Source organism: Rhizobium sp. PEPV16 (genome assembly GCF_008919455.1).
Lineage (GTDB): Bacteria > Pseudomonadota > Alphaproteobacteria > Rhizobiales > Rhizobiaceae > Rhizobium > Rhizobium leguminosarum_Q.
Genome location: NZ_VSZV01000340.1, coordinates 1 through 56269, shown reverse-complemented (window position 1 = coordinate 56269; position 56269 = coordinate 1). Strand labels below are relative to the sequence as shown.

Below are 56269 nucleotides of genomic sequence, written 5' to 3'. Positions count from 1 at the left end.
GTCATCGCCGATCTCAACGGCCAGAGCGTCAAGCTAGCCAAGGTTAAGGGTCAGCTCGCCTGGCATTCCCACCGCGACGAGGACGAGCTTTTCCTGATCTGGAAGGGCGCGCTGACCATCGAATATCGCGACCGTCCGCATGTGCATCTGAACGCCGGTGATTTTCATGTCGTGCCAATGGGTGTCGAGCATAATCCGGTTGCTGAGGAGGAATGCTGGATCGTGCTTTTCGAGCCGTCGCTGACCAAGCATACCGGCGATGTCGTCACCGAAAAGACGAAGACCTTAGACGCGCAGCGCAGCCATTTGCCGGCCTGATCGGGGAGGAACCCAATGACCTACACCAATTTCACGCTCGAAACCGACGCCGACGGCATTTCTCTCGTCACCTGGGACATGCCCGGCAAATCGATGAACGTCTTTACCGCGGAGGTGATGGCCGAACTTGACGCGATCATCGACGCCACGACCGCCGGTGCCGCCATCAAGGGTGTCGTCATCACCTCGGGCAAGTCCTCCTTCTCCGGCGGCGCTGATCTTTCGATGATCAAGTCGATGTTCAGCTCCTATCAGGATGAGAAGGAAAAGAGCCCGCAAACGGCGGTGCAGAACCTCTTCGGTTTGGTCGGCCGCATGAGCGGCCTGTTCCGCAAGCTCGAAACATCGGGCAAGCCCTGGGTTTCCGCCATCAACGGCACCTGCATGGGCGGCGCTTTCGAACTGTCGCTCGCCTGCCACGGCCGCGTCGCCTCCAATGCCAAGAGCGTCAAGATCGCACTGCCCGAAGTGAAGGTCGGTATCTTCCCCGGCGCCGGCGGCACGCAGCGTGTGCCGCGGCTGGCGAACGCCCAGGATGCGCTGCAGATGATGACGACGGGCCAGTCGCTGACCGGCTCCCGCGCCAAGGCGATGAACCTCGTCCACCAGGTGGTGGAGCCCGATCAGCTCATCGCGGCCGCAAAGCAGATGATCAAGGATGGCCTGAAGCCGGTCGCCCCGTGGGACGAGAAGGGCTTCAAGGCGCCCGGCGGCGGCATCTGGACGCCGGCCTCTGCCCAGCTCTGGCCGGCAGCTCCGGCGATCCTGCGCAGGGAAACATCGGGCAATTATCCGGCAGCGCTTGCCATCCTGAAATGCGTCTACGAAGGCTTGCAGGTGCCTTTCGACACCGGCCTGAAAATCGAGCAGCGTTATTTCACCGAGGTGCTGCAGACCCGCGAAGCCTTCTCGATGATCCGTTCGCTGTTCATCTCCATGCAGGAGCTCGGAAAAGGCGCCCGCCGCCCGGCAGGTCATGCGAAGACCGAGCTGAAGCATGTCGGCGTCGTCGGCGCCGGTTTCATGGGCGCCTCGATTGCTTATGTCACCGCCGCCGCCGGCATTCCCGTGACGCTGATTGATCGCGACATCGAAGCGGCGACCAAGGGCAAGACCGTCTCCGAAGGTCTGGTCAAGGATTCTGTCGGTAAGGGGCGTCTTACGCAGGATGAAGCAGCTGCACTGCTCTCCCGCATCACACCCTCGGCAGACTATGCCGACCTCACCAATGCCGACCTCGTCATCGAGGCGGTGTTCGAGGATCGCGAGGTGAAGAGAGCGGTCATCGAGGCGGTCGAAGCCGTGCTGCCGGAAGGTGCGATCTTTGCCTCCAACACTTCGACCCTGCCGATCTCAGGTCTCGCCAAGAATTCGAAACGCCCGGCCGATTTCATCGGCATCCACTTCTTCTCGCCTGTCGAGAAGATGATGTTGACCGAGGTCATCCTCGGAAGCGACACCGGCGACAGGGCGCTGGCTGTCGCTCTCGACTATGTTGCAGCCATCAAGAAGACGCCGATCGTCGTCTACGACACCCGCGGCTTCTTCGTCAATCGTTGCGTGCTGCGCTACATGTCGGAAAGCTACGACATGCTGATCGAGGGCGTGCCGCCTGTCATGATCGAGAATGCCGCCAAGATGGCCGGCATGCCGGTCGGTCCGTTGGCGCTCAACGACGAGGTCGCCATCGACCTCTCGCTGAAGATCCTCAAGGCGACGGTCGCCGATCTCGGCGAAAAAGCCATCGACCCCAGGCATATGGAACTCATCTCCCGCATGGTGGAAAAGGAGGGCCGTTTCGGCCGCAAGAATTCCAAGGGCTTCTACGACTACCCGCCGAAACCGGCGAAGAAGTCCCTCTGGCCAGACCTCAAGACCTTCTATCCGCAGAAGCCGACGGATGAGGTTGACGTCAACGTCCTCAAACAGCGTTTCCTCGTCACCATCGCGCTGGAAGCCGCCCGCACGGTGGAGGAAGGTATCGTCACCGATCCGCGCGAAGCGGATGTCGGCTCGATCCTCGGATTCGGCTTCGCGCCCTATACCGGCGGGGCGCTGAGCTATATCGACGGGATGGGTGCCAAGGCTTTCGTGGAACTGGCTGAAAAGTTAGCTAATACTTACGGAAGTCACTTCAAGCCGACGCCACTGTTGAAGGACATGGCCGCCAAGGGCGAGACGTTCTACGGACGGTTCGACCCCTATGCGAAGATGGGGCAGGCGGCTTAGGCCTCTGTATCTGCCGCGGCGCGCTCCTCTGCCCTGCCGGGCATCTCCCCCACAAGTGGGGAGATTAGCTGGGCGCGACGGCTTCCCCTATCATATCCGTTACGGCAAGACGCCGAAGAGGTCCGGTGAGCCGGCGGCTTGCCGATCTCCCCACCTGTGGGGGAGATGGCCGGCAAGCTAGAGGGGGCTGGACACGCACGACGTCAAAGAAATCCTCCCTCAGCCCGCTCGACTTTCCCTTGCTGCGGCCTTGCCACGGACACAATTTCCGATTACATGTTCGCGCATCGATCTTGCTAGATGAACTTTGAAACGGCCTCGCGTCGTTCCTGGCGAACTTCCTCCAAAATCGGTTTTCATCGCCGCTCGGCATTTATCCGAGCTGCAGTCTTCTATGAACGATTCGAAAAGGATATCGTCATGAGCACAGGTACCGTAAAGTGGTTCAACGCAACCAAGGGCTTCGGCTTCATTCAGCCGGATGACGGCGCAGCCGACGTTTTCGTCCACATCTCCGCCGTTGAACGCGCTGGCATGCGCGATCTCAAGGATGGCCAGAAGCTGTCTTACGAGCTCGTCCGCGACAACAAGTCCGGCAAGATGTCGGCAGACCGCCTCCAGGCGGCCTGAGCCTTCAAGGCTCTAAATATCACCTCCGGATCGTGACCACGGATGTACTGGCACTTTTCGTTGAGATAGCAGGGAAGGTCGGGTTAACCCGGCCTTTTTTTGTGTCTGGTCGGTTGATGCTGTGCCCAGTTGGCGGAGTAGCCGGCCACGGCACGATCTTAAAGAATCTTTCGTTTGGTCAAGCTGAATACGGCGCCGGCGACAACAAATCCTGCAAGACAGCAAAGCCCCTCAACCGCCGGCCGTCTCGCCACCCTCCAGCATCTCCATCACCCGCGCCATCACCGCCCGTGCCGCATCGAGCTCGGCTGACGTGAAAGCGGCGCCTAGCGCGTCGGCCCAACCGGCTTGCGCGACCTCGATGACACCGAGCCGCGCCGCCCCTTCTTCCGTCAGTCGTACCAGCTTGGCGCGCTGGTGCTGCGGGTTGTCGGCATAGGCGATCAGGCCTTCGCTCTCCAGCACGTCGGCAAGCCGCTGCACGCCCTGGCGGGCGAGGCCGAGCGCGCGGGCGATCTGCGCCACCGACATGCCGCCGCGTCGTGCCGCGGCCAACACCTGCCAGCGCGCGCTCGTCTGTCCCGCCGGCTTTGCCAACTGGTCGCCCGCCGCCGTCAGATGACCGGCGAGGCGAAGGGCGGTGATTGCGAAAGCGGAAAAGGCATCCCCCTCCATCGTTCGCTCCGGTCGATTTTGTTTGACAACATGTTGTCGATTTTGTATCTCATCCATAATGACAACATATTGTCATATCAGTAGACTGAAGGCAACGCCGAAGGAGGAAAGCGCCGTGAAGAAAACCTACAAGGGAAGCTGCCATTGCGGCAAAGTGCATTACGAGGTGGACATGGACCTCGAGGAGGGCACCGGCCGCTGCAATTGTTCGATCTGCGCCAAGCGTCGCTATTGGGGCGCCAACGTCAAGCCGGAGGACTTCCGGCTGATGTGCGACCAGGCGGAGACCTCCGACTATCAGTTCAACACCATGAGCGGTCATCACCGCTTCTGCCGCACCTGCGGTGTGCCGGCCTATGGCGACGGTTATGTCGAAGCGATCGGTGGCGCCTATGTCTCGATCAACATCGCCTGCCTCGACGATATCACCCCTGAGGAACTGGCAGCACTGCCGGTCCGTTATGCCGACGGCAGGCACGATGCCTGGTGGAACGAACCGGCGGTGACGAGTTATCTCTAGAGCATGATGCCGAAAAGTGTGAGCGGTTTTCGGACGACATCATGCTCAGCTCGAAGTCGATGTCGGATCGTCGTCCTCCCCTTCGTCCTCTGTCAATAACGCAGAAGGAGACCGATTGTGAAAGACGAAGCGAATGCCAGGATCGACGAAGAGGCGATCATCGCCATGCTGATGATGCGGGCCAAGGCGCTGGGCGAAAAAAATGCCAAGGATGCGCTTTCCTACGAGACCGAGGATGAGATCGAATTTTCGCTGGCGCCGCCGCTGGTCTATTACGGCAAGGACGAGGCGGGCCTGCAGGCCTGGTTCGATACCTGGGAAGGCCCGATCGGCGGCGATGTGCGCGATGCCAGACTGACGGTTGGCGAGGATGTGGCTTTCTGGAGCGGCCTCACGCGCATGACCGGGACCAAGACCGACGGCGCCGCCGTCGATCTGTGGTTCCGCCAGACCCTCGGCCTCGTCAAGCAGGATGGCCGCTGGCTGGTTGCCCACCAGCACGCCTCGGTGCCCTTCGCCATGGATGGCAGCGGCCGGGCGCTGCTCGATCTCAAGCCGTGAAGTGTCAGGCAGCACTCCCCGCGACCTTCCGCCGGTCGGCGCGAATGCTCACCAATCCGACGCCCATCAAAAGCAGGATCGCCGTCGCATAGATATCCGTCGTCAATGCGTAACCGGCCGACTTTGCCAGGAACCCGGCCAGGATCGCCGGCAGGCTGAAGGCGAGGTAGCTCTGGACGTAGAAGGCCGATAACAGTCCGGCCCGCTCGTCCGCCTTGGCAAGCGGCATGATGGTGCCGATCGACCCGAGGAAATTGGTGCCGAAACCGACGCCGGTAAAAATCGTGCCGACGAGCAGCAGCGCCACATTGGCAAGATGCACGCCGGCAACGACCGTCAGGATGCCGAGCGTCTTGGCCGACACGCCGAAAGCGAGATTGGCCGAGGCCGTCTTGCTGCGCCTGAGATAGACGGCGATTGCTCCGCTCACCATCAGCGCGGTGACGACGGCCCCGCCCGTCAGCGGCGCCCGGCTGCCGGTCGTGCTGGCGACCAAGGACGGGACCAGCGAGAGATAGAAGCCGGCAAGCGTCCAGTTGGCGATGTTGATCGGCGTCACCAGCGAGAGCGGCCGCTTCACCTGCTTGGGAATGGTGACCCGCGGTATCAGCGAGCCGAGCGCGCCAGGCCGCGTGCCGCCGGTCTCGCCTGTCAGCCAGATGGCGGCTGCCTGCAGCGTGAAGGCGACGAGCAGCAGCGCATAGACCAGATGCATCGGGAAGGGGCCGTATTGGATCAGGGCGCTGGTGCCCACTGCCCCCACCGCCATGCCGCAAAGCGGCGCGATCGAATTGACGATCTGTCCCTTTGCCCGGTCGACATCGACGAGCGCCGCTCCGATCGAGGCGCCGGCGATTCCCGTTGCCAGTCCCTGCACGATCCGTGCTGCAATCAGCCAGCCGGGACCGCTCGCGACGACGAAGAGGCCCATGGCGACGATTTCGAGCGCGAGGGCGAAGAAGATCACCGGCTTGCGGCCGAGGTGGTCGGAGATCGAACCGGCGATCAACAGCGCCGCCAGCAGCGCGAAGGCATAGACCGCAAAGATCACCGTGATCAGCACCGGCGAGACGGAGAAGTTTTCCTCATAGATCCGGTAGAGCGGCGTCGGTGCGGCGGAGGCGCCGAAGAAGGTCGCGAGCGTCAGCGCATGAAAGCCGATCGAGGGGCGCGGCGAATTCTTGGTGGATTTGGCTGCGGCGAACATATATAAGCCCCTTAAAGCTAAGCCGTTGCTTTAGCCTATGTAGAGCCGGCATTTCGTAAAAGCAAATTATTTGCGTTAATAGGTCTGTCAAAGATTTTGAACCATCGGTGGCAAGGAGAGAAAGTCGGGTTGCACACGTGACAGTGAAAGAGAATCTCCGTCCGGGCGGCAGAAGCGCCCGGGTTCAGGCATCGGTGCACAAGGCGGTCCGTGAGCTGATGGCCGAGATGAGCCGCGCCGACGTGACGATCCCGCTGATTGCCGGCAAGGCGGGGGTAACGCCGTCGACCATCTATCGCCGCTGGGGCGACCTGCACGAGCTTCTTGCCGATGTCGCCGTCGATCGGCTGCGGCCGGATATGCAGCCGATCGATGCCGGCAGCGGCAAGGCCGATCTCGAAACCTGGGCCGAGCAATATGCCGAGGAAATGTCCTCCGGTCCGGGCCGCGAGATGATCCGCGACGTGCTGGCGGCGCAGGCGGGCGCGAACGCCTGTAAATGCAGCGAATATACCCGCCAGCAGATCGACGTCATCGCCGAGAGGGCGAAGGCCCGCGGCGAGGCCTTTCCGGATGTCGAGCGCGTCATGGACCAGGTCGTGGCGCCGATCATGTACCGCATCCTGTTTGGCGACGTGCCGGCAACAGCGCGCGTGCACGATCTGGTTGCGCGTGTCATGGGCACGACGGACTGAGTTTTGTGTTACTCCGCGGCGGCGCGCTTGATGCCGGAAATCTGGGTGATATAGGCGCGCAACGCTGCCGGCCGCACCGGCTTGTGCTGGACGGCGATGCCGTATCGCTCGGCCTCGCTGCGCACCTCCGGCGTGCGGTCTGCCGTGATCAGCAAAGCGGGGATATCGGCGCCGAACTGCCGGCGCAGATGCAGGATCGCGGCAATGCCGGTGCCGTCGCCGAGATGGTAGTCGGCGATGACGATATCAGGCGCTCCCTCCTGGCCATCGACGGTGTTGGCGTCGGCGAGGCAATTGAGCGACTCCACCTCGCAGCCCCAGCCGCTGATCAGGAGCCGCATGCCTTCGAGGATCTTCGGCTCGTTGTCGATGCAGAGGATCTTCAACCCGCTCAGCGGCTGGCCGGGGCGGTCGGCGGGCGCAATCGCTGCTGCAGCCGCGGCCGTGCGCGACACGTCGAGCGGCATGGCAATGCGGAATTCCGTGCCCTTGCCATGCGTCGACTGCAGCTCGACCGGATGGTTGAGCACGCGGGCGATGCGGTCGACGATCGACAGGCCGAGCCCGAGGCCGGAGGCGGTTTTCGCGCCTTCGTCCAGCCGCGCGAATTCCTTGAACACGGTGCGGAATTTCGACGGCGGGATGCCGATGCCGGAATCGATCACCTGGATGATCACCTGGTTGCCGCGCCGCCGCGCCCCGACCAGCACCTTGCCTGAAATCGTGTATTTGATGGCGTTGGAGACCAGGTTCTGCACCAGCCGGCGCAGCAGATTGGGATCGGAGCGGACGCGCAGCGACGTCGGCATGACCACCAGCTTCAGCCGCTTTTCGCGGGCGATCGGCGCAAAATCGGTCTGGATACGCTCCAAGAGGTCGGATAGCGCGACGGAGGCGAGCCGCGGCCGCATGGCACCGGTATCGAGCCTGGATATATCGAGCACCGCGCCGAGAATGGTCTCGACCGATTCCAGCGCGGAATCGATGTTGCGCACGATCGGGCTGTTGTCGGATTGCGCCATGCGCTCGACCAATGCCGAGGAATAGAGCCGGGCGGCGTTCAGCGGCTGCAGGATATCGTGGCCGGCGGCAGCGAAAAAGCGTGTCTTGCCGATATTCGCCTCGTCGGCGGCGGCGCGCGCCTCGCCGAGTTCGCGGTTGACGCGGGTAAGCTCGGCGGTGCGTTCGGCGACCCGCTGCTCCAGCGTCTCATTCGCCTGTTTCAGCGCTTTATCGGCACTGACGCGCTGGGTGATGTCGGTGAAGGTGGCGACGATGCCCTTGTCGGGCATGGCATTGGAGCGCACTTCGATGATCCGCTCGCCGCCGCCGAGCACCAGCGAAAAGGGTTTGTCGAGCGTCAGGAAATGCCGGACCGTCTGGCTGAGATCGCCGGGCGCGATGTCGCCGCGCTGGCTGAGCGTGGTAACGATTTCGGACAAGGGAAAACCGACCTGGCCGGCATTCTCAGGCAGGTCCAGCAATTGCCGGAAGCGCCGGTTCCAGATCGTCAGCCGGTTGGAACTGTCGAAGACGGCAATGCCCTGGTCCATCTGCGAAAGTGCTGTCTGCAACATGTCCTGGTTATATTGCAGCGCCTCGCTCGCCTGGTCGAGCAGCCAGGCGGTGTCGGAAGAGGCATCCTCGATCTTCTGCAGGATCAATGACAGCACCAGCCGGGCCGAGGACGAGCCGATGGCGCTGCCGAGCAGCTGTTCGCTGAAATGGATGAGCGCCATGTCGGCCGGCTGCTCGTCTTCCAGCTTGCGGCCGGAGCTTTGTTCGTAGGTCGTCAACGAGCGCTGCATGCGCTCTTCGCCGAGGTAGCGCGAGATCGCCGCCTTGAGATCGCCGACGCTGATGCGGGTCTTCCAGCCGCGCGTGGCAAATTGCGAACGCGAATGCCGCTTGACGAAGATGCCGGCCTGGATGCGCTCCAGCGGCTTGGCGTTGCGGGTGAGCGAGCCGACGACGAAGAAGGCGGTGTTGACCATCAGGCTCATCGCCGTCGCGTTGACCAGCGGATCGGCGTCGGGAGCAGTGAACAGCGTGGTCCCGGGAAAGATGAAGCCGAGCACGGCGCTCGCCACATAGGAATAATCGGGGCCGCCGAGCGAGGGCAGGAACAGCAGGTAGATCCAGATGACGAAGCCGGAGGTCAGCCCGAGGATCGCGCCGCGCGCATTCGCCCGCCGCCAGATCAGCCCGCCGAAAAGCGCTGGGGCGATTTGCGCGATCGCGGCAAAGGAAAGAAGGCCGATCGAGGCAAGGCCGGCGGTGCTGTCGGTCGAGCGGTAATAGGCATAACCGAACAGCAGCACGGCGAAAATGGCGCTGCGGCGGATGTTGAGCAGCGTCTTGGCAAAATTGTCGCGCTGGCCGGCGCGGCCGGCGAGTTTGCGCCTGAGGAAGATCGGCATGATGATGTCGTTCGACACCATGATCGACAGTGCGACGGAATCGACGATGACCATCGCCGTTGCGGCGGAGAAACCGCCGATGAAGATGATCAGCGAAATGACGGGCATCTGGCCGGCAAGCGGCAGCGACAGCATGTAGAAATCGGCATTGCCGGTGCCGCCGAAGGTCAAGAGCCCGCCGATTGCCACCGGCAGCACGAAGAGATTGATGGCGATGAGATAGGTGGGAAACAGGAAACCTGCGAGTTTCAGCTGTTTCGGAGTTCGGTTTTCGACAACCGTCACGTGGAATTGCCGCGGCAGCAGGATGATCGCAAAGGCCGACAAGATGATCAGGGTGATCCAGCGGCTGATCGGCGTATGGTAGTTGAGCGCCGACATGACCAGCTCATTGTCGACGGTCTTGCGCCAGAGATCGGTCGGGCCATCGAACAGAAACCAGATGACGCAGACGCCGGCCGTCAGGAAGGCGACGAGTTTGACCACGGATTCCATCGAGACGGCGAGGATGAGGCCATCCTGATGTTCCGTCGCATCCGTATGCCGCGTGCCGAACATGATGGCGAAGCAGGCAAGCACCAGCGTTGCGGCGAGCGGCAGGTCGAGAAAATAGAGATTGCCGCTGCCGATGCCGTAATCGGACGGATTGACCATGGCGCTGACGGTGCTCGAGATCGCCTTGAGCTGCAGCGCGATATAAGGAATGGCGCCGATCAGCGAGATCAGTGCGACGATCGTGGCGACCGTCGGGTTCTTGCCGTAGCGCGCGGCGACGAAATCGGCAACCGAGGTGAGCTTCTCCGCCTTGGCGAGCTCGATGATGCGGCGAAGCAGCGGCATGCCGAGCGTGAAGACGAGGATCGGGCCGATATAGATGCCGGCAAATTCCAGGCCCCGTTGCGCCGCAAGCCCGACGCTGCCGAAATAGGTCCAGGAGGTGCAGTAGATCGCAAGGCTCAGCGCATAGACCACCGGCCATCCGCTCAGCGTGCCCGATCCGAGCGTGCCCTGGCTGCGGTTCTTGCGGTCGCCATAGCTAGCCACGGCGAAAAGCAGGAGCAGATAGCCGAAGGCAGACGCGAATATAACCCAGCCTGGAAGCATTGACCCTCCGCCGGCGGAAACCCGCCGGGACCTCCCGCAACGCGGGTCAGCTTAGGTCATTTCAGGCACTTTGAAAATTGCCGGCCATCTAGGCCTTAAGTCAAAGACCGCGGGGGAGGTATTGCCGAATAATTGCGATTGCCGATTGATTAATTGCAATGAAGATGTAGCTAATTAACACAATTGTATCAAAGGGAGACGGATCCGATGCTCAATGAGTTCAAGGCCTTTATCGCCCGTGGCAATGTCATGGATCTCGCAGTCGGCGTCATCATCGGCGGCGCCTTTGGCGGCATCGTCAAATCTTTGGTGGATGACCTCATTATGCCGATCGTCGGCGCCATTTTCGGCGGCTTCGATTTTTCGAATTACTTCCTCCCACTCTCGTCGGCCGTCAACGCGCAGTCGCTCGCCGCAGCCCGCGAGCAGGGAGCGGTTTTTGCCTATGGCAGCTTCCTGACCGTGCTCATCAACTTCCTCATTCTCGCCTGGATCATCTTTCTGATGGTCAAGGGCGTGAACACCCTGCGTGCCCAGGTCGAGCGCCAGGAAAAGGCGGCACCGGAAGAGCTGCCAGCGCCGCCGGCAGACGTTCAGCTGCTGACGGAAATCCGCGATCTTCTCGCCACGCGCCCGACGGCTTGATCCTGTCCGCTGCGGCCGGGCTCATTCATCACCAAAATCGATATGCCATCACTGGATGTCATGGGATTTGCCGGCGTAAATCCGCTATGAAGGCGGAAACCGGAGATATGCATGTCGATCGTCAGCAGCCTCAGCCCGCGCGCCCTGGCGGCGCCCGAAAGCGGGATCGTCGAACTCGTCAACTATGCCCGTGGCCGCGAAGGCCTGCTGCCGCTCTGGGTGGGTGAGGGCGATCTGCCGACGCCCGAATTCATCAGCAGAGCGGCGATGGATGCGCTTGCCGCCGGCGAGACATTCTACACCTGGCAGCGCGGCATTCCGGAGCTTCGCCAGGCGCTTTCGGATTATTACAACAGACATTTCGGAATCCGTCTTCCGGTCGAGCATTTCTACGTTACCGGTTCCGGCATGCAGGCGATCCAGATTGCCGTGCAGGCGCTGACCTCGCCGGGCGACGAACTGGTTTACCTCTCGCCTTCCTGGCCGAATATCGCCGCCGCCCTGGAGATAGCAGGTGCGCGCTCGCTCAGCGTCGAGCTGCAGTTCGAAGGCGGCAAATGGGCGGTCGATCTTAACCGCATCGAAACCGCGATCACCCCGAAGACCAAGGGCATCTTCATCAACACGCCGTCGAACCCGACGGGCTGGACGGCAACGAAACAGGATCTTGGCGATATTCTGGCGCTTGCCCGCAAGCACGACCTCTGGATCCTGGCAGATGAAATCTACGCCCGCTATTATTTTGCCGGCGGCCGCGCGCCCTCTTTCCTCGATGTGATGGACGAGGGCGACAAGATCATCTTCGTCAATTCCTTCTCGAAGAACTGGTCGATGACCGGCTGGCGCGTCGGCTGGATCGTCGCGCCGCCGGAGATGGGCCAGGTGCTCGAAAACCTCATTCAGTATTCGACATCGGGGGTGGCGCAGTTCATGCAGAAGGGCGCCGTCGCAGCCCTTGATCAAGGCGACGATTTCGTCGCTGCCAATATCGCCAAGGCGGCCCGCTCCCGCGATATTCTCTGCGATGCGCTAATTGCCACCAACCGCGTCGAGACACTGAAACCGGACGGCGCGATCTACGCCTTCCTGAAGATCGACGGCGTCGCCGACAGCCGCAAGGCAGCGCTCGACATCGTCGACAAGACAGGCGTCGGGTTAGCACCCGGAACAGCCTTCGGCCCGGGCGGCGAACTCTTCCTGCGCGCCTGCTTCCTGCGTGACCCCGCGCAGGTGGCGGTCGCGGCCGAGCGCCTCTGCGACTATATCGTCAAGCTCTGAGAAGCGTCGCCAAGTCGATTTTGTGCCGGAATCGCCGGATCGATAAAACTCTAGCAAAGCCCGAAATCGGCCTCTAACCACGACTCCAAACATACCCGTTCAAAGGCCTTCCAAAGGCCGTTCGATAAGAAACTTGGAAAGAAAAACCGGCGCCTGATGCCCCTGCTTATAAAACGAAAGCGGGGATGCGGGACATGGCGGTTTTGGTGACGGGCGGGGCCGGTTATATCGGCAGTCACATGGTTTGGGCGCTGCTCGATGCGGGCGAGGATGTGGTCGTGCTCGACCGCCTCTCCACAGGCTTTCGCTGGGCCGTGGCGCCGGCGGCGCGTTTCTATCTCGGCGACGTTGCCGATCCCGACATATTGAAAAAGGTCTTCATCGAAAACGACATCGAGGCGATCATCCATTTCGCCGGCTCCGCCGTCGTCCCGGTCTCGGTCGCCGATCCGCTCTCCTACTACGACAACAATTCCGGCAAGACCCGGGCGCTGCTGAGCGCTTCGGTCAAGGCCGGTATCCGCAACTTCGTCTTCTCCTCGACGGCGGCCGTCTACGGCCAGCAAAAGACCGACCTGCCGGTGAAGGAGACGGCCCCCCTCAATCCTGAAAATCCTTACGGCCAGTCGAAGCTGATGACCGAGTTCATGCTGCGCGACGCCGCCGCCGCCTATGATTTCAACTATGTCGCGCTTCGCTACTTCAACGTCGCCGGCGCCGACCCGCACCACCGCGCCGGCCAGTCGACCTCAGGCGCCACGCACCTCATCAAGGTCGCCTGCGAGGCAGCGCTCGGCAGGCGCGACAGCGTCAATGTCTACGGCATCGATTATCCCACCCATGACGGCACCGGCGTGCGCGACTACATCCATGTCAGCGATCTCACGGATGCACATCTGAAAGCGCTGCAGCACCTGCGCAGGGATAAGGGTTCACTCGTTGCCAATTGCGGGTATGGCAGCGGCTATTCCGTGCTCGACGTGCTGAACATGGTCACCCGCCTGCACGGACATTCCTTCAAGATCCACATGGCGCCGCGGCGCGCCGGCGATTCCGCAAGCGTCGTCGCCGACGCTTCGCTCGCCCGGCAGCTGCTCGACTGGAAGCCCAGGTACGATTCGCTGGAAACCATCGTCCAGAGCTCGCTCGATTGGGAACTGTTCCTGTCGAACAGGAACGTCGACGACCTGCACAGCATCCACCGGGCACTCGCCGCCGCGTCCTTCTGATCCAGAACCCGTTTCCCATCCCCGCGCCTGCGGGGGTCTGCATGCCGTAACGTGAATAAGGAAAAATCAAACTTTCTCTGGCTGGCTCTGGCCAACGGAAAAGAGACGATGAAGAACTTTCTGGCCTCATTGCAGCTGCAAAAAGACAATCCGACGCTTCTGACGGCACAGTTCCGGGCCCTGTCGTCGCAGATCCCCATTCTCTATGTCCTGCTGATCATCAACGCCCTTGCAGTGGCGATCACCCACCTCAAATCCGCCCCCCTTTGGCTCTCACTCTACATTCCCGTGGCCTTGAGCGTCGTCTGTGTCTTCCGTCTCTGCTGGTGGGAGATCCGGGGCAAGGAAAACGTCACCGCCGAGCGGGCCTACAGGCTGATGAAGCTCACGATATCAGGGGCCGGCATCCTGGCCGTCGCTTTCGGCAGCTGGGCGATCGCGCTATACCAATATGGCGACGCTTCCCAGCAGGGTCAGATCGCCTATTTCCTCGTCGTGACGGGCATTTCCTGCATCTTTTGCCTGATGCACCTGCCGATGGCGGCAGCCCTGACCACGGTCATCACCTTCTCGGCCATGGTCGCGACCTTCTTGTTCTCAGGCAATCCCGTTTTCGTGGCGACGGCCATCAGCGGCCTCTTCCTGATCCTGCCCTTCCTCAGGGTGATCAACAGCTATTTCCAGAATTTCGTCGGTCTGGTGCAATTGACCGAGGAACTGAAGAAGAAGCAGGCGGAGGCCGAGGAACTGAACCTCGTCAACAGCCGCAATGCGCTGCATGACCAGCTGACAGGCCTTGCCAATCGCCGCAGCTTCTTTCTCTCGCTGGAAAAACGGCTGCAGAAGGATCCGTCCTCGCCACCCGTCCTCGGCATTCTCGATCTCGACGGCTTCAAGCCGGTCAACGACGTCTTCGGCCATGCCGCCGGGGACCTCGTGCTCAAGGAGACGGCCCGCCGCTTCGTCGCGCTGGTCGGCGAAGAGGGCATCGTCTCCCGTCTCGGCGGCGATGAGTTCGGGATCATCTTCCCCTGCTCGATGACACGCAAGGCGATCGCCGATCTCGGCCTGGCGCTCTGTGCGGCCGTCCGCGACCCTTTCGAAATCCCCGACGGCTCGGTCCGCGTTTTCGGCTCCTGCGGCATCGTCTATCCCGATATCGGCACATACACCGCCGAGGATCTCTACGAGAAGGCGGATTTCGCCCTCTACCAGGTCAAGAGCAAGCGCAGCAGCGGCGTCGAATTCTTCTCGGCCGACCACGAGAAGATCCTGACGCAGCGCTACCTGATCGAACTCGAGCTGCAGGCGAATGATTTCGCCAAGGAATTGAAACTCGAGTATCAGCCGATCGTCGAATTGAAGAGTGGCCGCGTCGTCGCCTACGAGGCGCTCGCCCGCTGGGACAGCTCCCGCTTCGGCCGCATCAGCCCTGACGCCTTCATTCCGGCGGCCGAGCGCACGGCCGTCATCGGCCGCATGACGCGCATTCTCTTTGCCAAGGCGCTCGAAGCGCTGGCGATCATTCCACGGCATCTCAGGCTGTCCTTCAATCTCTCGGCGCGCGATATCTGCGACCACGAGACCTCGATGGCGCTACTTGCCATGATCACCCGCTCCGGCATTGATCCCAGGCGCATCGAGTTCGAGATTACCGAGACCGCATTACTCTCCGATTTCGACACCGCCGACCAGGTGATCACTATGCTGCGCGCTGCCGGCATCTCGATCGCGCTCGACGATTTCGGCACCGGCTATTCGAGCCTCAGCCATATTCATCGTCTCGGCTTCGACAAGCTGAAGATCGACAAGTCCTTCGTGATGAATTTCGATCGCGACGCCCGTTGCATGAACATCACCCGCTCGGTCGCCAATCTCTGCCAGAATCTCGGCATCGCCTCCGTCGCCGAAGGCGTCGAAAGCGAAGAGATTGCCGAGGGATTGAAGGCGATGGGCGTTCGTCTGGCGCAGGGCTATCATTTCTCGCGGCCGCTGCCGCTGGAACTTGCCATCGACTACGCTCTCAGGTGCGAGGCCGCAGCCTCCGCCCGCAATTCGCTGTCTGCCTGAGCCAATCTCCGATCGGTCTTAAATCGACTGGAGCGAAGCTACGTCGTCGTCTATTCATGGTCTCAACAGATGAGGTGAACCATGCAAGACGGCGAAGTCATCATTGAACGGCGGGGGACCGTGGGCGTGATCCGCCTCAACCGGCCGCGGGCGCTGAACAGCCTGACCCTGCCGATGATCCGGGCGATCACTGCGGCCCTTCACGCTTTTGCCGGTGATCCCGAGGTGGCAAGCGTCGTGATGGTGGGGGAGGGCGAACGCGGCTTTTGCGCCGGCGGCGATATCCGCGCCCTGCATGAGAGCGCCCGCGCCGGCGATGGCCTCGCCGGCACATTCTGGCGCGAGGAGTTCCGCCTCAACCATATCATTGCCTCCTATCCCAAACCCTATGTCGCGCTGATGGACGGTATCACCATGGGCGGCGGCGTCGGCCTGTCCTCGCACTGTCGCCACCGCGTCGTCACCGAGCGCACGCGGCTTGCCATGCCCGAAACCGGCATCGGCTATGTCCCGGATGTCGGCGCCACCTGGCTGCTGCCGCGTGGCCCCGGCGAGGCCGGAACATGGCTCGGCCTGACAGGGCTCGATATTGGTGCTGCCGATGCGATCCACGCTGGGCTTGCCGATCTTCAGATCGCCTCGTCGCGGCTCGGAGAGGTGATCGATGCTCTCTCCGGCCTGCCGCGCGCCAGCTCATCCGGCGATGTCGATGCCGTGCTGCAGGCGCTTTCTGAGCCTCAGGGAGAAAGCCGGCTGCGGCAGAACGCGGCGATGATCGATCGCGCTTTTCGGTTCGACAGCGTCGAGGAGATCCTGGCAGTACTCGCCGGGGAGGAAGGCGAATTTGCCGCCGAGACGCGCCGGGTGATGCTGACGCGTTCACCGACCAGCCTGAAGCTTGCTTTGCGGCTGCTCAGGGCCGGCCGCAGCAGTGCCTCGCTTGCCGAATGCCTCGGCCGCGAACTCGGTGCCTGCCTGCAGATGCTTGATAATCCCGATTTCTTCGAGGGTATTCGCGCCGCCGTCATCGACAAGGACCGCAATCCGCAATGGTCGCCGGCGTCAGTCGATGCCGTGGAGTCAGCAAGGGTCGAATTTTTCCTGAAACCAGCCGAGCCGCCGCTTTCACTCTGAACGCTATCCGGTTATCGCCACATGCCGCGCATGCGGGCGCCGACATCGATGCGCACCTGCCGCGCTTGGGCTTGAGCGGCCTCCGATTTCCCCTGCGGCCAGCTGCAGGCCTCGAAGAACTGGAGCAGGGTCGCGGGAATGAAGCGGCTGCGTGAGGCATAGACGTGCCGGTCGCCCTGCGAGTTCTGCCCGTAGGTGAAGAAGCGTTGCGGCACGACGAGGTCAAGACCGTCCCGGGCGCGCGTCATGGCGACATAGAGCAGCCGGCGTTCCTCTTCGATTTCAGCGGTTGTGCCGACGGCGAGATCGCTCGGTATACATCCGTCGACGACGTTCAGCATGAAGACCCTAGTCCATTCCTGGCCCTTGGCGGAATGGATGGTCGACAGGATGAGATAGTCCTCGTCGAGAAGCGGCACGCCCGCCTGGTCGCTGGTCGCATCCGGCGGATCGAGGGTGAGCTCGGTGAGAAAGCGCTCGCGCGAGGCATAACCGCTAGCGATCTGCTCGAGCTGCAGCAAGTCGGCCTGCCGCGTCGCGGCATCCTCGTGCAGCCGTTCCAGATGCGGCGCGTACCATTGCCGCGCCAGGCCGATTTCCGCCGGCCAGCCGGCCTTGCCGGTCTTCAGCTCCTGCAGCATCGAAATGAACATTGTCCAGTCCTCGCCGGAGCGCGGCGGTGCCGGCATGGCGCCGAGAGCAGTAATCGGGCTGGCATCCTCGGCCATCAGATCGAGCGTCTTCTGCGCCGTCGACGGCCCGACGCCCGGCAGGATCTGCATCAGCCGGAAGCCCGCCACCCGGTCGCGCGGGTTCTGCGCGAAGCGAAGGGCGGCCAGCATGTCCTTCACATGTGCGCTGTCGAGAAACTTCAGCCCGCCGAACTTGACGAAGGGGATGTTGCGCCGGGTCAGCTCGACCTCCAGCGGCCCGCTGTGATGCGAGGCACGGAAGAGCACGGCCTGCTGCTTGAGCGTGAGGCCTTCCTCGCGATTGTCGAGCACCATGTCGGTGATGTAGCGAGCCTGCTCGGCCTCGTCGCGCACAGTGACGAGGCGCGGCCGCTCGGACGATTGCCGCTCGGTCCAGAGATTCTTGGTGAAGCGCTCCGAGGCGAGATCGATGACGGCGTTGGCGGCGGCGAGGATCGGCTGCGTCGAGCGGTAGTTGCGGTCGAGCGTGACGATATTGGCGGCCGGGCTGAAGGCTGCGGGAAAATCGAGGATATTGCGCACCGTCGCGGCGCGGAAGGAATAGATCGACTGCGCGTCGTCGCCGACGACGGTCAGCCCCTGGCCGCCGGGCTTCAGCGCCAGCAGGATCGAGGCCTGCAGCCGGTTGGTGTCCTGATATTCGTCGACCAGCACATGGTCGAAGCGGCTGCCGATATCCTCGGCAATCATCGCTTCGCCAACCATCTGCGCCCAGTAGAGCAGCAGATCGTCGTAATCGAGCACGTTCTGGCTCTGCTTGGCCTCGACATAACAGGCGAAAAGTTCGCGCAGCTGTTTCTCCCACGTCGCGCACCAGGGAAAGACGTCGCGCAGCACGAGGTCGAGCGCGGTTTCCGAATTCACCGCCCTGGAATAGATGGCAAGGCAGGTGCCCTTTGTGGGAAAACGGCTTTCCGTCTTCGAGAAACCGAGGTCGTGCCGGATCAGGTTCATCAGATCGGCACTGTCTTCGCGGTCGTGGATGGTAAACCCAGGATCGAGACCGATCTGCTCCGCATAATCGCGCAACAGCCGGGCGCCGATGCCGTGGAAGGTGCCGGTCCAGGAAAGCGCATCCGCCATGACGCCGGCATTCGAACCAAGCACGTCGCGGCAGATGCGCTCGACACGCCGCGCCATCTCGGCTGCTGCCCGACGCGAAAAGGTCATCAGCAGGATGCGGCGGGGATCAGCGCCTTTGACGATAAGATGGGCGACGCGATGCGCCAAGGTATTCGTCTTGCCCGAGCCGGCGCCGGCAATGACCAGCAGCGGCCCGGCAATATGGCTGCCGTCGATGAGCGTGCCGTGCTCGACGGCCATGCGCTGCTGCGGATTGAGCTTTTCGAGATACATCCAGCCGTCCGGTTGGGCTCCCGCAGAATCACTGCGGAAAGATTAGATGTTCCTTGAATGTTCGCGATTGCGGCCTCTGTCAAGCGCTGCGGCGCGCCAGCAACATCTCAGTCGGGGAAATCCGGACCGATCTCGCGCCGCACCAGCTTCAGGCTGCGGTCGGGCTGAAGGATATAGGTTTCCTCCACGCGCTGGCCCGTCCCGTTGTAGAACTGGTTGTAGACGGCGCTGCCGACCGGCGACTTGGTGAGCTTCGTTCGCGGCTGGCCGCCATACGTAATGCTGCCGGGAATGGGTTCCAGCGCTGGCGCATCGGCCGAGGAGCAGCCGGCAAGCATTGCCCCGGCAAACAAGGCGGACAGAAGCGCTTTCATCGTCGTCATCCCTCTTTCGACTGCAGCCAGATATGGAAGTCGCGACGTCTTTCGCCAAGGGTCGTCCATGCCAGGGTCCATAGGAAGCGCTCTCGAATAGGCTCCTCCATGCGTGGCGCACCGCAACGAAATGCCTCGCCGCGGGTTAACCGATATCAACTGACATCAGGAGACGGTCACTGTGCTCGGCTTTGCAGCATTCACGAACTATGGCGAATCCGGCCGGCAGGATCACATCGACGCGGCAACACGCGCCTCGGTGGAGTGCGCACTTCATGCGGCAGGCGATATCGAAGCCATAGACATCATCGTCACCACTTTAGGCTCATATGTCATCCTGGAAGGTTCCGTGCGCCGGCGGGGCGATGTCGAGCGGGCGATCGAGATCGCAGAGAGCGTCGTCGGTCGAGGCTATGTGCGCGGCCGCCTGCTGCGACGCTGAAGTCGAAAGATGGGATGCTGCGCCGGCCCTGTGCTCAACTGTCCTTGCAACGCATAAAGGGAACCAAGTGCTCTCCCGCGTGTTGAAATGCCGGACCTAAACGCTGGAGACTCCCATGCAGCTGCTTCCTCGCCTCTGGGCAACGACCTTGATAGTGGGTTGCGGTGCCCTTGCCGACTCCGCCCATGCCGCGCTCGAAACCGGCACGGATTATTCCGCTTTGCCGAAGGACCAGATCGCCCTCAACGAATATACCGGGACCGTCGCCTGCGAGCCGGTAGAGCCGCACTATCTCCCCTCCTTCATCCGCGCGGCGGACGGCACAATCATCGGCGTCGGTTATGTCGAGATCGAGAATGAGAGCGGCGCGGATTGCTGAAAAAAGATGCTCCTGCTCGGACGAGGCTCGCCTGCGCTTCCGCAGAGGTGACGAGCCCCTAACCATCATCATGATGGCTGGTCGTCCTCTATTGATGCAGGTGTACCAGGCGCAACGCCCTTTGCACCAAAACCCGGCGCGCACTTGCTGCAGGGTTAAACTAAAATTAAAGCATTGTTCCGTTCCGGCACGCTTGCGCGCCCAGAAGGCGAAAATCGCCCGAAATTCCTTGCCGAACTGCTAATGCAGCTTCAGCTTCGCCTCTTCGGCGGCCGCCAGGAACTCGGCTCTTGCTTCTTCCAAACTCTTGCGCCCATCGAGCGCCGCCCGGCAGGCGCTGCGTGCCTTGATATAACGAAGCCCGCGCATACTCGGCCAGAGATCCGCCAGGCACTTCAGCGCATCGAACGGCCCATTGACCGTTCGCGCATCGGCCCCATCGAAACCAACCTTGACCGGGTTGTTCCATCTTTCAGTTGCCATCGACGCTCCTCCACGATTTTCGACAGAAACGAAGTGCAGCATCTCCCAGTTCCTCCGGGGAGACTCTGCGATAGTTAATATTCTAGCGTGATTTCCACGGGCAGCAATGGCGGATAGGTTGCCGATGGTGAGGCGAATTGGCTGTTTTCGTTAGACGCACACACGCGAAGAATACCCAAAGAGGAGTTTTTAGAAGCCGCAGAGACGTCCGCTGACGACGCTTTCCTTGCGCGTCTCTCCATTGAGGTCATCCCAAGACTGCAAAGGGAATACTTGCGAGCTACCCTGAAGTCGCAAGAAGGCTCGGTGATAGATCTCGGGAGGGCGCGGGCGCTCCGAGTTTTTGAAGGAAGTTATGGGATTGCTCTCGGAGACCGGGCACTGCGAACCCATGAATTCATGTTTCAACGCCTGACCCTGCCATGTCCACACAAAATTGGTCAGGATTGCGTCAGTTGGTGAGGATCGGGAGCGCATCGCTGCGGCATGGGCCTTAACGTCGATGCTACCGCAACAAGGACGCATCCAATGTCATTCCGACCAATTGAAGGATTTTTTCCAAGTCGTCGCCAGCTTCTCGTCGGAGTGGTCGCGACAACTGCTACTTCCATATTTGGTGCCGGTGTTTCGATACGGGAGGCACGAGGGCAGGGAGGACCGGCCCCCATTATGCGACCTATCCCGAAGACCGGCGAGATGATCCCGGCCGTGGGGCTTGGAACGTTCGAGACCTTCGATATCCGGCCAGGCGAAGCTCGCGACAATGTCCGTGAGGTCATCCGGCTGTTCCATGAGCGAGGCGGCAAGGTCATCGACACTTCGCCGCTCTACGGAATGTCGGAGGTGAGCGTGGGAGACTTCATCACCGACCTCGGCATTTCCAACGACATATTCGTCACCAACAAGACCTGGGCGACAGGCGACTACCTTTCGGACAACAGTCATTCGGAGCGCCAGCTCAGGCAGTCTCGCGAACGGCTGTGGCGGGACCGGATCGACGTGCTGCAGGTCCATAGTCTCGAAAATCATGATCAAGTGCGTCACTGGCTGGCGCAGAAAAAAGCGGAAGGCTCCGTACGTTATATCGGCATCACCCAGTGGAGTCCTGAGTACTACGACACCATGGAGCGGCTGGTGAGCACCGGCACGCTGGATTTCGTTCAGATCGCCTATACGATCCTGACCCGCGCTGCCGAACAGAGGCTGCTGGATGCCTGCGCTGCCAATGGCGTCGCGGTGCAGGTCAACATTCCGTTCGAAAAGGCGCGGCTCTTCACTCCTATTGCTGGACAGCCGGTGCCGGACTTCGCGAGGGAAATGGGGATTGAGACCTGGGCGCAATATTTCCTGAAATGGATCATTGCGCATCCGGCGGTTACAAACGTCATCCCGGCAACCAGCCAGCCGCAGCATGTCATCGATAATATGGGGGCACTCTACGGCGATCTTCCCGATCGGGCGATGCGCAAACGCATGGCCGACCATTATACTGGGCTGACAGGCGTCGCGGACGCGCTTAAACAACCTCCTTATCCCGGCAAGAACTATGGTGGTGTCGTCACATGGCCTTTCCCGCGAACCCCGCAACGTACCTGATGCTCACATACCTGATCGTCTCTGAATCATCTGCATTCGCGAGCGACCGTGTAACACTCAACGGTTTCGCCATTGATCGAAGCGAAGTCAGTATTGCTGACTTCGCAGACTTTGCTGATGACCGGAATTTTCGCACGGAGGCCGAGCGAGCAGGCGGTGGCCACGAATGGGGAAGCGGCTGGGAGCGCCGGCCTGGCTGGACATTCCGCACACCTTTTGGAAATGCTCCGGACAATATGACCGAGCCGGCGGTTCATGTCAGTTGGCCCGAGGCGCGTGACTACTGTGCTTCCGCTGGAGGCCGGCTTCCGACGAGGGCCGAGTGGGAATTGGCCGCCTATCATGAACATGGCGGCGGTGAGAACTTTTTAGTTGACCGGACGTATCCCTATCCGACGGGAGAAACACCTGATGGGGCCAACATCAATGAAAATGATCCATGGCCGCGCCACGCACCAGCACGCGCAACTCGCGCTGGTGTCAACGGTCTCTACGACATGGGTGGAAACGTATGGGAGTGGCTTTCCGAACGTGAAGGGGCAAACGCTCTGACAGCCGGCGGCTCATGGTGGTATGGACCAGACAAGATGCGCAGGCAGGCGATGCAATGGAAGCCGGCCGACTTCTATGTAGTCTACATCGGTTTTCGATGTGCATATGATTTGGCGCGTTGATGCCGCGGGTCTTGGGACGATCATTAGCCCAAATCCTGCTCACCGGCAATTGAATGACCGATGGGCTTACAGAGCAAATAGGCTGATGCGACAGCGGTCAGTCTGACCTATCTTTCAAATGGACGTCAGCCGCTCGACGGCATCCGATTGACGCAATATTTGGAGTTGGCCAGATAATGCCGCAGCAAGTTAAAAGCCCAGCTTGGCAACTGACTAGACCACCCAACGACCATCTCAAAGCCATTTGGTCGGGCGGCTATTTCGAGACCGCCCGACGTGGTCCGACGGTCGAGGTCGAAGGCAGGATTGCACCCGATCATCACCTCATCATGGTAACCTTGAACGGTGGAGCAAACCAGCATCGCTTTCGTACCGACGATGGCTTTCGCTACGATGGTAGGGACACGAAGGGAATGGTTTCGTTCCTGCCCGCAGGCTGCGGTCGTGATCTCGTGTTACGCAATGTCGCCTGGGAGTGGGGCGCCATCGCAATAGACCCGATGACGGTGCGCCGTCATGCCTTCGACATGGGACCATTCCTTATTGCCGGGGATGACTTCATTTACGGGATGGCCGCTCAGATGAGCGATCTTTTGCAATGCGACCGAACATTGGACCAAAGTTATTGCTCGTCCATGGCGCTCGCTCTCACGGAATACCTCTCTCATCACCGTCGTCGCGACGCGCCGATGGCTTGTCCGAAATACACCCTGACGGTCAAACAGCTGCGCGAAACACACGAGAGAATAGACGGCCGTCTGTCTGGACCGATTGCGATCTGTGACCTGGCGACCCCGCTCGGCATATCGGAGGGCCACTTCTTCCGCGCATTTCGTGGCGCTACCGGCCAGACCCCGCTCCAGGCGATCTCAGCCCGACGCATGGATCGCGCCGCGCAACTGCTGACCGAGACAGATCTGCACGTGACGGAGATTGCAGCCAGATGCGGCATCGAGAGCCCCAGCCACTTCGCGCGGCTGTTTCGAGCGCATAAAGGGATATCGCCATCGGGATGGCGGCGACTGTAGGTCAGCCTCTAACGGCCAAACATCCAAAGCACGACTGACAACCTACTCGTTCCCGGTCCCATCGACACCAATCTCCGCCACTTCATGCCGATGAGTCGAGACAGCCGTCTGATTGATTTTGCTGATGAAAAACTGGTGCTGCCGAGTGGGATTGAACCACCGACCTCACCCTTACCAAGGGTGTGCTCTACCACTGAGCTACGGCAGCAGGACCAGTACCCGCGCGAGCCATGTGGCTCAATCGCGAGAACGGGGGGCTATTGCCACAGCTTGACGGCAAGCGCAAGCAGCAAATTCCAACTTCGCGTGGATTGGGATGCAAGGGCCTTTTGGATTGGCGCGAATTCGGCTAATCCTGTCGCATGAACGAAAAGACCGAAACCGGCCAGCAGAGCCGCAAGCAAGCGATCGAGGCACAGGCAAAACTGCGCCGTGAGCGCGCCGCCGATAAGCTCAGGGAAAATCTGGGTCGACGCAAACAACAGGTGCGCGCCCGCCGTTCCGGCCAAGCCGACGAAACAAATGGGCTGCCCGCCGCAAAAATGGACGAATCGTAATGTTCCGTCCGTCGCGAATTGAAGCGTCTCGATAAATCCCCTAAACACCTCACTCCTTATTTCAAGGCAGAACTTTCAGGAAAGGCGGGCGCTGCCCGTAAGCGCACATGGATCGTATCAGAATCGTCGGCGGTAATGAGCTGAATGGCATCATTCCGATTTCCGGCGCCAAGAATGCCGCACTGCCGCTGATGATCGCCTCGCTTCTGACCAGCGATACGCTGACGCTCGAAAACGTGCCGCATCTGGCCGATGTCGAACTCTTGATGCGCATCCTCGGCAATCACGGCGTCGACGTCGCCGTCAACGGCCGCCGCGAGCGCCAGGAAGATTCCTATTCGCGCACGATCCATTTCACCTGCCGCACCATCGTCGATACGACCGCATCCTATGAACTGGTCTCGAAGATGCGCGCCTCCTTCTGGGTCATCGGCCCGTTGCTGGCGCGCGAAGGCCATTGCCGCGTTTCGCTGCCGGGCGGCTGTGCCATCGGCACGCGCCCCGTCGATCTCTTCATCGAGGGCCTGACGGCGCTCGGCGCGACCATGGAGATCGATGCCGGTTATATCAACGCCAAGGCGCCTGCCGGCGGCCTGATCGGCGCACGCTACACCTTCCCGAAGGTCTCCGTCGGCGCCACCCATGTGGTGATGATGGCGGCAACGCTTGCCCGCGGCACGACTGTCATCGGCAATGCCGCCCGCGAGCCTGAGGTCGTCGATCTCGCCAACTGCCTGAACGCCATGGGCGCCAAGATATCGGGCGCAGGCACGGCGACGATCACCGTCGAAGGCGTCACCTCGCTTTCCGGCGCCCGCCACCGCGTGCTGCCGGACCGCATCGAGACCGGCACCTATGCCATGGCCGTCGCCATGGCCGGCGGCGACGTCGTGCTCGAAAATACCGACATGGCGTTGCTCGAAACCGCGCTGGAAACGCTGCGCCGCGCCGGTGCGGAGATCTCGTCGACCAACAACGGCATGCGCATCAAGCGCAACGGCGCCGGCATCAGGCCGGTCGATATCGTCACCGATCCTTTCCCGGGCTTCCCGACCGATCTGCAGGCGCAGTTCATGGCGCTGATGACCCGTTCTTCCGGCGTCTCACATGTCACCGAGACCATTTTCGAAAACCGTTTTATGCATGTGCAGGAGCTTGCCCGCCTCGGCGCCAGGATCTCGCTGTCCGGCCAGACGGCGAAGATCGAGGGTGTCCAACGCTTGCGCGGCGCGCCCGTCATGGCGACCGATCTGCGCGCCTCCGTCTCGCTCGTCATCGCCGGCCTTGCCGCCGAGGGCGAAACCACGGTCTCCCGTGTCTATCACCTCGACCGTGGTTTCGAACGGCTCGAGGAGAAGCTGACCCGCTGCGGCGCCATCGTCGAGCGCATCAGCGAGTAAGCACCGTTCATCCCGGTTGCGTAATTGGTCGCCGCGCCTTATTTCCCTTGTCTGACGCATCGCCATTCCGGCGGTGCCCGGCGTAGGCCGGTAATGGGATGAGGCTGAATGACCGACCTGAAACTTGTTGCGCTCGATAACGAGGATCTTGCGATCATGTCCGCGCATATGCAGGACAGCGTCTTCAAGGTCGGCGACATCGACTGGTCGCCGCGCGACGCGCAGTTCGCGCTTGCCGCCAATCGTTTCGTCTGGGAAGGTGCCGAGCGCAAGCGCAAGGGTTTCGAGCGCCGCCGTGCTGCCCTGGTCTTCAAGCGCGTGCTTGCCGTCCGCTCGCTTGGCATCGATCGTGGCAAACGCGACGAGGTGCTGTCGCTGCTGGCGCTGCGCTTCGAGAAGAAGGGCGAGGGGCCCGATGGTACGATCGAGCTGGCGCTGTCAGGCACGGCCTCGATTGCGCTCGATGTCGAATGCATCGAGGTCCAGCTGGCCGATATCGGCGGCGCCTGGGAGGCCTCCTCCAAGCCTCGCCACCGCTGACATGACGCCCTAAAATTTGAACATCGCAGTTTCGAGTTGAGAAGGAATATCGGCTTTGGCAATCTGGCTGGATCAGGCATCGGAAGGTTTCGAGCAGCATTTTGCCGCCTTTCTGACGACGAAGCGGGAGGTCTCCGATGATGTGAACGTCGTCGTTCGTGCCATCATCGATGATATCAGAGCCCGCGGCGATGTGGCGCTGGCCGAATATTCGCTGAAGTTCGACGGCATCGATTACGCCACCGTCCCGATGCGCGTCACAGCTGAAGAGATCGACGCCGCCGTCGAGGCGGTGCCCTCAGAGGTGCTGGGGGCGCTGAAGCTCGCGGCACTGCGCATCGAATCCCACCATCGCCGGCAACTGCCGAAGGACGATATCTACGAAGACGATATGGGTGTCGGTCTCGGCTCGCGCTGGACGGCGATAGAAGCGGTCGGGCTTTATGTTCCGGGTGGCACGGCGAGCTATCCAAGCTCGGTATTGATGAATGCGGTGCCGGCCAAGGTCGCCGGTGTCGATCGCATCGTCATCGCCGTTCCGGCCACCGGCGGCGCCGTCAATCCGGCGGTGCTTGCCGCTGCCAAGCTTGTCGGTGTCACGGAGATTTATCGTGTCGGCGGCGCCCAGGCGATCGCGGCTCTTGCCTATGGCACCGAGACCATCGCCCCGGTCGCCAAGATCACCGGCCCCGGCAATGCCTATGTCGCTGCCGCCAAGCGCCATGTCTTCGGCACCGTCGGCATCGACATGATCGCCGGCCCCTCCGAGGTGCTCGTCATTGCAGACAAGGACAACAATCCGGATTGGATCGCAGCCGACCTCTTGGCCCAGGCCGAGCACGATGTCAGCGCCCAGGCGATCCTGATCACAGATGATGCCGCATTCGGCAAGGCTGTGGAGCAGGCGGTCGAACGCCAGCTGAAGACGCTGAACCGCGCCGAGACGGCGGCGGCAAGCTGGCGCGATTTCGGCGCGGTCATCCTCGTTGCCGATCTGAAACAGGCCATTCCCTTGGCAAACCGTATCGCTGCCGAGCATCTGGAGCTCGCCGTCGTCGATCCGGACCGGCTGCTCGACGGCATCCGCAATGCCGGAGCGATCTTCATCGGCGCCCATACGCCTGAAGTCATCGGCGATTATGTCGGCGGTTCGAACCATGTGCTGCCGACGGCGCGTTCGGCGCGCTTCTCCTCCGGCCTTTCGGTGCTTGATTTCGTCAAGCGCACGTCGATCCTGCGCCTCGGTCCGCAGCAGCTCCGCACCCTCGGCCCGGCGGCGATCGCCCTTGCCGTTTCCGAAGGCCTTGATGCCCATGCGCGATCGGTCGCGATCCGCCTCAACCTCGAAAGGTGAGGGCATGGCGAAGGGCGATTTCCGGCTTTGCGACGTCGTCCTTGACGATACGATCGGCCGTTCGACGCCCGATGTCGAGCATGAACGCGCCGTCGCCATCTTCGACCTGATCGAGGAGAACAGCTTCGAGCCGCTTGGTCATGCCGGCGGGCCCTACCGACTGAACATCTCGCTGGTCGATTCCAAGCTGGTTTTCGCCATTACCACCGAAGAGGGCGGCGGGGTCGCCACCCATATCCTGTCGCTCACGCCCTTCCGGCGGATCGTCAAGGATTACTTCATGATCTGCGAAAGCTATTACGAAGCGATCCGTTCGTCGACGCCGAGCCGTATCGAGGCGATCGACATGGGCCGGCGCGGCATCCACAATGAAGGCTCGCAGACGCTGAAGGATAGGCTGGCCGGCAAGATAGAGGTCGATTTCGACACCGCCCGGCGCCTTTTCACGCTGGTCTGCGTGCTCTACTGGCGCGGATGACGGCCATGGAGCTTGCCGCCGATGTCGAGGAGGGAAAGCGGCCGGGCGCCATCCTCTTCATGTGCGGGATGAATGCCATCCGCTCGCCGATAGCCGAAGCGATCGCCCGTAGCATTTTGCCGGCCAATACCTATATCAGGTCCGCCGGCGTTCGCGCCGGCGAGCGCGATCCCTTCGTGGATGCCGTGCTCGAGGAGATCGGGCTTTCCCTTGGGCGCCGCCAGCCGCAGACGCTGGACGAACTCGAGGACGATTACTTCGATCTGATCATCACGCTGTCACCGCAGGCCCATCATGCAGCACTCGAGCTGACACGGTCGAATGCGATCGATGTCGTCTATTGGCCGACCATGGATCCGACGGTTGCAATCGGAACGCGCGAGCAGATTCTAGAGAGCTACCGCGAGGTCCGCGATCACCTGGCCGGCCTCATCGAAAGCCGGCTACTCAAACGAAATGGCATTGCCGCGCAATCGGCATGAAAACAAATAAAGGAAAGCCTGATCAACGAGGTTCACAAACCTGCGTTGATTGTGTAGTTTCCGCCCAAATTTTAAAGGCGCGCGCTGCGCTGCCTATTCAACCCACAGGAAGAAAACACTTATATGCCTAAAGAAGAAGTCCTCGAATTCCCGGGAATCGTCACCGAACTTCTGCCGAATGCGACGTTCCGCGTGAAGCTCGAAAACGAACACGAGATCATCGCCCACACCGCGGGCCGCATGCGCAAGAACCGCATCCGCGTTCTCGCCGGCGACAAGGTGCTTGTGGAAATGACGCCCTACGATCTGACCAAGGGCCGTATCACCTACCGTTTCAAGTAAGTTTGCCCGAAGGTCCTGCAAGGGTTTTTGCCCCCGTCTGACGATGGTCGAGGTTCCATGGCGCTGAAATACAAGCTCATTCTGGCCTCAGGCTCGCCCCGGCGCGTCGACCTGCTCAACCAGGCCGGCATCGAGCCTTCGCGCCTGATGCCGATGGATATCGACGAGGCGCCGAAGAAGTCGGAGCATCCGCGTTCGCTTGCCCGCAGGCTTTCGGCTGAAAAGGCCGAAGCGGCCCTTGCCGCCATCAAGAGCGATATCACCTGGAAGGGCAGCTATATCCTGTCTGCCGATACGGTGGTCGCCGTCGGCCGGCGCATCCTCGGCAAGGCCGAGTTTGCTGACGAGGCGCTGAACTCGCTGCATCTCCTCTCGGGACGCAACCATATGGTCTACACCGGCGTTTGCCTGGTGACCCCGGATCGCAAGGTCCGTCAGAAGATCGTCGAGACCAAGGTGCGCTTCAAGCGTCTCTCCGGCTTCGAGATCGAGAACTACCTGGCCTCCGGCCAGTGGCGCGGCAAGGCAGGCGCCTACGGCATCCAGGGCCTCGCCGGCACCTTCGTGCAGAAGATGGTGGGCTCCTACACCAATGTCGTCGGCCTGCCGCTTTATGAAACCATTCTGCTTTTGACCGGCGAAGGCTTCGATGTGCATAGCCGGTGGCCCGAGGGCTGAGCCCGACGGCCGATGCTTAAAGCGCGTCACGATCTTTCAGATCCGCGCGTCGCGCTTTAAGGCTTTGTTTTTACGCATGTCGTTGTCGCAAAACCGCTGAACATTTTGCGCGACATGCTCTAGGACGGACCGATATGCCTGAAGACAAGAAAGCGGCCGCCAAGGTCGAACCGCTGCGCAAGACGCGCCCTTGCCCCGAATGCGGCAAACCTTCCCATCGCGAACATTACCCCTTCTGCTCCAACCGCTGCCGCGAGGCCGATCTCTCCCGCTGGCTGACCGGCGCCTATGCCATTCCGGTTGCCGACGACGAGACGAAGGCCGAATATCCCGATGAGGAAAACTAGAGAATTTCGCCTGCGAAGCTCTTATTTTTCCTCATGAATCCGTAAAGCCGGCAAGACCGTCAAAAAAGAGTCATTTGACGCTTGCCATGGGCGAACAAGATGCTATAACCCCGCTCGCTTCCGGGGTGAACCAAGGCCCTGCGGTTCCTTTTCTGAAAGGGACTATCGGAAGCAGGTTAGCCCAGGTAGCTCAGTTGGTAGAGCAGCGGATTGAAAATCCGCGTGTCACTGGTTCGATTCCGGTCCTGGGCACCACTTTGATTTCCTTGCATCATTAGAGAATTTTGGCCTTGGAAAAGGCGCCTGGTCGACGGCCGTGGTAGCACATTGGTAGCCGCGCCAAACGTGGTGGAGAGGGCCAAAACAGCGTGGCCGGCGCGATGGCGGGCACCGTGTATCGATGGGCGCTCGTTTCAACGGGTCTCATATCGTGATGGCCTGGAACAGGGAAGACCCGACCACCTCGCGTGACGACATCATCGATATCGCACGCTCGCTGGTGCCGCCGGCCAGGTAAGCGCATGGAACGTCAGCCGTTTCGCCGGGTCGGCCTCTTCACCTTGACCTTGATCTACGCGTTACATTGTGGACGAGTTCGCTGATGGTCGCGAACTCACCGAACAAAGCAGTAAGCTTGGCTTGCTCCTTGCTATCCAATCGGTGCTGCGAGCAGAAGTCCGCGATGCACCAGACCTTCGCCGCTACGATAGGCTCGGCAGTAATCGAATCAATGTGTTGCATTGTAGTCCTCCCGCAAAGGAAGCTAACGAAGTTCAAATTAGCTTTCAATGAAATAAGAGGTCTTCCGAATACTGTGGTTCCCATTGCCCGACGCGCCGCCTCTTCAGCGACTGGCGGACATGCGGCTTCTCCACTGATTGCAGCGTCGAGCAGCCGCTCTCGTTTCTACGCCGCGAAACGGCGTGCAGCCTGTCGGACCATATCAAGCACGCTACAGCTGGTTCCTGACATCGAAGACGGACTGAGCGACGTCTGGGGTCGCGCGGTGCCACGGATCGGCAGACCTCTCAATTCTCAGAGGTCCTACGATATTCCGTCGGTGCGCAGCCAACCGCATTTTTGAATTGGCTGGAAAAATGGAAGGCGGAATGAAAGCCGAGCAGGCCGGCGATTTCTTTTACGGATTTGTCGGTGTTTACCAGGAAGTCGCGTGCTCGCTGAACGCGGACGTTCATTTGATACTGTTTCGCCGACATCCCGGCTTGCTCACGAAACAGCCGGCGAAAATAGGGGTAGCTCACCCCCATCTCTGCTGCGAGATCCTCGACTGATTGTGAAGTTCCGCAGCGCTCCATCAGGATCATGCGCGCCCGATCGACGAGGCGCGCGCCGGCGCCGGTTGCCAGATCGTCCGGCCGGCAGAGCAGCGCAAGGAGCTGCAACCCGAGCGTGGATATCACCAGCTGATGAAGCACGGGATCCTGCCGCGCCAGATCATGGATGGCGGCGAACACATGATTGATCTCATCGCTTGCCGGGTTGAGCGGGCGTTCGACATGCAGGAGGCCAGCATCCACTGCAAAATCGAAAGCGGTTCCCCGGCACTCTATCCAGTGCTCGGTCCAGCCGGTTCGCCGATCGGGCGCGAACCTGTGCCACACGCCCGGGAACAGGAGAAAAATCGATCCTTCCGTGACGCGCACCTGTCGGCGCAGGTTGCCGAATTCGAGCTTCCCGTTGCCGGCGCTGATCAGCACGACCTGATAGGCCTGAAGGATGCGGCCTCGAGACCAGCTGAAATGATGGTCGTCCGGATGACGGCTCGGAGGGTAATCGGAGTGCGGCGCAATGACCGAATAGCCCGTCGAGACAGCGGTGCAGCCCCATGCTGCAGAAATTCTGTTGTCAGGCATGTAGACGAAGTAGTTTTCCGTCATTTGACGTCGCCTTTTTAGGATCATTTTTTGTATGCAAATGATCACTTTTGTGGATTTTGGCGTCGTGTCAACAGGTGGGGCCGATGGTACCGTCATCAGGTCAGGGCAAAGTCGATCGAATTTGCCGAAACGCTGATTGCATCAGCTATCGCCGCTGCCGGGGAGGGTAGCGGCTGGGAGGAGAATAGATATGAAAACTCACGCCAGACTGCTGGTCGCAGCCGCTTGCCTCGCCGCATCTGCTGCCTATGCCGATGATTTCCACGGGTTCGATCCCGCGAAGTTCGACGGCAATATGCTTTCGGCCGAGGCTCTCAAGGCCATGGCCGCCGACGCGTCGAAAATGACGCCTCCGAAAAACGGCAGCAAGTACAGCATCGGCTTCGCCAATCTTCAGCGTGACATCGCTTTCGGCGTGCTCGTTGAGAAAGGCATCCAGGCAAACGCCGATGCTGCCGGCGTGGAACTCGTCGTCGCCGACAACCGCCTCGATGGGCCGACTGCGCTTGCCAATGCCAAGTCTTTTGCCGAACGCAAGGTTGACTACGTCATCGAGTTTCAGACCGACGCAAACTTCGGTCAGACCGTGATGGACGTGTTCAAGCAAGACGGCACCAAGGTCACAGCAATCGATATCCCCATGCCCGGTGCAAGTTTCTTCGGCGTGAACAATCCCAAGTCCGGTTTCATGGGCGGGTCCTACCTTGCAACGGCTGCGGCAAAACAGTTTGGCGCGGACACGGTAAAAAGCGGCTATCTCGTCATCGGCGCACTGCCCCAGTCGGGCGTCATCCCCCGCATGCGCACGGAAGGTCAGCGCGCCGGCTTCCTGGCCCTGACCAAGGATTTCCCGGCCGACCACATCATCGAGATCGATACGAAGAATACGCTGCAGGAATCCTATACCCAGATGAACAACGTGCTCGGCCGCATTCCGCCAGGAGCGCCGATCCTGATCATCGCGATCAACGACCAGGCGACCATGGGCATGCTGCAGGCCGTCCGAGCAGCCGGACGTGTTGATCAGGCCATCGCCGTCGGCAACGGCGCGGATGAAGCCGAGGCGCTCGCCACGGACCCGAAACTCGTGGCGGCGACGGGTTCGTTTCCAGGCAGCTACGGGAATTATCTCATTCCGATTGCGCTGTCTGCGCTCGCCGGCAAGGCCGTGCCGGAGGCAACCTTCGTCACCCATCAGATGGTAACCAAGGCAAACATCTGCAAATTCTACAAGGAATTCGCCTGCGCCGGCGAAGCCGACGGTTACACGTTTCCCGAGGCAGAGTTCACAAGCTATCTCTCTGGTCTGAAAAAAGAGGATTGGTTGAAGGGGTACGAGGCAATTCTCCCCAAGCAATGATCTGGGGTGGGAGGCGATTCTGATGCAGACTGTATCGAGCACGGAGAACCGCGTGGCGCGGCTCCAAATCACCAACGTCACGAAGTCCTTCTCCGGCGTGCAGGTCCTGAAAAACGTCACCTGTTCGGCCGATGCTGGCGAGGTCGTGGCGCTGCTCGGGGCTAACGGTGCAGGCAAATCCACGCTGATGAAGATCCTGTCCGGCGTCTATTCCTGCGACGCCGGACAGATACAGATCGATGGGGCCGCAGTCGACATCACGTCGGCACGTGCGGCCATAGCATCGGGCATTCGCTTGATGCCGCAGGAACTGTCCGTGCATCCGGACTTGTCGGTCGCGGAGAACATCGCGTTGGGATCGATGCCCCTGCGCAAGATCGCCGGCATAAGTTTCGTCGACCGTGCCGCCATGCAGAGGCAAGCGACGACACTGCTCGGCCGACTGAAGCTCGGTCATGTCTCTGCGAGCCGGAGAATGGGATCGCTATCGCTTCCAGAGCAGCGGATCGTCGAGATCGCCCGGGCATTGGCTGGCCAGGCTCGTATTCTGATCATGGATGAACCGACTGCTGCCCTCGGAGAAGCAGATGCCGAAACCCTGTTCGGAGTGATCGATGCGCTTCGCGCCGACGGCGTCACGATCATCTATATCTCCCACTACCTCGACGAGGTGTTTCGCCTCTCCGACCGGATCGTCGTGTTGCGGGACGGCGAGGTACGCGGCCAGTTCCAGACGAGCGCCACCAGTCACGACGAGGTGCTACGGGCGATGCTCGGAGGCGATCTCGGCGATCTTTTTCCGGCAAAGCCGCAATCCCTGCCGGACGAGACGATCCTGGTTGTCGAAGGACTGTCGCTGCCAGGTTGGCTCAGCGACGTGTCCTTGTCGGTGCGCCGTGGCGAGGTCCTGGGCGCGTTCGGCCTGATCGGCTCCGGGATTGAGAAGGTCGGCAGAGCCATTTATGGGGCGGAGCCCAAGGCAAAGGTCCGTTCAATCCGGATGGGGACAGCCGAAACGGCGTTGTCGAACCCGCGGGCAAGCATTCGAAGCGGTATCGGTTTCGTTGCAGCCGAGCGCAAGCGGCAAGGCCTGATCGCCAACCTCACCGTCCGTACCAACACGACCCTTCCTTACCTCACGCGCTTTACGCGCTTCGGGCTCGTCGATGACAATCGGGAGCGGGCAATGTCGCAACACTGGATCCGCACCCTGCGCGTCAAGACGACGGGTCCGGAGCAGGAGATAAGACTCCTGTCCGGCGGCAACCAGCAGAAAGTGTGCCTGGCGCGATGGCTGCTCGGCGACCCCAAGCTGCTCATTCTCGAGGAACCGACCCGCGGGGTCGACCTCGGCGCTCGACGAGAGATTTATGAGGAGATCCGCCGGCTCGCAGCGAACGGATTGGGCATACTCCTCGTCTCATCGGACGCTGAGGAAGTCGCCGGTCTTGCCGACCGAGCGATCGTCTTCGAAGAGGGCCGGGCCGTGGCCACACTGGGAGCCAATGCATCGGCCGCCGAGTTGATGCAGGCGGCGGAGTCGCACTCCGTGTCTGCTGCGAACGAATTGGAGAAAGCATGAACAAGTCAAACTCGATCGTTGCGGGCGAACCCAAGCCGACCAGCCAACGCCAGTCGATGACGGAGATCCTTGCCAGACCGGTCGCCGGGATCGTGGTTCTGCTAGGCTTCTATGTCATCCTTCTTGCGGCTTTCGCTATGCTGTCGCCGTTCTTTCTGTCGGTGAGCAATCTTGCCAATATCGGCACGAACATGGCCTTCATCGGGCTCATGGCCGCAGCCGGAACGCCGCTGATCATTGGCGGTGGACTCGACCTGTCGGTGGCTGCCGTTGCCGGACTGGCCGGCGTCATTGTCGCATTGATGCATTCCAACGGGATCAATATCTGGGTTGGATGCCTGACAGCCTTGGTCATCGGCGCCGGGGTCGGAATTTTGAATGGCGTCATCGTCACCAAGCTGCGCCTCAATCCCCTGATCGTGACACTCGGGACGATGAGCATCTTCTCGGGCCTGTCGATGGTCATGACGGGTGGCTTGAGCAAGCCGCTTTTCGTGCCGGCCTTCAACTGGCTTGGTTCAGGTCGCATCTTTTCCGTGCCGTTTCCCGTCATCGTCATGCTGATCGTCTTTGCCGTCCTTTGGCTCGTGCTTGCCAAGACGCCGTTCGGACGGTTTGTGTACGCAACCGGCGGCAATCCCGAGGCCAGCAGCCTTCTCGGCGTGCCGGTCGAGCGCACCCAGATGATCCTCTACGTGATCTCAGGCATTTCAGGCGCTGCCGCTGGTATCATTCTTGCAGCAATGCTCGGCGCGGCAGCCCCGAATGCAGCAAGTCAGCATCTGCTGACGATCATCGCCGCGATCATTCTTGGAGGCACGAGCCTCTTTGGCGGGCGGGGAAGCGTCTGGGGTACGCTGATTGCGGTGCTGATCCTCGGAACTCTGAACAACGGCCTGACCCTCATGAACGTGTCCAGTTTCTGGCAGGATGTCACGCGCGGTGTCGTGTTGCTTCTGGCCGTGGGCCTCGACCAGCTTCGTGTCCGCCTGCAGGGCTGACCCCGCCATAATTCCAGGAGAAAATGGAATGTCTGATCGCCCTTTGAAGGCCGGCCTGTTCGGTATCGGTCTGGAGGCCTATTGGCCGCAGTTTGACGGTCTCGAAGCAAGGCTGCGCGGATATGTACATGTCGTCGCGTCCAAGCTGGAACGGCCCGGGGTCGAAGTCGTCAATCTTGGCCTCGTCGATACGCCGGAGAAGGCCGTCGATGCCGGGCATCTGTTTCGCCAGGCCGATGTCGATATCATTTTCCTTTACATCACCACCTACGCTCTGTCGTCGACCGTCTTGCCGGTTGTTCGGCGTGCAAAGGTGCCGGTCATTATTTTGAATCTGCAGCCGGCTGGTGCGATCGACTACGCGTCCTTCAACGCACTCGGCAACAGGACTGCCATGACCGGCGAGTGGCTGGCGCACTGCGCTGCATGCCCGGTGCCCGAGATTGCCAATGTGTTCACTCGAGCGGGCATTCGGTTTCACCAAGTAACAGGCGTTCTGAACGGTGACCCGTTTGTCGACAACGAGATCGAGGAGTGGATCGAGGCCGCACGGGTAGCCCACGTCATGTCGCATAATCGCCTTGGCGTCATGGGGCGCTATTACAACGGCATGCTCGATATCTATTCCGATCTCACAGCCCAAAGCACGGCATTCGGGACACACATCGAAGTGGTGGAGATTGACGAACTAGCACGCCTCAGACGCGATGTTGGCGAGGCGGAAGTGGCGGCTTGCTTGGACAGAATCCGAACGGAATTCGACGTGCAGCCGGATTGCGATCCGGACGAACTGGCGCGGGCGGCAAGAACTGCCGTCGCGCTGCGCAAACTCGTCGACGCGAAGCGTCTCGGCGCGCTCGCCTATTATTATGAATCGGTGTCCGGGCATGAATACGAGGACGTCATCACGTCGGTAATCGTTGGTTGTTCGATGCTCACCGCCCAAGGCATACCGGTTGCTGGCGAATATGAGATCAAGAACGCGCAGGCCATGAAGATCATGGACAGCTTCGGCGCCGGAGGTTCCTTCACCGAATATTATGCAATGGATTTCGATGCAGATGTGGTCCTGATGGGCCATGATGGCCCAGGCCATACTAAAATTGCAGAGGGTCGAACCAAGATCCGTCCTCTCGAGGTCTATCACGGTAAGGTCGGCTCCGGCGTTAGCGTCGAAATGTCGGTTAAGAATGGCCCGGTAACACTGCTCTCCGTGGTGGAGTGCGCCGGAAAAGTGAAGCTGTTGTGCGCCGAAGGACAATCGGTGCCCGGGCCGATCCTGGAAATTGGAAACACCAACAGCCGCTATCAATTTCCAATCGGGGCGCGCGCGTTCGTCGAGAATTGGAACGCCGAAGGACCGGCGCATCATTGCGCAGTCGGCGTCGGACACATTGGGAGCAGCATCGAAAAATTAGGAAAGCTGTTGGAGGTCGAGTTCGTGAGAATTTGCTAATTGTCAAAAATATTTCTCGCTGTGGGAACTGCTTGACGAATAAATAGACCCGTCAAAACGATCGCAGCTCCTCTGCCTATCTTGCCGGTTGTGGCCGATATCGTCTTTGGCGGCCGTAGTGGCATGCTGGTGGTAGCGCCAACCTCGCAGCGAGAGCACAAAAACAGCTTGGCCGGCGCGATGAATGGCCGTGTATCGACGGGGCGTTCGTTTCAACGGGTCTCATATCGTGATGCCCTGATGGGAACCGCGACTCCGCCCGTCCGTTACCATTTGAGCAACGGAGGAAATGGACATGCGCAAGAAAAAAGCCATCGTCGAGGCGGCGCTCGAGTCCGAGTACGAGCGCCAGGCACTGGGGATCATGAATACGGAGCAAGCTCTGAAGCTTGAGGATTCCGACGGTCTTGTCTTCAGCCATCCGGATAAAGAGGCCGGAGTGACGGATCATTTTGTCGATCAAGATGAGCTGCGCCGTTTGGTGCGGCGGTCAACGTCGCCGCTTCCAGTATTGCAATCGCAGGGTCGTACTACTCGACAGGGTCGTACTGCACGTTAGGCCTGAGCTTCAAGCAATCATATAACCGCCGTCCACCGGCATCGATATGCCGTTCACCATGGCAGCCTGGTCGGACAGCAGGAAAAGAACAACCTCGGCAATGTCTGCCGACTCGGCGAAGCGTCCGACGGGAATTCGCTTCATCATCCCTGCGGCCTTCTCGGGATCGCTCCAAGCCTTCACGGCCATTGGCGTCAACGTCACCGTTGGGTGGACGCCGTTTGCGCGTATGCCGTGAGGCGCAAGCTCTTTTGCCATGACCCGCGTCAAGCCATCCAATCCACCCTTCGATGCACAATAGGCAGCGTGGTCGGGGATGCCGACGAAGGATGCGACCGACGAGACATTGACGATGGCGCCTGTACGGCCTTCCTTGATCAGCGAACGGGCATATTCCTGGGCGACGATCATCGGAGCACGCGTGTTGACCGCGACGAGACGGTCGAATGCTTCCACGGTTGTCTCCAGGAATGGCTGGAGCTCGGTCGTGCCGGCGCAGTTGATAAGGAAATCTGCGGGAAGGGCAGCGATCGCCGCCTGCCTGGTCGCATCGGCGTCCGCAAGATCGACCTGGATTGCCCGGCAGCCGAATTCCCCTCGCAACGCTTCGACGTCGGCAGCACTGCGGGTCAGCGCGACGACCTGCGCACCCCGTTCGACGAGCATCCTTACAATTTCGCGTCCGATGCCTTTGCCGGCGCCGGTCACGATCACCGTCTTTCCTCTGAACTCCATGGGTCGATCTCCTAAAGTCTCTGGCCTGTTTCCCGATCGAAGATATGCGCACGTCGGGGATCTATGTGGAAGTACATCGTCCGTCCGGGGTCGACCTCGATACGCTCGCGGATAAGGGCGTCGATCGGCACGCCTCCCGTGCGTCCGAAGATCAATGTCTCCGAACCCGTCGGCTCGAACACTGATACCTCGACCGGAACGCCCTCCTCGCCGATCGTGATGTGCTCCGGTCGGATACCGTAGGTCACGGCTCGTCCTTCATCCGCATTTGTGTCCGCCATCGGAAGGGTGATGCCCTGGTCGGTGACGACGATCTTCCTGCCGTCGCTTGTGGCTATGCGGCCCTGAAGGAAGTTCATCGATGGGCTGCCGATGAAGCCGGCGACGAAGAGGTTGACCGGGAAGTCGTAGAGATCAAGAGGCTTGCCGATCTGCTCGACCCTGCCGTCGCGCATCACCACGATCTTGTTGGCCATCGTCATCGCCTCGATCTGATCGTGCGTGACGTAGACGGTGGTGGTCTTCAGCCGCTGGTGAAGCTCCTTTATCTCGACGCGCATGGTGACGCGGAGTTTGGCGTCGAGGTTCGACAACGGCTCGTCGAACAGGAAGACCTGCGGATCGCGAACGATGGCACGGCCCATCGCCACGCGTTGACGCTGTCCGCCCGACAGTTGCTTCGGATAACGGTCGAGATAACGTGTCAGGTCGAGGATCTCGGCAGCCCTGCCGACCTTCTCGGCGATCTCCGCCTTCGGCCGCTTGGCCATCTTCAGCGGAAAGCCCATATTCTCGGCGACCGTCTTGTGGGGATAGAGCGCGTAGCTCTGAAACACCATCGCGATGTCACGCTCCTTCGGGGGAGCATTGGTGACGACACGGCTGCCGATCCGGATATCTCCGCTGCTGACCGTCTCCAGCCCGGCGATCATCCGGAGCAGGGTGGATTTGCCGCAGCCGGATGGACCGACCAGCACGACGAATTCGCCGTCCTCGATGTCGACGCTGACGCCATGCATGACCTGAAGAGAGCCATATTTCTTGGTGACGTCGCTAACCTGTACGTTTGCCAATGTCGTTCCCCCTAAAGCAGCACGATTTGTGACTTGATGTCGTTGACGGAATTCATCGCCTCATCCCTTCCAGACGATATAGGCGCCAAGGACTGCCGAGATTGCCGCCGCGAACCATACGGAAAGCCCGAACGGCTCGATGAACCGCATCCAAAACAGGGAGAGCGCGACCCAGATCACGATCGAGATGAAGAGCCGGTCGAACCAGTTCGTTTCGATTGGCAGGAAGCCTGGCTTGGGTTCGTTATTTTCTGATTGAGACGTCATCGTTTCATCCTTTCACGGCACCGAAGGTCAGGCCGGCGACGATGTGACGCTGGACCACCGAAAAGACGATGAGCGCCGGAACCAATGTCAGCATCGAGATCGCGGCCATGATGCCCCAGGCCGTCCCCGTCGTCGTCACATATTCCGACAGGCCGGTGGTGAGTGTCCGCGCATGGAAGTTGGTGAGCGTCGCCGCCAGCAGATATTCGTTCCACGCAAACACCCAGGTCAGGATCAGCGTCACCGCAAGTCCGGGCCGTGCCAAAGGAAAGATGATATCATAGAGCACGGTCCATGGGCTCGCGCCGTCCATATAGGCCGCCTCGTCCAATTCCTTCGGAATGCCTTCCACGGTCGGGCGCAGCGTCCAGATGGCGAAGGGAAGGTTGAAGGAGCAATAGACCAGGATCATGCCCAACTTGGAATCGGCGAGCGAGAAGTCGCCGATCCTGTAGACCTGCGTCAGCAGCAGGAAAAGCGGCAGCAGGAAGACCGCCGGCGGCGCCATGCGGTTGGTGATCGTCCAGAAGAAGATGCTTTCCTTGCCGGCGAGGTCGAAGCGCGTCAGGGCGTAGCAGGCAAGGAAGCCGAGCGTGGTGACGAGCAGCGCGTTGCCCGACGAAATGATCAGCGAGTTGAGCATGTATCCGCGCAAGGTCGGATTGGTCAGCACGTCCTGGTAATTCTTCCAGAAGAAGCTCCGGAGAATGACATCGGGCGTCGAAAACAGGTCGAACGGCTGTTTCACCGATATGACGAAGAGCCAGTAGATCGGGAAAAGGGTGACGAAGCTTATCAAGGTCCACAGGACGACCGGAAGCCAGGGAAAACGGGTCTTCATCGTTTCAACCTCTCTTCACGCGGGGTGCAATCAGGCCGACATAGAGCAGCCAGCAGACGACGATGGTGAGATAGAGGACGATGACGGAGATCGCCGAACCGTAGCCGTAATTCGTCTTGGGAAAGACTTCCCTGAAGATATGGACGCCAATGTAGCGCGTCGATGAACCCGGGCCGCCGCCGGTCAGCATCAGGACTTCGTCGACGGTGCGCAGTGCGTCCATCAGCCTGATGAACACCGTGGCTAGCAGGGCCGGGCGGATCAGGGGCAGCGTTATGTGCCAGAAGATCTGGCTCTTGCCGGCGCCGTCGATCTGCGCCTGCTCGAACGGGTCTGATGGAAGCGAGACAAGTGCGGCGATCAGCGAGAGGGTGACGAGCGGCGTCCAGTGCCAGATATCCATGATGACAGTGACGGTGAAGGCCGCAACGGCGCTCTGGCCGATATTCAGATCGTAGCCGAACCAGCTCCTCAGAAGATAGGGAATGATGCCGATGGACGGGGTGGTCATCAGCTTCCAGACCGAGCCGACGATGATCGGCGCCATGATCAGGGGCAGAGTATGGATCGTGCGAAACACCGCTTTTCCCGGAAAGTCCTTGAGCAGCGCCTGGGCGAGGATGTAGCCGAGGACCAGCTCCGACACGACCGCGAAGAAGACGAATGTCAGGGTTATGCCGAGCGATGCCAGGAACTGCGGGTCGAAGACGAGCCGCCGATAGTTCTCAGCCCAGTTGAAGATCATGCCCGGATTGGCAGCGAACGGGTTCCATGAATGGAAAGAGACCCAGAGGACGTAAATGAACGGAAATATCCCGAACAGTCCGAGGATCACTATGGTCGGTGACAGCAACAGCCACCCGAGCTTCTGCGAATGCATCGCCTATCCCCCATTGAACACTATGTGGACGTCCGCTCCATCAGGAGCGAAGGATGACGGGTCGTCGGAACGACCCGTCAGTTGGGGAGGATGCTTTATTTGCGATAACCGAGCGAGGTGAGCTCTTCTTCGGCTTTGGCCGCCATCTGGTCGAGGCCTTCATCAGGCCCGATGTTGCCGGTCAGGATGTCGTAGAAGATGGGAGCGGTCGCTTCACGCACCTGCGCATGGAAGGGGTAGGGGGGAGCGCCGGCGAAGAGCTTGCCGTCGTCCTTCAGCATCGTGTAGAAGCCGCCGAGCTTGACGTCCATCTCCTTCACCTTCGGATCGTCGAACGTCGCCGTATTGGTGATGCGTGGTGCGGCGATCGCCCAATCGGGCTGCACTTCGTTCTGGCCGATGAATTCGAGGAACAGCAGTGACGCTTCCTTGTTCTTGGACGTGACCGGCACGCCGAAGGCACCGCCATCGTAGTAGCCGATATAGCCCTTTCCGGCTTTCGCGTCGTCCAGCACGCCCGGCTCGAGCGGCGGCAGAGCGAAACCGACCTGGCCGACCACTTTCGACTGCGCCGGATCGCTTGCGATCCAGGCGGCGTTCTCACCATAGATCAGCCCCTGGGCGACACGGCCCGCGGCGAAGGTCGTTGCAGTTTCCGTCCAGGTTGACTGCGTCGATTCCGGAGGAGCGATGTCGCGCAGGTGCAGCCAGTACTTCAAGGCGGCCTTCGCCTTGTCGCTGTTCATCGCGCCGCCATGTTCGACCGTCGCCGCATAGTTGTTCTTGGCGTCGATGCCCCAATTGTAGACACCGAAGGTCGGCACGATGGACTCGAAGAATTCATACCAGGACGCCGGATGGCCTGTATGTGCCTGAGCGGTCGTGCCCCAGAGCTCCATGCCGTTGTCCTTGCCGTACTTCGTGAAGAATTCGGCGATCTCAGTATATTCCGCGTGTGTGGTCGCCGGCTTCAGGTCCTTGCCTGTTTCCTTCTTGAAGGCTTCCTTGATCTTCGGATCGTCGAAGAGGTCCTTGCGATAGAGATACGCCTTCAGGAAGGCTTCCATCGGAACGCCGAAGAGATCGCCGCTCGAGTCCTTGAAGTAGTCGGCAAAGCTGGTGAAATTGGCGTCGTCGTAGGTCGGCGCCTTCAGATCCGGCTGGTCTTTCAGCGTCTTCGTGATGTCGACGAGGAAATTCCTGGCCAGATAGGAGTAGATGATGTCCTGCTCGATATAGACCATGTCATAGATGCCGGTCTTGGCTTCCATGTCCTTGATGGCCTTGTCGTACATCTGATCCCAGGACGTCGTCTCGATGTCGACCTTGATGCCGGTCTTTTTTTCGAATTCCGGAGCGAGCACGTTCCTGATGTAGTTCGATGGCGGGGTGCTCTCGGTGACGCCGTGCAGTGTCACGCCCTTGAATTTGGCGCCGGCGTCGGACCAGAAGTCAGCCCAGGCCGGCGAAGCAGTCGTGGCGAGGCCGAGCGTCAGCGCAAGCGCGCTAGCCTTCAAAGCATAATTCATTTTCAATCCTCCCAAAGTGCAGCGAGATCATTTCGCCGGTCCTTTGTGTAGGCCAAAAAAACCGGCGACGCAACATTTGTTGTCTAAACATGCAAATCGTTGATCTATCCCATTGATTTTTGCAGAAACTAATTTCCGGCGGAGGGTGCGATGCAAATCGCAAGAAGTGTAATATATTGCATTGCAAGGTAATTTCGCAAAGCAGCACAAAAATAGCCGTTAAAATTATTTGTTGTCTTGCCAAACTAAATGGCATAGCACTGTCCACAGCCAAAGGCATTTTTTGGAGGAAAAGGCTATGCGTCGATTGGGTATCCATTCATTTGTATGGACAGGCGGCCAAACGCAGGAAGGGCTGGAGATGGCCCTGAACAAGACGGCCGAACACGGATATCGCACCATCGAATTTGCCTATCTGCGCCCCGAGAAATTCAATCTCGATCGACTTGCAAAGCTTGCGCAGTCGCTTGACGTCGAGATTGGCGTGACGATGGGTCTGCCGCTCGACAGGGACGTATCGAGCGAGGACGCTTCTGCGGTGTCTGCCGGCAAGCAGACGCTGGCCGACGCCGTTCGTGCGGTCCGTGATATCGGCGGCAACAAGCTGGGTGGAATTCTCTATTCCGCGCACACCAAGTACAATCGCCAGCCGACGAAGAGGGGCTGGGACAACAGCGTCGCCGCGATCGCCGCGACTGCCGAAGTCGCGAGACAAGCGAACGTCGACCTCGTCCTGGAAATTGTCAACCGGTTCGAGACGAACCTGCTGAATACGGCGGCGCAGGGGCTGAAGTTCATCGCCGAGACCGGATCGGAGCATGTCCGTCTCCACCTCGACACGTTCCATATGAATATCGAGGAAGCCAATCCGGCCGCGGCGATCCGCCTGGCCGGCGACAAGATCGGTTACTTCCACATCGGCGAGAGCAACCGCGGTTACCTCGGCGACGGCGTCATCAACTTCGATCTGATCTTCGACGCTCTGCTCGACATCGACTACAAGCGCGACATCGTGTTCGAGAGCTTCTCGACGACGGTCGTGGACGAAGGCCTGTCGCTCGCCTGCGCGATTTGGCGCGACACCTGGGAGGATAATGATCCGCTCGCGGCGCACGCGAAGCGCTACATCGAGCTGAAATATGACGAGGCCAAGCGCCGCCGCGCCACAAACGCGCGGCCCTGATTATCCCTCTGACAGCCTGTTCCAGTCGTGTAAGGGTTGGGCCGACTGAAGGGAATTGAAATATGAACGACACCGTCTCCATCGGAAGTTCGCCGCGCAGGATCCGGCAGAATAATATCGTCGCCGCCTTGCAGACGATCTATGCCCACCGAAGCCTCAGCCGGGCGGATCTCGCCCGGAAGCTCGGGATGAATCGCTCATCCTCGGGAGAGATCGTCGCCGAACTCACGGAAGGCGGGTTCGTTCAGGAGTCGGACGAGAGCGGCAAGCAGCGCCTGGAACATTCCCGTGCCGGGCGCCCGGGCATCATGCTCGAACTTGTCTCCGATGCCGCATTCTTCGTCGGGATAGAGATTGGCGTCGAGCATATATCGGCTGCAGTTGTCGATCTCTCCGCTGAAGTCCGGGCATGTCGGAAAATCGCGTTCGACACGCCGTCGTCGACCGTGGAGGAGGCCGTGGCGCAGGGCGTCGAGCTGATCATAGGCGCAATGGCGAAGGGGATGATCGGACGGTGCAAGGGTCTCGGCATATCGGCGCCGGCCCACATCCGGCCGGACGGAATCGTCACCCTCGCACCCATCATCGGCTGGCGGGAGGTGTCGTTGAAGGAGGTTGGGCGGTCTGCTTTCCCGGCCACCGTCCCGATCGCGGTTGAAAACGACGCCAACGCCTTTGCGATCGGCGATAGCTATCGTCACGGCGTCTCAGGCGTGACCCTGTTCCTGCTGATGGAAACCGGCGTCGGCGGCGGCATCATGATCGATGGCAAACTGTTCCGGGGCGGCCACGGCCTGGCGGGAGAAATCGGCCACACTCTGGTGCCGGGAAGCGGCGGTCAGAAGTTTGAGCAGCTGATCGGTCGCGAAGTGCTGATCAGGCAGTATCGCGAGGCTATTGGACGTAAGCACGTCGATCTGCAGGAGTTCCTTGGCGACGTTCATGATCGCGTTCCGGCCGCGGTCAATATCGCCGAAACCTGGTCGCGCCATCTCGCTTACGCATTGCTGCAGGCCTGTCGTTTGCTCGACCCCGACAGGATCGTGCTGGGTGGCTCCGTGGCATCCCTCTACCCGATGGTGGCCGCCCGCGTGGCGGTCCACATGTCGGAGGGCCAGAGCATACCTTTCCCCACGCCTGACATCGTCGTGGACGATGATGCGGAGTTCGGTTCCGCCTTCGGGGCGGCGTGCATGTTGCACCAGCGCTTTCTGTCATTGGAGAGCGAGGAGTTCGGCGGCGAGGACGGTGCGCCGATCCAGTCGGCGACGAGTTGAAGACAAGAACGATCGAAAGCAGGATTGCAAATGACTTCAGTACTGGCTCCGGACCTGCTTGGTCCCACCGTTTGCGTAGGGGAGATCCTCGTCGAGATCGTCGCCACGACGGTCGGAGACGGTTTTCTTAAAGCCCAGCCGCTCGTCGGTCCGTTCGCGAGCGGAGCGCCGGCTATCTTCATCTCGCAATGCGGGCGCCTCGGCGGCAAGGCCGCAATGGTCGGCGCCGTCGGCAATGACGATTTTGGTCGTGTCAATACCGATCGCCTCAAACGCGACGGCGTCGACGTTTCGACGATCTCGATCGATCCGGACTATCCCACAGGAAGCGCCTTTGTCCGCTACCGCAAGGATGGCTCCCGGGATTTCGTCTACAACATCGCCACATCAGCAGCTGCGCGCTTCGGCTGGTCTCAAGCGGTCGGCGATCTGATCAATCGGAGCGGTCATCTTCACGTGATGGGTTCGGCCCTGTCGGTCCCCAGTGCGTGTGAGGTGATCGACAAGGCGGTCGACATCGTCAAGGCACGCGGGGGAACGCTCTCGGTGGATCCGAACATTCGCAAGGAATTGAAGCTGGATGAGGATACCGAGCGCCGCTTTTCCAAGCTTGTCGCTGCCGCCGATCTGCTTCTGCCGTCCGGAGAGGAGCTTGAGCGTGCCGCAGGTGTCGAAGGGGAGGCAGACGCGATCCGCCGCTTGTTCGAGGTGGGCGTCAAAGAGATCGTGCTGAAGCGCGGAGCCGAAGGCGCGACCTATTTCGGCAGAGACGGAGACCGCATCGACGCACCGGCATTTGTCGTTCAAGAGGTCGACCCCACCGGCGCCGGCGACTGCTTCGGCGGTGCCTATCTCACCTGCCGGCGGCTCGGAATGTCTCCGCAGCAAGCTCTGACCTATGCCTCCGCCGCCGGCGCCCGCAACGTGACGGTCCTCGGTCCGATGGAAGGTGCCGGCACTCAGCAAGAGCTCGATGCGTTTATCGCTTCAACGGAAAGGCGGCCGTGATGCAGGTGCATCTCAACGAACTGGCCAGGCTGAGGATCGAAGGCCACCCCAGAGGCGTGACCTCCGTATGCTCGGCCCACCCGATCGTGCTGCGCGCCGCTCTCCGACACGGGCGGCAACAGGCAAGCACCGTCCTGATCGAAGCCACCTGCAACCAGGTCAACCACCTCGGCGGCTATACCGGAATGACGCCAAGCGACTTCGCGTCCCTCGTCGGCAAAATAGCAGCCGAGGAGGGATGCCCCGAAAATCTGATCGTTCTCGGCGGCGATCACCTCGGTCCCAATCCGTGGCGTGACCGCCCGGCCGAAGAGGCCATGGCCGAGGCCGAGAAGATGGTTGCCGCCTATGTCGAGGCCGGATTTCGCAAGATTCACCTCGACGCCTCGATGGGCTGCAAGAGCGAGCCGATGGCGCTCGACGACGAAACCACCGCCCATCGCGCCGCCCGGCTTGCGGCGGTCGCCGAGGCGTCGGCGAAGAAGAGCGGCGGCGCAATGCCGGTTTACGTCATCGGCACCGAAGTGCCGCCGCCAGGCGGGGCCGACCATGCCCTGACAACCATCGAACCGACAGCTGCCGCAGCGGCGCTGAAGACGATCGGAGTCCACCGCCGGATCTTTGCGGAGGCCGGACTCGGGCAAGCGTTTGGACGGGCCATCGGTCTGGTCGTTCAGCCGGGCGTCGAGTTCGGCAATCAGAATGTCATCCATTATGATCGCAGCAAGATAGACGCGCTGAAATCGGTGCTCACCGAGGAGCCGCAGTTCGTCTTCGAGGCGCATTCGACGGACTATCAGGGAACCCGGCCCTTGACCGCGCTGGTGGAGGACGGCTTTCCCATTCTGAAGGTCGGTCCCGAACTGACCTTTGTCCTGCGCGAAGCGCTCTACGCGCTGGATGCGATCGCTTCGGACCTCTTGCTCGATTACGGCCCGCGTCCGCTCTATGCGGCGATGGAGGTGCTGATGCTCGATCAGCCAGGCAATTGGAGCCGCCACTACCACGGCACAGACGCCGAGATGCGCTGGCTGCGGCACTATTCGCTGTCCGACCGCATCCGCTATTATTGGGCGTCGGCTGAAGCACAAGATGCCGTCCGGCGCCTGTGCGAGGCCCTTCGAGGGCAAATCGTACCGCTGCCGTTGCTTTGGCAGCACATGCCGGCCGCACAGGATTTCGCAGATGCGCCGCTCGATCCGGAACAGGTTTTGATCTGGAGAGTGACGAAGAGCCTCTCGGACTATCATGCCGCTTGCGGCCTCGGGAAGAATTGACAATCTGGATCAAGTCAGGAGGAAAAATCGATGACGGATTTGAATGGGAAGATCGCGGCGGTCACGGGTGCTGCGTCCGGAATAGGGCTCGCTTCGACGGAGGCAATGCTCGCCGCAGGCGCGACGGTCGTCCTCGTCGACCGCGATGAGAAGGCCCTTGAGACGGTTTGTGCCAGGCTTGGCGAGCGCGCTATTCCGCTGGTGCTCAACTTGTTGGATCCGCACCAGTGCGCGGGATTGCTCGAGGGCATCCTGTCGAAGACGGGCAAGCTCGATATCCTGCATGCCAATGCAGGCACCTATATCGGCGGCGACCTGATGGAAACCGACCTCGATACCATCGATCGGATGCTCAATCTCAATGTCAACGTCGTCATCAAGAACGTTCGAAGCGTCATTCCGCACATGATCGAACGTGGCACTGGCGACATTGTCGTCACCAGTTCCGTTGCTGGACACTCGGCGATTCCATGGGAACCGGTCTATTCGTCATCGAAATGGGCGATGACATGTTTCGTCCAGACGATGCGACGCCAGCTTCTGAAAAGTGGCATTCGTGTGGGGTCGGTTTCTCCAGGCCCGGTGATCAGCGCGTTGCTCGCGGATTGGCCGGAGGAAAACCTTCGCAAGGCGAAAGAGGCCGGGGCTTTGATCGAGCCCAAGGAAGTCGCTGACGCGATCATCTTCATGCTGACCCGGCCGCGCAACGTCACCATCCGCGATATCGTCGTGCTTCCAAGCGCCTTTGACATTTGAGGAGACGTGACATGAGCTACCAGCAGAAATTTCGCCTCGACGGCGAGCGTGCGGTGGTCACAGGCGGAGGGCGTGCGATCGGTCTCTGCTGCACCGAGGCGCTGGCCGAAGCGGGCGCCGCCGTCGTCGTCATCGAACGCAGCGAGGCCGACGCTGAGCAAGCGCTAGCTCTCCGCGACAGAGGCTACGACATCGAAGTCCGGGTGGGCGACGTCACCGACGCGGCCCGAATGGACGCGATCGCGGCTGAGCTCTCCGACGGCGGCCGGCCGGCGACCGTCCTGGTGAACAATGCCGGAATTGGTCAGAGCGGCATCCCGGCGGAGGATCTCACCGACGCCGATTGGCTGCGCATGATGGACGTCAATCTCAACGGCGTCTTCTGGTGCTCACGCGCCTTCGGTCGTTCGATGATTTCGATGAAACGCGGCGCCATCGTGAACCTCGGCTCGATGTCGGGGACGATCTGCAACCGGCCCCAGCCTCAGACGGCCTATAACGTCTCCAAGGCGGCGGTCCATCACCTCACGCGCTCGTTGGCCGCCGAGTGGGCCCATCACGGCATCAGGGTAAACGCCGTCGCGCCCACCTACATCGAGACGCCGATGGTGGTGGCCGTCGAAGCCAATCGCGAGCGGATACCGCTCTGGCTCGCCGACACGCCGATGGGCAGGATGGGAACGCCGGAGGAAGTTGCCAGCGCGGTCCTCTTCCTCGCCTCGGGCGCCGCCAGCCTGATGACCGGGGCAATTGTCAACGTCGATGCAGGATTCACCTGCTGGTAGTCCTTCCCGGACGAGGTGTGAGCGGCGCCTCGTCCACATCTGGAAATCAGTATGGAAACGTTACCACATTATCTTGACTCGTATTCCTGCCGCGTTTATCCAAATGTGGAAACGTTACCATATTGGGAGGAAGTTTGATGAAATCCGCGCGATTGAACCGACTTTTCGGCGTGTCTGGAAATTGTTTTGACGTTGCTATCGATCACGGCATGTTCAATGAACGGACCTTCCTCGCCGGCATCGAGAACATGAAGACGGCCATCGAGGTGATCGCTGACGCGGCGCCGGATGCCATTCAGCTGCCGCCGGGGACGGCACCCCTTCTGCAGGCTATTCCCGGCAAACATCGCCCGGCACTGGTGCTGCGCACCGACATCGCCAACATCTATGGCAATCCCCTTCCGTCTCAGCTGTTTTCCGAAATGATCGACAGGGCGGTGGAGCAGGGCGTTGCATTGGATGCTGCCTGTGTCGTCGTCAATCTCTTGATGCTGCCGGACCAGCCGGAAGTCTACCGCGCCTGCGTGCGCAATGTGAACAGCCTGAAGCGCGAATGCGAGATCTACGGCATGCCGCTGATGGTCGAGCCGCTTGTCATGCAGGACAATTCCAAGGGCGCCTACATGGTCGATGGCGCGATCGACAAGATCTTGCCGCTTGTACGCCAGGCGGCCGAACTCGGCGCCGATATCATCAAGGCCGACCCCTGCGACAATGTCGAGGAATATCACCGCGTGGTCGAAATCGCCCAAGGCCTGCCGGTGCTGGTGCGCGGCGGCGGCCGCGTTTCGGATCAGGAAATCCTGATCCGCACCAAGCAGTTGATGGAGCAGGGCGCCCGTGGCATCGTCTATGGCCGCAACGTCATCCAACATCACAATCCCGGCGGCATGACGCGGGCCTTGATGGCGATTGTCCATGACAAGGCTTCCGTCGAGCAAGCCTCGCTGCATATTGCCTGACGCGCGTCTGGGAGGACATGTCATGACGAAAATATTCCGCTTCGGCGTCATCGGCTGCGGTCTGATGGGGCGCGAGTTCGCGAGTGCCGCGGCGCGCTGGCTGCATCTGGCCGATGTGAAGGCCCGACCGGAAATCGTCGCCGTCTGTGATACCAACGCGACGCTGCTCGACTGGTTCAGGGATCATGTGCCGACTGGTCGCCAGTTCACCGCCGACTATAAGGAGCTTCTGGCCAATCCCGAGGTCGATGCGGTCTATTGCGCTGTCCCGCATGTGCTGCACCAGCAATTCTACATCGACATCCTGAAGGCCGGAAAACATCTTCTCGGCGAAAAGCCCTTCGGCATGGACGCGGCGCAGAACCGGGAAATCATGGCGGTTCTCGCCGAGCATCCCGAACTCCTGGTCCGCTGCTCGTCGGAAATGCCTTTCTTCCCCGGCGCGCAGAAGGTCATCGCGCTCGCAAAAAGCGGCGAGATGGGGGATATAATCGAAGTCGAGGCGGGTTTCCTGCACTCTTCGGATATCGACCGGCAGAAGCCGATCAACTGGAAGCGCATGGCCGATATCAATGGCGACTATGGCTGCATGGGTGATCTCGGCATGCATGTGCTGCACGTGCCGCTGCGTCTCGGCTGGCGCCCGACCACCCTGCATGCGCAATTGGTCAAGAAGGTCACCGAACGTCCTGACGGCAAGGGCGGCATGTTGCCCTGCACCACCTGGGACAATGCCACGATCAGCAGTCGCGTGCGCACCGGGGATCAAGATTTCCCGATGGTGCTGAAAACCTGGCGCATCGCGCCCGGCGAATCCAACACCTGGTACATCCGCGTTCTCGGCATGAAGAAGAGCGCGTTCTTCAGCACGAAGTCGCCGCGCCAGTGGCAGTGGATGGACTATAATGGCGGTGCCCAGGCTTGGAGCACCGAGGATCTCGGTTATGGCTCGCTGTTTCCGGCCATCACAGGCAAGATTTTCGAGTTCGGTTTTGCCGACGCCATTCAGCAGATGTGGGCGGCCTTCGTCGATGAGCTTGCCGGCGGCAATGCGAACGGTTTCGGCTGCGCGACCCCGGCCGAGGCGCAGGCGCATCACGCGGTCCTGACGGCAGCCCTCAAATCCGGTCGCGAGGACGTCGTGGTACCGGTCGAGTATGACGAGGCGCCCACATGATGAAGCGCTCCGAGATTAACGCCGCGTTTCTGCGGGCAACCGAGACCCTCGAGCGCTGGCACTGGTCCCTGCCGGCATGGGGCTCCTGGACGGCAGCGGATTTTGCCGCACATCCCGAGGCATCAGCCTATTTGCGCGCTCATCAGCTGGGTTGGGATGTCACCGATTTCGGCTCGGACCGGTTCGCCGAATGCGGTCTGGTGTTGTTCTGCCTGCGCAATGGTATCGTCGATATCAGGGGTGAACGGACCTATGCCGAAAAGCTGCTCTTCGTTGGCGAGGGGCAGCTCACGCCGACCCACCGTCATGCGGCGAAGATGGAAGACATCATCAATCGCGCCGGCGGCGATCTCGTCATCGAATTCGCCGCAACCGATGCCGATGGCAATGTGCTGAAAGATGATGTGACGGTGCCGGTAGACGGCCTGCCGCACCGGCTCGCCGCATGGGAGCCGCTGGTTCTCCACCCTGGCCAGAGCGTAACGATCCGTACCGGGCTTTACCACCGCTTCTACGGCAGGAAAGGCGGCGGACCTGTCCTTGTCGGCGAGGTCAGCCAGGTCAACGACGACAATAGCGATAATTTCTTCCTGGAGCCGATCGCACGTTTTGCCGCGATCGAGGAAGACGAGCCGCCGCTCAGACCCTTATGGAACGAAGGAGGCAGCTGATGCGGGTCGGGGAGGGTGACGATCGCGACAGTCAGAAGCGGGGCGGCATCGTCTGTGCGGGAAACTTCATCGTCGATCGCGTCCACACCCTGTCCTATTGGCCCGAACAGGGCAATCTCGCGCATATCCTGCACCAGGATCTGGGCGTGGGGGGCGGGGCGGCCAATGTTGTCACCGATCTGGCCTCGCTTGGATTTCCAGGAAAGCTGGCGGCGGCGGGATGCATCGGCGCCGATCAGGACGGAGAGATCGTCAAGGCCCGCCTAGCAGTTGCCGGCGTCGATGTCGGGGGGCTGACGGCGCTTGCCGACCGGGTGACGGCACATACGCATGTCATGAATGTGCCCGGTCAGAACCGGACCTTCTTCTATCATGGCGGCGCCAACGATGCCGTCACGGACAAGCTTGTCTCACCCGCGGCCTTCGCCAAGGCCGGCTACCGGCTGTTCTATCTCGGTTATCTCATGCTGTTGCCGGGGCTCGACGGCATCGGCCCCGACGGCCGTTCGGGAGCATCGCGCCTGCTGGAAGCGGCGCGCCGCGCGGGGCTTACGACCTCCGTGGATTTCGTATCGAGCGAAGACCCGGAATTTGCGGCCAAGGTCGGCGTCGCTCTGCCTTTCTGCGATTATCTGATCATCAACGAGATGGAGGCGGGACGTGCAACCGGCGTTATCGTTCGCGATGCGAAGGGGGATTTGATCGAGGCGGGGCTTTTGGAAGCGGGCGAGCGCCTGCTTGCGGCGGGTGTCGCCAAGGGCGCGATCATCCATGCGCCGGAAACCTGCTTCTGGTTTGCATCAGGCGCTTCGCCGATCATCACGCGTTCACGACCTGTCGATCCCGATGACATCGTCAGTACCGTCGGCGCAGGAGACGCTTTCTGCGCCGCCGTGCTCTACGGCCTGCATGAGAACTGGCCGGTCGAGCATATCTGCGCCGTCGCCCATGCCACAGCTGCGCGTTGCCTCAAGGGGGCGACGGCCACCGATGGCATCCCCGACATATCCGTCCTTCTTCGAGAGGCGAAGGAGACGAACCCGCAATCCGCTTAGCCCATTGGCGTCGCCTCAGGAGGGCGGTTCCGATTATCGTTCAGTCAAAAGGGGAGGAGCAAACATGAAACTATTCATTATGGCAGCCGCGTACGGCGCCTTTGCCGATTTAGGCGCCATCGGGGAGGCAGTGCGATGACATATGCGGAAACGGCGCGGCTCTCCGGCAAGGTGGCATTGGTCACGGGAGGAGCGAGCGGCATCGGCAAGGCGGTATGCGAACGCTTCGGCGCCGAAGGCGCCAGGGTTGTCGTGGCTGACCTCGACGGTGAACGGTGCGCACGGGTGGCGGAAGCAATCGGCCCTGATGCCTGGGGTGTAGCGCTTGATGTGACCAGCCAGGACAGCATCGAAGAAGCTGTACGCTTCACTATCGCCACCGCCGGTCAGATCGACATCCTGGTCAACGCCGCAGGCATTTACGACGTCGAGTCCATCCTGGAAATATCCCGGGAACGGACCGCGAAAGTTTTTCAGGTCAATATCGAAGGCCTGATCTTCATGACGCAGGCCGTTGCCCGGCACATGGTGGAAAGAGGGGAAGGTGGACGCATCATCAACTTCTCGTCCCAGGCCGGCCGTCGGGGCGAAGGACCTGCGGTGGCTTATTGCGCTTCCAAGGCGGCCGTCATCAGCATCACGCAAAGCTGCGCTCTGGAGCTGATCCGTTACGGGATCAACGTCAACGCCATCGCTCCCGGCGTCGTCGATACGCCGATGTGGGACGTCGTCGATGCAAAACTCGGCAGCCGGGAAGGTTTGAAACCCGGTGACGTCAAGCGCCGCGTGGCCGCCGCCGTGCCCGCCGGACGATTTGGCGCCCCCCAAGAACAAGCTGCCATGGCGGCCTTCCTGGCCGGGCCCGATGCAGCATATATCGTGGCGCAGTGCTACAATGTCGACGGCGGCAATGTCATGAGCTAAGCGCTTGAGCCGTGCCCGGGATGGACGATGCCGCGTCATCCTGAGAAGCGGCTTCATCAGCACGAAGAGACAATCGATCTTGTGGTTTGGGGGAGTGGAATGAGAGCTGTACGTTTAGAGTCGATCGGGTCTTTGACCATGCGCAGCGTCAAGAAGCCGGTTGCCGGGCCAGGCGAGCTGCTTGTCCGGGTTGCAGTGGCCGGCATCTGCGGTTCCGATCGCCACATGTACAAGGGCGAGTATCCGACAGCGATCCCCGTCACGCTTGGCCACGAATTCTGCGGCATAGTCGAAGAGATCGGCGATACCGTCACCCGCTTTACCGGCGGTGAGCTTGTGACGGTCGACCCGAATATCTCCTGCGGCACCTGTCGGGCCTGCACGCAGGCGCGGCCGAACTTGTGCGAGAGCTTGACCGCCATCGGCGTGACACGGGATGGCGGCTTTGCCGAATATGTGGCGGTGCTGCAGGCCCAGGCCTTCGTCCTGCCGGCTCACCTCGATCCCGTTCACGGCGCCTTCAGTGAACCGCTGGCCTGCTGTATCCACGCCATCGACAAGGCAAGGATCCGTCCGGGCGACAGCGTCGCGATCCTCGGCGGGGGCGTGATCGGCCTGCTCATGGTGCAACTGGCCCGCCTGGCTGGGGCAGGCGAGATTATTTTGATCACGCGGCAGCAATCAAGACGCCAAACCGCTCTGCGCCTGGGGGCCACGCACGCCTTCGACCCGGCCGCTTCAGACACAATCGCTTCCGTTCGAGAGGTCACCAAAGGCGGCGTCGACGTGGTCATCGAATGCGCCGGCGTCAGCGACACGTTTCAAAGCGGTCTGAAGATGGCGCGGCGCGGTGGTACCTTCGTGCTTTTCGGGGTGACGCCGGCGGGTGTCGAGGTGCCGGTTCTGCCTTTCGATCTGCTCGTAAACGAAGTCGATATCAGGCCGGCCTACCTCAACCCCTTCACCCATTCGCGCGCTGCGGCAATGGTTGCGAGCGGGGCGTTGGAACTGGACGCATTGGTCACCAAAACCATAGGTCTCGAGGAGGTCGCCGAGGTGGTGGGCAACGCGCCATTGCCAGGCGAGATCAAGGTCATCGTCCGGCCCTAGCTTCGGGGTCCGACCTCAGTTGCGGACGAGATCGGTGGAATCGCGCTCGATCAGCGTGACCGGCACTTTTACGATCGCACCCTGTCGAGATTCGTCTCCCGTGTGGTGCTCGTCGATCAGCGCTTCCAGCAGCCGTGCTGCCTGCCGCCCGACGTCGCGGATCGGCTGTGCGACCGTTGTCAGCCGTGGAAAGACGTAGGCTGCCTCCGGCAGATCGTCAAAGCCAACGACCGAATAGTCGTTCGGAACGGAAAATCCGCGATCCTGGATGGCATGGATTGCGGCAATCGCCGAAACGTCGGTCGTGCCGATGATCGCGGTGACCTCAGGTCGAGACGCCAGCAATTCCCGCGCCAGCCGGTAGGTCTCTGCAAAGCTGTGCTCTTCCGCCATCGCCACGATGGCGGGCGCGATGCCATCTTTCGCCATCTCCGCCGTGATGCCCTGAAGGCGAAGCTGGATCGGCTGGCTGTGGGCCGGCGCGCCGACGATGGCGATTGCCCGATGGCCGAGATCGATCAGATGGCGCGCCATCAGCCGTCCGCCTTCCTCGTGATCGGCCATGACAGCATCGTCGGCAATGCCGCTCAGCTCGCGGTCAATGGCGATGATCGGAATGCGAGCGTCCCGTAGCACCCCGAAATGCTCGATGCTGCCGAAGGCGCTTGCCACGATAACGCCATCGACGCGCTGGGCGAGCAGCATGGAGATATAGCGCACCTCATGGTCCATATTTTCCGCCGTGCTGCAGATCAGCGTTTGATAGCCGTGCTGGAACAATTCCTGTTCGATCGCATGGGCCAGGATGCCGAAGAAAGGCACTTCAATCGACGGCAGCATCAGTCCGATCATCCGGCTTGGTGCGCCGCGCAGCATACGGGCACCCTTGCTCGGCGTGTAGTTCAGCGTTCGGATAGCCGCCTCGACGCGATCCCTGAGCTCAGGCGAGGCGTAACCGCTGTTGT

At 61.0% G+C, this 56269-nt stretch carries 57 protein-coding genes, 2 tRNA genes and 1 pseudogene (1 of these 60 cut by a window edge); 44 read left to right on the top strand and 16 right to left on the bottom strand.

Going from position 1 to position 56269, the window contains the following annotated elements; genetic code table 11:
- From FY112_RS26235 to FY112_RS26225, 3 genes are all read left to right on the top strand, one after another.
- Nucleotides 1-318: the 3' portion of a cupin domain-containing protein gene (locus FY112_RS26235; protein ID WP_131718643.1), read on the top strand. The gene continues 66 nt to the left of window position 1, outside the view; 318 of the gene's 384 nt are visible here — the last part of the coding sequence; the start codon falls outside the window, past its left edge; its stop codon occupies nucleotides 316-318.
- A 15-nt stretch (nucleotides 319-333) separates the two neighbouring features.
- The gene (locus tag FY112_RS26230) at nucleotides 334-2547 is read left to right on the top strand and encodes a 3-hydroxyacyl-CoA dehydrogenase NAD-binding domain-containing protein (RefSeq protein WP_151519623.1); all 2214 of its coding nucleotides are present in this window, start codon (nucleotides 334-336) and stop codon (nucleotides 2545-2547) included.
- 420 nt (nucleotides 2548-2967) lie between these two features.
- Nucleotides 2968-3177, top strand: coding sequence for a cold-shock protein (locus tag FY112_RS26225; RefSeq protein WP_003545273.1), 210 nt, complete (start codon nucleotides 2968-2970; stop codon nucleotides 3175-3177).
- Between the two features lie 231 nt (nucleotides 3178-3408).
- Here the strand turns inward: FY112_RS26225 and FY112_RS26220 are convergent, their stop codons facing one another.
- Complete coding sequence (locus tag FY112_RS26220; protein ID WP_026158514.1) at nucleotides 3409-3852, bottom strand: MarR family transcriptional regulator; 444 nt, start codon at nucleotides 3850-3852, stop codon at nucleotides 3409-3411.
- A 115-nt stretch (nucleotides 3853-3967) separates the two neighbouring features.
- On the opposite strand from FY112_RS26220, the gene FY112_RS26215 reads away from it, so the two are divergent.
- Both FY112_RS26215 and FY112_RS26210 read left to right on the top strand, forming a co-directional pair.
- Nucleotides 3968-4372, top strand: a complete 405-nt coding sequence (locus FY112_RS26215; RefSeq protein WP_011650379.1) for a GFA family protein — start codon at nucleotides 3968-3970, stop codon at nucleotides 4370-4372.
- A gap of 117 nt (nucleotides 4373-4489) precedes the next feature.
- A complete protein-coding gene (locus FY112_RS26210; RefSeq protein WP_017958896.1) occupies nucleotides 4490-4933 on the top strand; it encodes a nuclear transport factor 2 family protein in 444 nt (147 codons plus the stop codon).
- Between the two features lie 4 nt (nucleotides 4934-4937).
- On the opposite strand, the gene FY112_RS26205 is transcribed toward FY112_RS26210, so the two are convergent.
- Nucleotides 4938-6140, bottom strand: a complete 1203-nt coding sequence (locus FY112_RS26205; RefSeq protein ID WP_151519622.1) for an MFS transporter — start codon at nucleotides 6138-6140, stop codon at nucleotides 4938-4940.
- Nucleotides 6141-6277: 137 nt separating this feature from the next.
- Between FY112_RS26205 and FY112_RS26200 the strand changes: the two genes are divergently transcribed.
- Nucleotides 6278-6835 (top strand): TetR/AcrR family transcriptional regulator, encoded by a 558-nt coding sequence (locus FY112_RS26200; RefSeq protein ID WP_094086759.1) that lies wholly within the window; start codon nucleotides 6278-6280, stop codon nucleotides 6833-6835.
- Nucleotides 6836-6843: 8 nt separating this feature from the next.
- Here the strand turns inward: FY112_RS26200 and FY112_RS26195 are convergent, their stop codons facing one another.
- Complete coding sequence (locus FY112_RS26195) at nucleotides 6844-10359, bottom strand: PAS domain-containing hybrid sensor histidine kinase/response regulator (RefSeq protein WP_151519621.1); 3516 nt, start codon at nucleotides 10357-10359, stop codon at nucleotides 6844-6846.
- Between the two features lie 207 nt (nucleotides 10360-10566).
- Here FY112_RS26195 and mscL point away from each other — a divergent pair, with 207 nt between their 5' ends.
- The 5 genes from mscL to FY112_RS26170 all read left to right on the top strand — a co-directional run bounded on the left by mscL (nucleotide 10567) and on the right by FY112_RS26170 (nucleotide 16715).
- A complete protein-coding gene (mscL, locus tag FY112_RS26190) occupies nucleotides 10567-11004 on the top strand; it encodes a large conductance mechanosensitive channel protein MscL (RefSeq protein ID WP_017958900.1) in 438 nt (145 codons plus the stop codon).
- A gap of 111 nt (nucleotides 11005-11115) precedes the next feature.
- Complete coding sequence (locus FY112_RS26185; protein ID WP_151519620.1) at nucleotides 11116-12282, top strand: pyridoxal phosphate-dependent aminotransferase; 1167 nt, start codon at nucleotides 11116-11118, stop codon at nucleotides 12280-12282.
- 194 nt (nucleotides 12283-12476) lie between these two features.
- Nucleotides 12477-13511 (top strand): UDP-glucose 4-epimerase GalE, encoded by a 1035-nt coding sequence (gene galE, locus FY112_RS26180; protein ID WP_151519619.1) that lies wholly within the window; start codon nucleotides 12477-12479, stop codon nucleotides 13509-13511.
- 108 nt (nucleotides 13512-13619) lie between these two features.
- A complete protein-coding gene (locus tag FY112_RS26175; RefSeq protein ID WP_151519618.1) occupies nucleotides 13620-15581 on the top strand; it encodes an EAL domain-containing protein in 1962 nt (653 codons plus the stop codon).
- An 81-nt stretch (nucleotides 15582-15662) separates the two neighbouring features.
- Nucleotides 15663-16715, top strand: a complete 1053-nt coding sequence (locus tag FY112_RS26170; RefSeq protein ID WP_151519617.1) for an enoyl-CoA hydratase/isomerase family protein — start codon at nucleotides 15663-15665, stop codon at nucleotides 16713-16715.
- Between the two features lie 11 nt (nucleotides 16716-16726).
- Here FY112_RS26170 and FY112_RS26165 read toward each other — a convergent pair whose 3' ends face one another.
- Nucleotides 16727-18784, bottom strand: coding sequence for an ATP-dependent helicase (locus FY112_RS26165; RefSeq protein ID WP_151519616.1), 2058 nt, complete (start codon nucleotides 18782-18784; stop codon nucleotides 16727-16729).
- Nucleotides 18785-18891: 107 nt separating this feature from the next.
- The gene (locus FY112_RS26160; protein ID WP_025393087.1) at nucleotides 18892-19158 is read right to left on the bottom strand and encodes a membrane protein; all 267 of its coding nucleotides are present in this window, start codon (nucleotides 19156-19158) and stop codon (nucleotides 18892-18894) included.
- Between the two features lie 181 nt (nucleotides 19159-19339).
- Between FY112_RS26160 and FY112_RS26155 the strand changes: the two genes are divergently transcribed.
- Both FY112_RS26155 and FY112_RS26150 read left to right on the top strand, forming a co-directional pair.
- On the top strand, nucleotides 19340-19600 hold the full coding sequence (locus FY112_RS26155) for a BON domain-containing protein (protein WP_151519615.1): 261 nt from the start codon (nucleotides 19340-19342) through the stop codon (nucleotides 19598-19600).
- A gap of 115 nt (nucleotides 19601-19715) precedes the next feature.
- The gene (locus tag FY112_RS26150; RefSeq protein WP_151519614.1) at nucleotides 19716-19979 is read left to right on the top strand and encodes a hypothetical protein; all 264 of its coding nucleotides are present in this window, start codon (nucleotides 19716-19718) and stop codon (nucleotides 19977-19979) included.
- Nucleotides 19980-20219: 240 nt separating this feature from the next.
- On the opposite strand, the gene FY112_RS26145 is transcribed toward FY112_RS26150, so the two are convergent.
- Nucleotides 20220-20462, bottom strand: coding sequence for a DUF982 domain-containing protein (locus FY112_RS26145; RefSeq protein WP_151519630.1), 243 nt, complete (start codon nucleotides 20460-20462; stop codon nucleotides 20220-20222).
- Nucleotides 20463-20990: 528 nt separating this feature from the next.
- On the opposite strand from FY112_RS26145, the gene FY112_RS26140 reads away from it, so the two are divergent.
- The 3 genes from FY112_RS26140 (at nucleotide 20991) to FY112_RS26130 (ending at nucleotide 23760) form a co-directional block, all read left to right on the top strand.
- Complete coding sequence (locus FY112_RS26140; protein WP_245372507.1) at nucleotides 20991-22058, top strand: aldo/keto reductase; 1068 nt, start codon at nucleotides 20991-20993, stop codon at nucleotides 22056-22058.
- Nucleotides 22058-22732 (top strand): formylglycine-generating enzyme family protein, encoded by a 675-nt coding sequence (locus FY112_RS26135; protein WP_245274310.1) that lies wholly within the window; start codon nucleotides 22058-22060, stop codon nucleotides 22730-22732. Before FY112_RS26140 ends, FY112_RS26135 begins: the two co-directional genes overlap by 1 nt.
- A 176-nt stretch (nucleotides 22733-22908) precedes the next feature.
- Nucleotides 22909-23760, top strand: coding sequence for an AraC family transcriptional regulator (locus FY112_RS26130; protein WP_151519613.1), 852 nt, complete (start codon nucleotides 22909-22911; stop codon nucleotides 23758-23760).
- 133 nt (nucleotides 23761-23893) lie between these two features.
- Here the strand turns inward: FY112_RS26130 and FY112_RS26125 are convergent.
- A tRNA-Thr gene (locus tag FY112_RS26125) sits at nucleotides 23894-23968 on the bottom strand.
- A gap of 154 nt (nucleotides 23969-24122) precedes the next feature.
- Between FY112_RS26125 and FY112_RS26120 the strand changes: the two genes are divergently transcribed.
- The 11 genes and pseudogenes from FY112_RS26120 to FY112_RS26070 form a co-directional block, all read left to right on the top strand.
- The gene (locus FY112_RS26120) at nucleotides 24123-24317 is read left to right on the top strand and encodes a hypothetical protein (protein WP_012755987.1); all 195 of its coding nucleotides are present in this window, start codon (nucleotides 24123-24125) and stop codon (nucleotides 24315-24317) included.
- A 107-nt stretch (nucleotides 24318-24424) separates the two neighbouring features.
- A complete protein-coding gene (murA, locus tag FY112_RS26115; protein WP_017958913.1) occupies nucleotides 24425-25717 on the top strand; it encodes a UDP-N-acetylglucosamine 1-carboxyvinyltransferase in 1293 nt (430 codons plus the stop codon).
- Between the two features lie 108 nt (nucleotides 25718-25825).
- Nucleotides 25826-26257 (top strand): DUF2948 family protein, encoded by a 432-nt coding sequence (locus FY112_RS26110; RefSeq protein ID WP_017958914.1) that lies wholly within the window; start codon nucleotides 25826-25828, stop codon nucleotides 26255-26257.
- A gap of 55 nt (nucleotides 26258-26312) precedes the next feature.
- Nucleotides 26313-27611, top strand: coding sequence for a histidinol dehydrogenase (gene hisD, locus FY112_RS26105; protein WP_017958915.1), 1299 nt, complete (start codon nucleotides 26313-26315; stop codon nucleotides 27609-27611).
- A 4-nt stretch (nucleotides 27612-27615) separates the two neighbouring features.
- On the top strand, nucleotides 27616-28089 hold the full coding sequence (locus FY112_RS26100) for a UPF0262 family protein (protein ID WP_017958916.1): 474 nt from the start codon (nucleotides 27616-27618) through the stop codon (nucleotides 28087-28089).
- Nucleotides 28086-28571, top strand: a complete 486-nt coding sequence (locus tag FY112_RS26095) for a low molecular weight phosphatase family protein (RefSeq protein ID WP_181018282.1) — start codon at nucleotides 28086-28088, stop codon at nucleotides 28569-28571. The genes FY112_RS26100 and FY112_RS26095 overlap by 4 nt, the downstream gene beginning before the upstream one ends.
- A gap of 123 nt (nucleotides 28572-28694) precedes the next feature.
- Entirely contained in the window at nucleotides 28695-28913 is a 219-nt protein-coding gene (infA, locus tag FY112_RS26090; RefSeq protein WP_003545338.1) for a translation initiation factor IF-1, read from the top strand.
- 57 nt (nucleotides 28914-28970) lie between these two features.
- On the top strand, nucleotides 28971-29591 hold the full coding sequence (locus FY112_RS26085; protein WP_020048403.1) for a Maf-like protein: 621 nt from the start codon (nucleotides 28971-28973) through the stop codon (nucleotides 29589-29591).
- Nucleotides 29592-29725: 134 nt separating this feature from the next.
- On the top strand, nucleotides 29726-29938 hold the full coding sequence (yacG, locus tag FY112_RS26080; protein ID WP_017966948.1) for a DNA gyrase inhibitor YacG: 213 nt from the start codon (nucleotides 29726-29728) through the stop codon (nucleotides 29936-29938).
- A gap of 179 nt (nucleotides 29939-30117) precedes the next feature.
- A tRNA-Phe gene (locus FY112_RS26075) sits at nucleotides 30118-30193 on the top strand.
- Nucleotides 30194-30371: 178 nt separating this feature from the next.
- A pseudogene (locus FY112_RS26070) lies at nucleotides 30372-30455 on the top strand (LysR family transcriptional regulator); the annotation flags it as partial.
- 38 nt (nucleotides 30456-30493) lie between these two features.
- Here FY112_RS26070 and FY112_RS38030 read toward each other — a convergent pair.
- Together FY112_RS38030 and FY112_RS26060 are read right to left on the bottom strand one after the other, a co-directional pair.
- Complete coding sequence (locus FY112_RS38030) at nucleotides 30494-30679, bottom strand: hypothetical protein (protein WP_017958920.1); 186 nt, start codon at nucleotides 30677-30679, stop codon at nucleotides 30494-30496.
- Nucleotides 30680-30966: 287 nt separating this feature from the next.
- Nucleotides 30967-31836, bottom strand: a complete 870-nt coding sequence (locus FY112_RS26060; protein WP_245500347.1) for an AraC family transcriptional regulator — start codon at nucleotides 31834-31836, stop codon at nucleotides 30967-30969.
- A 190-nt stretch (nucleotides 31837-32026) separates the two neighbouring features.
- On the opposite strand from FY112_RS26060, the gene FY112_RS26055 reads away from it, so the two are divergent.
- The 5 genes from FY112_RS26055 (at nucleotide 32027) to FY112_RS26035 (ending at nucleotide 37794) form a co-directional block, all read left to right on the top strand.
- On the top strand, nucleotides 32027-33196 hold the full coding sequence (locus tag FY112_RS26055) for a sugar ABC transporter substrate-binding protein (RefSeq protein ID WP_151519612.1): 1170 nt from the start codon (nucleotides 32027-32029) through the stop codon (nucleotides 33194-33196).
- 22 nt (nucleotides 33197-33218) lie between these two features.
- Nucleotides 33219-34778, top strand: a complete 1560-nt coding sequence (locus tag FY112_RS26050; protein WP_151519611.1) for a sugar ABC transporter ATP-binding protein — start codon at nucleotides 33219-33221, stop codon at nucleotides 34776-34778.
- Nucleotides 34775-35779, top strand: coding sequence for an ABC transporter permease (locus FY112_RS26045; protein ID WP_025393100.1), 1005 nt, complete (start codon nucleotides 34775-34777; stop codon nucleotides 35777-35779). The genes FY112_RS26050 and FY112_RS26045 overlap by 4 nt, the downstream gene beginning before the upstream one ends.
- 28 nt (nucleotides 35780-35807) lie before the next feature.
- A complete protein-coding gene (locus FY112_RS26040) occupies nucleotides 35808-37235 on the top strand; it encodes an arabinose isomerase (protein WP_151519610.1) in 1428 nt (475 codons plus the stop codon).
- Between the two features lie 289 nt (nucleotides 37236-37524).
- Nucleotides 37525-37794: a hypothetical protein gene (locus FY112_RS26035; protein ID WP_179038637.1), complete on the top strand. Its 270-nt coding sequence runs from the start codon at nucleotides 37525-37527 to the stop codon at nucleotides 37792-37794.
- Nucleotides 37795-37803: 9 nt separating this feature from the next.
- On the opposite strand, the gene FY112_RS26030 is transcribed toward FY112_RS26035, so the two are convergent.
- The 6 genes from FY112_RS26030 to FY112_RS26005 all read right to left on the bottom strand — a co-directional run bounded on the left by FY112_RS26030 (nucleotide 37804) and on the right by FY112_RS26005 (nucleotide 43119).
- Nucleotides 37804-38529, bottom strand: coding sequence for an SDR family oxidoreductase (locus FY112_RS26030; RefSeq protein ID WP_151519609.1), 726 nt, complete (start codon nucleotides 38527-38529; stop codon nucleotides 37804-37806).
- 11 nt (nucleotides 38530-38540) lie between these two features.
- A complete protein-coding gene (gene ugpC, locus FY112_RS26025; protein WP_065282157.1) occupies nucleotides 38541-39602 on the bottom strand; it encodes a sn-glycerol-3-phosphate ABC transporter ATP-binding protein UgpC in 1062 nt (353 codons plus the stop codon).
- A gap of 60 nt (nucleotides 39603-39662) precedes the next feature.
- A complete protein-coding gene (locus FY112_RS26020; protein ID WP_003545406.1) occupies nucleotides 39663-39869 on the bottom strand; it encodes a DUF2160 family membrane protein in 207 nt (68 codons plus the stop codon).
- Nucleotides 39870-39873: 4 nt separating this feature from the next.
- Nucleotides 39874-40710 carry a carbohydrate ABC transporter permease gene (locus FY112_RS26015; RefSeq protein WP_017958929.1) on the bottom strand — a complete coding sequence of 279 codons (837 nt, stop codon included), beginning with the start codon at nucleotides 40708-40710 and terminating at the stop codon, nucleotides 39874-39876.
- A 4-nt stretch (nucleotides 40711-40714) separates the two neighbouring features.
- Nucleotides 40715-41590, bottom strand: coding sequence for a sugar ABC transporter permease (locus FY112_RS26010; protein WP_003545408.1), 876 nt, complete (start codon nucleotides 41588-41590; stop codon nucleotides 40715-40717).
- 95 nt (nucleotides 41591-41685) lie between these two features.
- Nucleotides 41686-43119 (bottom strand): extracellular solute-binding protein, encoded by a 1434-nt coding sequence (locus FY112_RS26005; protein WP_043294391.1) that lies wholly within the window; start codon nucleotides 43117-43119, stop codon nucleotides 41686-41688.
- Nucleotides 43120-43417: 298 nt separating this feature from the next.
- Here FY112_RS26005 and FY112_RS26000 point away from each other — a divergent pair, with 298 nt between their 5' ends.
- From FY112_RS26000 to FY112_RS25945, 12 genes are all read left to right on the top strand, one after another.
- Complete coding sequence (locus FY112_RS26000; protein ID WP_017958932.1) at nucleotides 43418-44302, top strand: sugar phosphate isomerase/epimerase; 885 nt, start codon at nucleotides 43418-43420, stop codon at nucleotides 44300-44302.
- A gap of 62 nt (nucleotides 44303-44364) precedes the next feature.
- On the top strand, nucleotides 44365-45579 hold the full coding sequence (locus tag FY112_RS25995) for an ROK family transcriptional regulator (protein WP_151519608.1): 1215 nt from the start codon (nucleotides 44365-44367) through the stop codon (nucleotides 45577-45579).
- Nucleotides 45580-45609: 30 nt separating this feature from the next.
- Nucleotides 45610-46587, top strand: a complete 978-nt coding sequence (locus tag FY112_RS25990; RefSeq protein ID WP_151519607.1) for a sugar kinase — start codon at nucleotides 45610-45612, stop codon at nucleotides 46585-46587.
- Nucleotides 46587-47864: a D-tagatose-bisphosphate aldolase, class II, non-catalytic subunit gene (locus FY112_RS25985; RefSeq protein WP_094086745.1), complete on the top strand. Its 1278-nt coding sequence runs from the start codon at nucleotides 46587-46589 to the stop codon at nucleotides 47862-47864. The genes FY112_RS25990 and FY112_RS25985 overlap by 1 nt, the downstream gene beginning before the upstream one ends.
- Nucleotides 47865-47894: 30 nt before the next feature.
- The gene (locus FY112_RS25980) at nucleotides 47895-48620 is read left to right on the top strand and encodes an SDR family oxidoreductase (protein WP_094086744.1); all 726 of its coding nucleotides are present in this window, start codon (nucleotides 47895-47897) and stop codon (nucleotides 48618-48620) included.
- Nucleotides 48621-48631: 11 nt separating this feature from the next.
- On the top strand, nucleotides 48632-49405 hold the full coding sequence (locus FY112_RS25975) for an SDR family oxidoreductase (protein ID WP_094086743.1): 774 nt from the start codon (nucleotides 48632-48634) through the stop codon (nucleotides 49403-49405).
- 137 nt (nucleotides 49406-49542) lie between these two features.
- Nucleotides 49543-50367: an aldolase gene (locus FY112_RS25970; RefSeq protein ID WP_094086742.1), complete on the top strand. Its 825-nt coding sequence runs from the start codon at nucleotides 49543-49545 to the stop codon at nucleotides 50365-50367.
- 22 nt (nucleotides 50368-50389) lie between these two features.
- Entirely contained in the window at nucleotides 50390-51544 is a 1155-nt protein-coding gene (locus FY112_RS25965) for a Gfo/Idh/MocA family oxidoreductase (RefSeq protein WP_094086741.1), read from the top strand.
- Nucleotides 51544-52215, top strand: coding sequence for a D-lyxose/D-mannose family sugar isomerase (locus FY112_RS25960; protein WP_094087682.1), 672 nt, complete (start codon nucleotides 51544-51546; stop codon nucleotides 52213-52215). Before FY112_RS25965 ends, FY112_RS25960 begins: the two co-directional genes overlap by 1 nt.
- Nucleotides 52215-53270, top strand: a complete 1056-nt coding sequence (locus FY112_RS25955) for a carbohydrate kinase family protein (RefSeq protein WP_151519606.1) — start codon at nucleotides 52215-52217, stop codon at nucleotides 53268-53270. The genes FY112_RS25960 and FY112_RS25955 overlap by 1 nt, the downstream gene beginning before the upstream one ends.
- A 135-nt stretch (nucleotides 53271-53405) precedes the next feature.
- Nucleotides 53406-54194 (top strand): L-iditol 2-dehydrogenase, encoded by a 789-nt coding sequence (locus tag FY112_RS25950; protein ID WP_151519605.1) that lies wholly within the window; start codon nucleotides 53406-53408, stop codon nucleotides 54192-54194.
- Nucleotides 54195-54293: 99 nt separating this feature from the next.
- Nucleotides 54294-55304, top strand: coding sequence for a zinc-dependent alcohol dehydrogenase family protein (locus tag FY112_RS25945; RefSeq protein ID WP_151519604.1), 1011 nt, complete (start codon nucleotides 54294-54296; stop codon nucleotides 55302-55304).
- A 15-nt stretch (nucleotides 55305-55319) separates the two neighbouring features.
- On the opposite strand, the gene FY112_RS25940 is transcribed toward FY112_RS25945, so the two are convergent.
- Nucleotides 55320-56269 (bottom strand): LacI family DNA-binding transcriptional regulator (locus tag FY112_RS25940; protein ID WP_151519603.1); only part of this gene is annotated, 950 nt, incomplete at its 5' end.

Bases quoted from the DNA above. Each gene is read 5' to 3' on its own strand.
- mscL (WP_017958900.1), top strand. From the start codon at position 10,567: ATGCTCAATGAGTTCAAGGCCTTTATCGCCCGTGGCAATGTCATGGAT.
- FY112_RS25965 (WP_094086741.1), top strand. From the start codon at position 50,390: ATGACGAAAATATTCCGCTTCGGCGTCATCGGCTGCGGTCTGATGGGG.
- FY112_RS26110 (WP_017958914.1), top strand. From the start codon at position 25,826: ATGACCGACCTGAAACTTGTTGCGCTCGATAACGAGGATCTTGCGATC.
- FY112_RS25990 (WP_151519607.1), top strand. From the start codon at position 45,610: ATGACTTCAGTACTGGCTCCGGACCTGCTTGGTCCCACCGTTTGCGTA.
- FY112_RS26030 (WP_151519609.1), bottom strand. From the start codon at position 38,529: ATGGAGTTCAGAGGAAAGACGGTGATCGTGACCGGCGCCGGCAAAGGC.
- FY112_RS26000 (WP_017958932.1), top strand. From the start codon at position 43,418: ATGCGTCGATTGGGTATCCATTCATTTGTATGGACAGGCGGCCAAACG.
- FY112_RS26140 (WP_245372507.1), top strand. From the start codon at position 20,991: ATGTCATTCCGACCAATTGAAGGATTTTTTCCAAGTCGTCGCCAGCTT.
- FY112_RS26020 (WP_003545406.1), bottom strand. From the start codon at position 39,869: ATGACGTCTCAATCAGAAAATAACGAACCCAAGCCAGGCTTCCTGCCA.
- infA (WP_003545338.1), top strand. From the start codon at position 28,695: ATGCCTAAAGAAGAAGTCCTCGAATTCCCGGGAATCGTCACCGAACTT.
- FY112_RS26175 (WP_151519618.1), top strand. From the start codon at position 13,620: ATGAAGAACTTTCTGGCCTCATTGCAGCTGCAAAAAGACAATCCGACG.
- FY112_RS26040 (WP_151519610.1), top strand. From the start codon at position 35,808: ATGTCTGATCGCCCTTTGAAGGCCGGCCTGTTCGGTATCGGTCTGGAG.
- FY112_RS26005 (WP_043294391.1), bottom strand. From the start codon at position 43,119: ATGAATTATGCTTTGAAGGCTAGCGCGCTTGCGCTGACGCTCGGCCTC.
- FY112_RS26010 (WP_003545408.1), bottom strand. From the start codon at position 41,590: ATGCATTCGCAGAAGCTCGGGTGGCTGTTGCTGTCACCGACCATAGTG.
- FY112_RS26085 (WP_020048403.1), top strand. From the start codon at position 28,971: ATGGCGCTGAAATACAAGCTCATTCTGGCCTCAGGCTCGCCCCGGCGC.
- FY112_RS25995 (WP_151519608.1), top strand. From the start codon at position 44,365: ATGAACGACACCGTCTCCATCGGAAGTTCGCCGCGCAGGATCCGGCAG.
- FY112_RS26015 (WP_017958929.1), bottom strand. From the start codon at position 40,710: ATGAAGACCCGTTTTCCCTGGCTTCCGGTCGTCCTGTGGACCTTGATA.
- FY112_RS26145 (WP_151519630.1), bottom strand. From the start codon at position 20,462: ATGGCAACTGAAAGATGGAACAACCCGGTCAAGGTTGGTTTCGATGGG.
- galE (WP_151519619.1), top strand. From the start codon at position 12,477: ATGGCGGTTTTGGTGACGGGCGGGGCCGGTTATATCGGCAGTCACATG.
- FY112_RS25980 (WP_094086744.1), top strand. From the start codon at position 47,895: ATGACGGATTTGAATGGGAAGATCGCGGCGGTCACGGGTGCTGCGTCC.
- FY112_RS25960 (WP_094087682.1), top strand. From the start codon at position 51,544: ATGAAGCGCTCCGAGATTAACGCCGCGTTTCTGCGGGCAACCGAGACC.
- FY112_RS25985 (WP_094086745.1), top strand. From the start codon at position 46,587: ATGCAGGTGCATCTCAACGAACTGGCCAGGCTGAGGATCGAAGGCCAC.
- FY112_RS26220 (WP_026158514.1), bottom strand. From the start codon at position 3,852: ATGGAGGGGGATGCCTTTTCCGCTTTCGCAATCACCGCCCTTCGCCTC.
- FY112_RS26060 (WP_245500347.1), bottom strand. From the start codon at position 31,836: ATGACGGAAAACTACTTCGTCTACATGCCTGACAACAGAATTTCTGCA.
- FY112_RS26230 (WP_151519623.1), top strand. From the start codon at position 334: ATGACCTACACCAATTTCACGCTCGAAACCGACGCCGACGGCATTTCT.
- yacG (WP_017966948.1), top strand. From the start codon at position 29,726: ATGCCTGAAGACAAGAAAGCGGCCGCCAAGGTCGAACCGCTGCGCAAG.
- FY112_RS38030 (WP_017958920.1), bottom strand. From the start codon at position 30,679: ATGCAACACATTGATTCGATTACTGCCGAGCCTATCGTAGCGGCGAAG.
- FY112_RS26170 (WP_151519617.1), top strand. From the start codon at position 15,663: ATGCAAGACGGCGAAGTCATCATTGAACGGCGGGGGACCGTGGGCGTG.
- FY112_RS26100 (WP_017958916.1), top strand. From the start codon at position 27,616: ATGGCGAAGGGCGATTTCCGGCTTTGCGACGTCGTCCTTGACGATACG.
- FY112_RS25970 (WP_094086742.1), top strand. From the start codon at position 49,543: ATGAAATCCGCGCGATTGAACCGACTTTTCGGCGTGTCTGGAAATTGT.
- FY112_RS25975 (WP_094086743.1), top strand. From the start codon at position 48,632: ATGAGCTACCAGCAGAAATTTCGCCTCGACGGCGAGCGTGCGGTGGTC.
- FY112_RS26135 (WP_245274310.1), top strand. From the start codon at position 22,058: ATGCTCACATACCTGATCGTCTCTGAATCATCTGCATTCGCGAGCGAC.
- FY112_RS26045 (WP_025393100.1), top strand. From the start codon at position 34,775: ATGAACAAGTCAAACTCGATCGTTGCGGGCGAACCCAAGCCGACCAGC.
- FY112_RS26120 (WP_012755987.1), top strand. From the start codon at position 24,123: ATGAACGAAAAGACCGAAACCGGCCAGCAGAGCCGCAAGCAAGCGATC.
- FY112_RS26165 (WP_151519616.1), bottom strand. From the start codon at position 18,784: ATGTATCTCGAAAAGCTCAATCCGCAGCAGCGCATGGCCGTCGAGCAC.
- FY112_RS26130 (WP_151519613.1), top strand. From the start codon at position 22,909: ATGCCGCAGCAAGTTAAAAGCCCAGCTTGGCAACTGACTAGACCACCC.
- FY112_RS26150 (WP_151519614.1), top strand. From the start codon at position 19,716: ATGCAGCTGCTTCCTCGCCTCTGGGCAACGACCTTGATAGTGGGTTGC.
- FY112_RS26160 (WP_025393087.1), bottom strand. From the start codon at position 19,158: ATGAAAGCGCTTCTGTCCGCCTTGTTTGCCGGGGCAATGCTTGCCGGC.
- murA (WP_017958913.1), top strand. From the start codon at position 24,425: ATGGATCGTATCAGAATCGTCGGCGGTAATGAGCTGAATGGCATCATT.
- FY112_RS25945 (WP_151519604.1), top strand. From the start codon at position 54,294: ATGAGAGCTGTACGTTTAGAGTCGATCGGGTCTTTGACCATGCGCAGC.
- FY112_RS26050 (WP_151519611.1), top strand. From the start codon at position 33,219: ATGCAGACTGTATCGAGCACGGAGAACCGCGTGGCGCGGCTCCAAATC.
- FY112_RS26095 (WP_181018282.1), top strand. From the start codon at position 28,086: ATGACGGCCATGGAGCTTGCCGCCGATGTCGAGGAGGGAAAGCGGCCG.
- FY112_RS26055 (WP_151519612.1), top strand. From the start codon at position 32,027: ATGAAAACTCACGCCAGACTGCTGGTCGCAGCCGCTTGCCTCGCCGCA.
- FY112_RS26225 (WP_003545273.1), top strand. From the start codon at position 2,968: ATGAGCACAGGTACCGTAAAGTGGTTCAACGCAACCAAGGGCTTCGGC.
- FY112_RS26195 (WP_151519621.1), bottom strand. From the start codon at position 10,359: ATGCTTCCAGGCTGGGTTATATTCGCGTCTGCCTTCGGCTATCTGCTC.
- FY112_RS26205 (WP_151519622.1), bottom strand. From the start codon at position 6,140: ATGTTCGCCGCAGCCAAATCCACCAAGAATTCGCCGCGCCCCTCGATC.
- FY112_RS25955 (WP_151519606.1), top strand. From the start codon at position 52,215: ATGCGGGTCGGGGAGGGTGACGATCGCGACAGTCAGAAGCGGGGCGGC.
- FY112_RS26185 (WP_151519620.1), top strand. From the start codon at position 11,116: ATGTCGATCGTCAGCAGCCTCAGCCCGCGCGCCCTGGCGGCGCCCGAA.
- FY112_RS26035 (WP_179038637.1), top strand. From the start codon at position 37,525: ATGGACATGCGCAAGAAAAAAGCCATCGTCGAGGCGGCGCTCGAGTCC.
- FY112_RS25950 (WP_151519605.1), top strand. From the start codon at position 53,406: ATGACATATGCGGAAACGGCGCGGCTCTCCGGCAAGGTGGCATTGGTC.